Source organism: Antrihabitans cavernicola, from assembly GCF_008297975.1.
Classification (GTDB): Bacteria; Actinomycetota; Actinomycetes; order Mycobacteriales; family Mycobacteriaceae; genus Antrihabitans; species Antrihabitans cavernicola.
Window position 1 is genome coordinate 170055 of record NZ_VLNY01000005.1, and the last position, 56119, is coordinate 226173.

The 56119-nt window shown below is 64.2% G+C and carries 63 protein-coding genes (2 of these 63 only partly in view); 25 read left to right on the forward strand and 38 right to left on the reverse strand.

The features are described from left to right. Positions 1–265, forward strand: the end of a protein-coding gene (locus tag FOY51_RS12640) for an alpha/beta hydrolase (protein WP_149430594.1). Its footprint begins 665 nt before the window's first position; only the last 265 of its 930 coding nucleotides appear in the window; its start codon lies off the left edge, out of view; the stop codon is at positions 263–265. Here the strand turns inward: FOY51_RS12640 and FOY51_RS12645 are convergent. Further along, positions 221–838, reverse strand: a complete 618-nt coding sequence (locus tag FOY51_RS12645; protein WP_149430595.1) for a type 2 periplasmic-binding domain-containing protein — start codon at positions 836–838, stop codon at positions 221–223. The two genes, FOY51_RS12640 and FOY51_RS12645, sit on opposite strands and share 45 nt — an antisense overlap. Positions 839–931: 93 nt before the next feature. On the opposite strand from FOY51_RS12645, the gene FOY51_RS12650 reads away from it, so the two are divergent. The 4 genes from FOY51_RS12650 to FOY51_RS12665 are packed head-to-tail and all read left to right on the forward strand — an operon-like array spanning position 932 to position 4451. Further along, complete coding sequence (locus FOY51_RS12650; protein ID WP_149430596.1) at positions 932–1876, forward strand: ABC transporter substrate-binding protein; 945 nt, start codon at positions 932–934, stop codon at positions 1874–1876. Between the two features lie 9 nt (positions 1877–1885). Continuing rightward, complete coding sequence (locus FOY51_RS12655; protein ID WP_149430597.1) at positions 1886–3037, forward strand: ABC transporter ATP-binding protein; 1152 nt, start codon at positions 1886–1888, stop codon at positions 3035–3037. Next, positions 3034–3732, forward strand: coding sequence for an ABC transporter permease (locus FOY51_RS12660; RefSeq protein WP_149430598.1), 699 nt, complete (start codon positions 3034–3036; stop codon positions 3730–3732). The genes FOY51_RS12655 and FOY51_RS12660 overlap by 4 nt, the downstream gene beginning before the upstream one ends. Continuing rightward, positions 3729–4451 carry an ABC transporter permease gene (locus tag FOY51_RS12665; RefSeq protein WP_149430599.1) on the forward strand — a complete coding sequence of 241 codons (723 nt, stop codon included), beginning with the start codon at positions 3729–3731 and terminating at the stop codon, positions 4449–4451. The genes FOY51_RS12660 and FOY51_RS12665 overlap by 4 nt, the downstream gene beginning before the upstream one ends. A 61-nt stretch (positions 4452–4512) precedes the next feature. Here FOY51_RS12665 and FOY51_RS12670 read toward each other — a convergent pair whose 3' ends face one another. The 4 genes from FOY51_RS12670 to FOY51_RS12685 form a co-directional block, all read right to left on the reverse strand. Continuing rightward, on the reverse strand, positions 4513–5718 hold the full coding sequence (locus FOY51_RS12670) for an NAD(P)-dependent malic enzyme (protein WP_187776296.1): 1206 nt from the start codon (positions 5716–5718) through the stop codon (positions 4513–4515). 364 nt (positions 5719–6082) lie between these two features. Next, positions 6083–6355 carry a hypothetical protein gene (locus FOY51_RS12675; protein WP_149430600.1) on the reverse strand — a complete coding sequence of 91 codons (273 nt, stop codon included), beginning with the start codon at positions 6353–6355 and terminating at the stop codon, positions 6083–6085. Then, on the reverse strand, positions 6356–6970 hold the full coding sequence (locus FOY51_RS12680; RefSeq protein WP_149430601.1) for a MarC family protein: 615 nt from the start codon (positions 6968–6970) through the stop codon (positions 6356–6358). After that, positions 6967–7842 (reverse strand): PHP domain-containing protein, encoded by an 876-nt coding sequence (locus FOY51_RS12685; RefSeq protein ID WP_149430602.1) that lies wholly within the window; start codon positions 7840–7842, stop codon positions 6967–6969. Before FOY51_RS12685 ends, FOY51_RS12680 begins: the two co-directional genes overlap by 4 nt. Before the next feature lie 78 nt (positions 7843–7920). Here FOY51_RS12685 and corA point away from each other — a divergent pair, with 78 nt between their 5' ends. Beyond that, complete coding sequence (gene corA / locus FOY51_RS12690) at positions 7921–8985, forward strand: magnesium/cobalt transporter CorA (RefSeq protein ID WP_371830445.1); 1065 nt, start codon at positions 7921–7923, stop codon at positions 8983–8985. Here the strand turns inward: corA and FOY51_RS12695 are convergent. Beyond that, positions 8982–9563, reverse strand: coding sequence for a suppressor of fused domain protein (locus FOY51_RS12695; RefSeq protein ID WP_235916291.1), 582 nt, complete (start codon positions 9561–9563; stop codon positions 8982–8984). The two genes, corA and FOY51_RS12695, sit on opposite strands and share 4 nt — an antisense overlap. A 60-nt stretch (positions 9564–9623) precedes the next feature. Between FOY51_RS12695 and FOY51_RS12700 the strand changes: the two genes are divergently transcribed. Genes FOY51_RS12700 through FOY51_RS12710 form a run of 4 tightly spaced genes read left to right on the forward strand, consistent with a single transcriptional unit; the run spans position 9624 to position 11940 of the window. Next, positions 9624–10100, forward strand: a complete 477-nt coding sequence (locus FOY51_RS12700) for a nucleotidyltransferase domain-containing protein (RefSeq protein ID WP_149430605.1) — start codon at positions 9624–9626, stop codon at positions 10098–10100. Further along, complete coding sequence (locus FOY51_RS27185) at positions 10097–10267, forward strand: hypothetical protein (RefSeq protein ID WP_187776298.1); 171 nt, start codon at positions 10097–10099, stop codon at positions 10265–10267. The genes FOY51_RS12700 and FOY51_RS27185 overlap by 4 nt, the downstream gene beginning before the upstream one ends. 9 nt (positions 10268–10276) lie before the next feature. Beyond that, complete coding sequence (locus FOY51_RS12705; RefSeq protein WP_149430606.1) at positions 10277–11317, forward strand: aldo/keto reductase; 1041 nt, start codon at positions 10277–10279, stop codon at positions 11315–11317. Continuing rightward, positions 11314–11940 carry a phosphatase PAP2 family protein gene (locus FOY51_RS12710; RefSeq protein WP_149430607.1) on the forward strand — a complete coding sequence of 209 codons (627 nt, stop codon included), beginning with the start codon at positions 11314–11316 and terminating at the stop codon, positions 11938–11940. The genes FOY51_RS12705 and FOY51_RS12710 overlap by 4 nt, the downstream gene beginning before the upstream one ends. A 19-nt stretch (positions 11941–11959) precedes the next feature. Here the strand turns inward: FOY51_RS12710 and FOY51_RS12715 are convergent, their stop codons facing one another. Beyond that, complete coding sequence (locus FOY51_RS12715) at positions 11960–12712, reverse strand: SGNH/GDSL hydrolase family protein (RefSeq protein WP_353961368.1); 753 nt, start codon at positions 12710–12712, stop codon at positions 11960–11962. 53 nt (positions 12713–12765) lie between these two features. On the opposite strand from FOY51_RS12715, the gene FOY51_RS12720 reads away from it, so the two are divergent. Both FOY51_RS12720 and FOY51_RS12725 read left to right on the forward strand, forming a co-directional pair. Beyond that, positions 12766–13458, forward strand: coding sequence for a metallophosphoesterase family protein (locus tag FOY51_RS12720; protein WP_149430608.1), 693 nt, complete (start codon positions 12766–12768; stop codon positions 13456–13458). Beyond that, entirely contained in the window at positions 13448–14293 is an 846-nt protein-coding gene (locus FOY51_RS12725) for a chromosome partitioning protein ParB (RefSeq protein WP_149430609.1), read from the forward strand. The genes FOY51_RS12720 and FOY51_RS12725 overlap by 11 nt, the downstream gene beginning before the upstream one ends. A 58-nt stretch (positions 14294–14351) precedes the next feature. Here the strand turns inward: FOY51_RS12725 and FOY51_RS12730 are convergent, their stop codons facing one another. The 3 genes from FOY51_RS12730 to FOY51_RS12740 form a co-directional block, all read right to left on the reverse strand. After that, positions 14352–15323, reverse strand: coding sequence for a winged helix DNA-binding domain-containing protein (locus tag FOY51_RS12730; protein ID WP_149430610.1), 972 nt, complete (start codon positions 15321–15323; stop codon positions 14352–14354). A gap of 211 nt (positions 15324–15534) precedes the next feature. Beyond that, positions 15535–16077 (reverse strand): carboxymuconolactone decarboxylase family protein, encoded by a 543-nt coding sequence (locus FOY51_RS12735; protein WP_149430611.1) that lies wholly within the window; start codon positions 16075–16077, stop codon positions 15535–15537. 158 nt (positions 16078–16235) lie between these two features. Next, positions 16236–16805 carry a TIGR03086 family metal-binding protein gene (locus FOY51_RS12740; RefSeq protein ID WP_149430612.1) on the reverse strand — a complete coding sequence of 190 codons (570 nt, stop codon included), beginning with the start codon at positions 16803–16805 and terminating at the stop codon, positions 16236–16238. 322 nt (positions 16806–17127) lie between these two features. Here FOY51_RS12740 and FOY51_RS12745 point away from each other — a divergent pair, with 322 nt between their 5' ends. Together FOY51_RS12745 and FOY51_RS12750 are read left to right on the forward strand one after the other, a co-directional pair. Next, the gene (locus FOY51_RS12745) at positions 17128–17799 is read left to right on the forward strand and encodes a class I SAM-dependent methyltransferase (protein WP_149430613.1); all 672 of its coding nucleotides are present in this window, start codon (positions 17128–17130) and stop codon (positions 17797–17799) included. After that, positions 17796–18560 carry a TIGR02391 family protein gene (locus FOY51_RS12750; RefSeq protein ID WP_149430614.1) on the forward strand — a complete coding sequence of 255 codons (765 nt, stop codon included), beginning with the start codon at positions 17796–17798 and terminating at the stop codon, positions 18558–18560. Before FOY51_RS12745 ends, FOY51_RS12750 begins: the two co-directional genes overlap by 4 nt. A gap of 57 nt (positions 18561–18617) precedes the next feature. Here the strand turns inward: FOY51_RS12750 and FOY51_RS12755 are convergent, their stop codons facing one another. The 10 genes from FOY51_RS12755 to FOY51_RS12800 form a co-directional block, all read right to left on the reverse strand. Continuing rightward, entirely contained in the window at positions 18618–19004 is a 387-nt protein-coding gene (locus tag FOY51_RS12755; RefSeq protein WP_149430615.1) for a hypothetical protein, read from the reverse strand. Next, positions 18997–21138, reverse strand: coding sequence for a hypothetical protein (locus FOY51_RS27385; RefSeq protein WP_214633095.1), 2142 nt, complete (start codon positions 21136–21138; stop codon positions 18997–18999). The genes FOY51_RS12755 and FOY51_RS27385 overlap by 8 nt, the downstream gene beginning before the upstream one ends. After that, positions 21135–22967 (reverse strand): hypothetical protein, encoded by a 1833-nt coding sequence (locus tag FOY51_RS12765; RefSeq protein ID WP_149430616.1) that lies wholly within the window; start codon positions 22965–22967, stop codon positions 21135–21137. The genes FOY51_RS27385 and FOY51_RS12765 overlap by 4 nt, the downstream gene beginning before the upstream one ends. Further along, entirely contained in the window at positions 22964–24394 is a 1431-nt protein-coding gene (locus tag FOY51_RS27580; protein WP_149430617.1) for a site-specific integrase, read from the reverse strand. Before FOY51_RS27580 ends, FOY51_RS12765 begins: the two co-directional genes overlap by 4 nt. A 155-nt stretch (positions 24395–24549) precedes the next feature. After that, positions 24550–24717, reverse strand: coding sequence for a hypothetical protein (locus FOY51_RS12775; protein WP_235916293.1), 168 nt, complete (start codon positions 24715–24717; stop codon positions 24550–24552). A 6-nt stretch (positions 24718–24723) separates the two neighbouring features. Further along, a complete protein-coding gene (locus tag FOY51_RS12780; protein WP_149430618.1) occupies positions 24724–25893 on the reverse strand; it encodes an ABC transporter ATP-binding protein in 1170 nt (389 codons plus the stop codon). 3 nt (positions 25894–25896) lie between these two features. Further along, positions 25897–26727, reverse strand: coding sequence for a carbohydrate ABC transporter permease (locus FOY51_RS12785; RefSeq protein ID WP_149430619.1), 831 nt, complete (start codon positions 26725–26727; stop codon positions 25897–25899). A 2-nt stretch (positions 26728–26729) separates the two neighbouring features. Continuing rightward, positions 26730–27674, reverse strand: a complete 945-nt coding sequence (locus FOY51_RS12790; protein ID WP_149430620.1) for a carbohydrate ABC transporter permease — start codon at positions 27672–27674, stop codon at positions 26730–26732. Then, positions 27671–28966, reverse strand: coding sequence for an extracellular solute-binding protein (locus FOY51_RS12795; RefSeq protein ID WP_235916314.1), 1296 nt, complete (start codon positions 28964–28966; stop codon positions 27671–27673). The genes FOY51_RS12790 and FOY51_RS12795 overlap by 4 nt, the downstream gene beginning before the upstream one ends. A 227-nt stretch (positions 28967–29193) precedes the next feature. Next, on the reverse strand, positions 29194–29682 hold the full coding sequence (locus tag FOY51_RS12800; RefSeq protein WP_149430621.1) for a YflT domain-containing protein: 489 nt from the start codon (positions 29680–29682) through the stop codon (positions 29194–29196). Between the two features lie 136 nt (positions 29683–29818). Between FOY51_RS12800 and FOY51_RS12805 the strand changes: the two genes are divergently transcribed. The 5 genes from FOY51_RS12805 to FOY51_RS12825 all read left to right on the forward strand — a co-directional run bounded on the left by FOY51_RS12805 (position 29819) and on the right by FOY51_RS12825 (position 35251). Further along, a complete protein-coding gene (locus FOY51_RS12805) occupies positions 29819–31099 on the forward strand; it encodes a magnesium transporter MgtE N-terminal domain-containing protein (protein WP_149430622.1) in 1281 nt (426 codons plus the stop codon). Further along, a complete protein-coding gene (locus FOY51_RS12810; protein ID WP_149430623.1) occupies positions 31089–31652 on the forward strand; it encodes a DUF1003 domain-containing protein in 564 nt (187 codons plus the stop codon). The genes FOY51_RS12805 and FOY51_RS12810 overlap by 11 nt, the downstream gene beginning before the upstream one ends. A 115-nt stretch (positions 31653–31767) precedes the next feature. Beyond that, positions 31768–33099, forward strand: a complete 1332-nt coding sequence (locus FOY51_RS12815) for a lytic transglycosylase domain-containing protein (protein ID WP_149430624.1) — start codon at positions 31768–31770, stop codon at positions 33097–33099. Between the two features lie 121 nt (positions 33100–33220). Next, complete coding sequence (locus tag FOY51_RS12820; RefSeq protein ID WP_149430625.1) at positions 33221–34084, forward strand: lytic transglycosylase domain-containing protein; 864 nt, start codon at positions 33221–33223, stop codon at positions 34082–34084. Between the two features lie 30 nt (positions 34085–34114). Continuing rightward, positions 34115–35251: an Mrp/NBP35 family ATP-binding protein gene (locus FOY51_RS12825; protein ID WP_149430626.1), complete on the forward strand. Its 1137-nt coding sequence runs from the start codon at positions 34115–34117 to the stop codon at positions 35249–35251. A gap of 6 nt (positions 35252–35257) precedes the next feature. Here FOY51_RS12825 and FOY51_RS12830 read toward each other — a convergent pair whose 3' ends face one another. The 6 genes from FOY51_RS12830 to sigE all read right to left on the reverse strand — a co-directional run bounded on the left by FOY51_RS12830 (position 35258) and on the right by sigE (position 40301). Further along, positions 35258–35803: a DinB family protein gene (locus FOY51_RS12830; protein ID WP_149430627.1), complete on the reverse strand. Its 546-nt coding sequence runs from the start codon at positions 35801–35803 to the stop codon at positions 35258–35260. 81 nt (positions 35804–35884) lie between these two features. After that, a complete protein-coding gene (locus FOY51_RS12835) occupies positions 35885–37246 on the reverse strand; it encodes a bifunctional lysylphosphatidylglycerol flippase/synthetase MprF (RefSeq protein WP_149430628.1) in 1362 nt (453 codons plus the stop codon). A 59-nt stretch (positions 37247–37305) separates the two neighbouring features. Then, the gene (gene tatB / locus FOY51_RS12840) at positions 37306–37716 is read right to left on the reverse strand and encodes a Sec-independent protein translocase protein TatB (protein WP_149430629.1); all 411 of its coding nucleotides are present in this window, start codon (positions 37714–37716) and stop codon (positions 37306–37308) included. Positions 37717–37731: 15 nt separating this feature from the next. Further along, complete coding sequence (locus FOY51_RS12845) at positions 37732–39222, reverse strand: S1C family serine protease (protein WP_290367887.1); 1491 nt, start codon at positions 39220–39222, stop codon at positions 37732–37734. 10 nt (positions 39223–39232) lie between these two features. Beyond that, entirely contained in the window at positions 39233–39556 is a 324-nt protein-coding gene (locus tag FOY51_RS12850) for an anti-sigma factor (RefSeq protein ID WP_149430630.1), read from the reverse strand. 70 nt (positions 39557–39626) lie between these two features. Further along, positions 39627–40301 (reverse strand): RNA polymerase sigma factor SigE, encoded by a 675-nt coding sequence (gene sigE, locus FOY51_RS12855; RefSeq protein ID WP_187776300.1) that lies wholly within the window; start codon positions 40299–40301, stop codon positions 39627–39629. 260 nt (positions 40302–40561) lie between these two features. On the opposite strand from sigE, the gene FOY51_RS12860 reads away from it, so the two are divergent. The 4 genes from FOY51_RS12860 to FOY51_RS12875 all read left to right on the forward strand — a co-directional run bounded on the left by FOY51_RS12860 (position 40562) and on the right by FOY51_RS12875 (position 44541). Further along, positions 40562–41227 (forward strand): O-methyltransferase, encoded by a 666-nt coding sequence (locus tag FOY51_RS12860; protein ID WP_371830446.1) that lies wholly within the window; start codon positions 40562–40564, stop codon positions 41225–41227. A gap of 74 nt (positions 41228–41301) precedes the next feature. After that, a complete protein-coding gene (locus tag FOY51_RS12865) occupies positions 41302–41976 on the forward strand; it encodes a TetR/AcrR family transcriptional regulator (RefSeq protein WP_149430632.1) in 675 nt (224 codons plus the stop codon). 10 nt (positions 41977–41986) lie between these two features. Beyond that, positions 41987–42907, forward strand: coding sequence for an ABC transporter ATP-binding protein (locus FOY51_RS12870; protein WP_149430633.1), 921 nt, complete (start codon positions 41987–41989; stop codon positions 42905–42907). Further along, positions 42904–44541: an ABC transporter permease gene (locus tag FOY51_RS12875; RefSeq protein WP_149430634.1), complete on the forward strand. Its 1638-nt coding sequence runs from the start codon at positions 42904–42906 to the stop codon at positions 44539–44541. Before FOY51_RS12870 ends, FOY51_RS12875 begins: the two co-directional genes overlap by 4 nt. Positions 44542–44544: 3 nt before the next feature. Here FOY51_RS12875 and glgC read toward each other — a convergent pair whose 3' ends face one another. Further along, complete coding sequence (glgC, locus tag FOY51_RS12880) at positions 44545–45759, reverse strand: glucose-1-phosphate adenylyltransferase (RefSeq protein WP_149430635.1); 1215 nt, start codon at positions 45757–45759, stop codon at positions 44545–44547. A gap of 110 nt (positions 45760–45869) precedes the next feature. Here glgC and glgA point away from each other — a divergent pair, with 110 nt between their 5' ends. Next, entirely contained in the window at positions 45870–47048 is a 1179-nt protein-coding gene (gene glgA / locus FOY51_RS12885) for a glycogen synthase (protein WP_149430636.1), read from the forward strand. On the opposite strand, the gene FOY51_RS12890 is transcribed toward glgA, so the two are convergent. The 6 genes from FOY51_RS12890 to folP all read right to left on the reverse strand — a co-directional run bounded on the left by FOY51_RS12890 (position 47015) and on the right by folP (position 50970). Beyond that, positions 47015–47872, reverse strand: coding sequence for a putative RNA methyltransferase (locus FOY51_RS12890; protein WP_149430637.1), 858 nt, complete (start codon positions 47870–47872; stop codon positions 47015–47017). The two genes, glgA and FOY51_RS12890, sit on opposite strands and share 34 nt — an antisense overlap. Before the next feature lie 78 nt (positions 47873–47950). Continuing rightward, positions 47951–48118, reverse strand: coding sequence for a DUF3117 domain-containing protein (locus FOY51_RS12895; RefSeq protein ID WP_003931055.1), 168 nt, complete (start codon positions 48116–48118; stop codon positions 47951–47953). A 150-nt stretch (positions 48119–48268) separates the two neighbouring features. After that, positions 48269–48829 (reverse strand): DNA-3-methyladenine glycosylase I, encoded by a 561-nt coding sequence (locus tag FOY51_RS12900; RefSeq protein ID WP_149430638.1) that lies wholly within the window; start codon positions 48827–48829, stop codon positions 48269–48271. Further along, positions 48829–49128, reverse strand: coding sequence for a DivIVA domain-containing protein (locus tag FOY51_RS12905; RefSeq protein ID WP_149430639.1), 300 nt, complete (start codon positions 49126–49128; stop codon positions 48829–48831). Before FOY51_RS12905 ends, FOY51_RS12900 begins: the two co-directional genes overlap by 1 nt. Before the next feature lie 46 nt (positions 49129–49174). Next, entirely contained in the window at positions 49175–50086 is a 912-nt protein-coding gene (locus tag FOY51_RS12910; RefSeq protein ID WP_149430640.1) for a glucosyl-3-phosphoglycerate synthase, read from the reverse strand. After that, entirely contained in the window at positions 50083–50970 is an 888-nt protein-coding gene (gene folP / locus FOY51_RS12915; RefSeq protein ID WP_149430641.1) for a dihydropteroate synthase, read from the reverse strand. The genes FOY51_RS12910 and folP overlap by 4 nt, the downstream gene beginning before the upstream one ends. 168 nt (positions 50971–51138) lie before the next feature. Between folP and FOY51_RS12920 the strand changes: the two genes are divergently transcribed. Then, complete coding sequence (locus tag FOY51_RS12920) at positions 51139–52113, forward strand: hypothetical protein (protein ID WP_149430642.1); 975 nt, start codon at positions 51139–51141, stop codon at positions 52111–52113. A gap of 23 nt (positions 52114–52136) precedes the next feature. On the opposite strand, the gene FOY51_RS12925 is transcribed toward FOY51_RS12920, so the two are convergent. The 5 genes in view from FOY51_RS12925 to FOY51_RS12945 are tightly spaced (at most 26 nt apart) and all read right to left on the reverse strand, a layout consistent with a single transcriptional unit that may run on beyond the window. Continuing rightward, complete coding sequence (locus FOY51_RS12925; protein ID WP_149430643.1) at positions 52137–53915, reverse strand: long-chain-acyl-CoA synthetase; 1779 nt, start codon at positions 53913–53915, stop codon at positions 52137–52139. Continuing rightward, entirely contained in the window at positions 53912–54493 is a 582-nt protein-coding gene (locus tag FOY51_RS12930) for an LOG family protein (protein WP_149430644.1), read from the reverse strand. The genes FOY51_RS12925 and FOY51_RS12930 overlap by 4 nt, the downstream gene beginning before the upstream one ends. Beyond that, positions 54487–55275: an LOG family protein gene (locus tag FOY51_RS12935; protein ID WP_149430645.1), complete on the reverse strand. Its 789-nt coding sequence runs from the start codon at positions 55273–55275 to the stop codon at positions 54487–54489. Before FOY51_RS12935 ends, FOY51_RS12930 begins: the two co-directional genes overlap by 7 nt. Positions 55276–55301: 26 nt before the next feature. Next, positions 55302–55799, reverse strand: coding sequence for a gluconokinase (locus FOY51_RS12940; protein WP_149430646.1), 498 nt, complete (start codon positions 55797–55799; stop codon positions 55302–55304). Continuing rightward, positions 55800–56119, reverse strand: partial view of a GntP family permease gene (locus FOY51_RS12945; protein ID WP_149430647.1) — the 3' portion only. The gene runs 1057 nt beyond the window's last position; only the last 320 of its 1377 coding nucleotides appear in the window; its start codon lies off the right edge, out of view; its stop codon occupies positions 55800–55802. It abuts the gene before it with no gap.

The window sequence follows — 56119 nt, forward strand, 5'->3', positions numbered from 1 at the left end:
GGGCAATCTCGAGGGATTGCCGCCCACCCTCGTGCAGATCGGCACCCGCGAACTGCTCTACGACCAGGTCGTCGATTTCGTCGACAACCTGCGATCGGCCGGTGTGGACGCTACCCGCACGGATTACCCGAACCTGTGGCACGTCGCGCAGCTGCAGGCATCACTGCTGCGTGAGGCTGCGGATGCTGTCGTCGAACTCGGAACGTTCCTGCACGGGGCGCTAGATCCCGCGCTCGTCGAGCCACCCGCCGGCGACGTCGGCTGACTGCCCGCCATCGCGGACCTTACCGGTGAGATCGGTGAGGTCCGCGGTAGTTAGTTCTCCCGCAACGACATTGAGCTTCTTTACCTGATCGTCGGTCAACGAACCCTTGCGAAAAAGCGGAACAACGTTCTGGGCAGGCGCGCCGTCGGTCGCACCGACTTCGGCCATGGAGTAATCCGACACCGAAAGCCCTTCCGGCAGCGCCTTGTTCACGGCGACGAACACATCGTCCGAATCCGTCTGCTTCGCAGCAGGTTCCAAGTACTTCAACAATCCGCCGGTGGTCTCCGGCACCAACGTGATACGCCCCGAATCGAGCGCGGCGAGCGCTTGTGTACGATCCCCCGCGCGCACGACCGGCGGCACGTGCGCGCCCGCCCGGCGAAGCGAACCGGCGTAGATGTCCGCGATCAGCTCACTGTCGATCGACGTCCCGGAACCCACGACCACTTGCCCCTTCTGCAGGTTCGGATTCCCTTCGGCATCGTCGACAGCGCAGGCCGACAACGCAAGGGTGCAGGCCGCCAACGCCAAAACGGCTGCGCTACGCAGACTCGGACGCCAAATCGCCAACGTGACTCTTTCTGTTCTTTTACCGGGGACAGTGTCGGGGCCGGTCGCTAGACTGACTCACCACGCTAACCCGGGACCTTACGGCAGGCCATGATGCGCACCTCTCCCCTCCGGTGGGTAGCCACCGCGGCACTGACATTGTCGGTCGCAGCCACGGCAGCCTGCGGCGGTGACCCGCTCAGCTCGGGCGGTGGTGGCGGCAACGGCGATCCCAACTCGATCATCGTCGGCTCCGCCAACTTCCCGGAATCGGAAATAGTCGCAAACCTCTACTCCGAAGTGCTGCGCGCCAATGGTTTCGACGTCAGCGAGAAATTCAACATCGGTACGCGTGAGGCCTACATCCCGGCACTACGAGACGGATCGATCGACGTCACACCCGACTACACGGGCAACCTGCTGCAGTATCTGGACAAAGAGGCCACTTCCACCGCACCGGATGACGTCGACACCGATCTGAACGCCGCGCTCGGCACCGATCTCGGTATCGCGAAACCCGCACCGGCAGAAGACAAAGACGCTGTGGTGGTGACCAAGGAGACGGCCGATCGCTGGCAGTTGAAGACCATTGCCGACCTCGCGCCGCACTCGTCCGACGTGAAATTCGGTGCACCCGCGGAGTTTCAGGAACGTGCGGTAGGGCTACCCGGGTTGAAGAAGAACTACGGCCTCGACGTGTCGCCGGGCAACTTCGTCCCGATCGCCGACGGCGGTGGACCGGCAACCATCGAAGCATTGGCTTCGGGACAGGTGACGGCAGCTGACATCTTCACAACAACACCGGCGATCAAGGCGCGCAACTTCGTCGTGCTCGAAGATCCCAAGAACAACTTCCCCGCGCAGAACGTGGTGCCGGTGATCCGAGTGGACAAGAAGACGCAGAAATTGGTCAAGGTCCTCAACTCGTTGTCGGCCAAGCTGACGACCCCGGAACTCTTCGCACTCAACGAGGAGGTGTCCGGCGACGCGAAAACGGAGCCGAAGGACGCGGCGAAAGCGTGGATCACCAAGCAAGGTCTCGACAAACCACTCGGATAAGGACTGCACGTGATCGAGTTCAGCAGCGTCACCAAGCAGTATCCCGACGGCACCATCGCCGTCGACAATCTCGACCTGCACATCGAATCGGGATCGTTCACGGTGTTCGTCGGCCCGTCCGGCTGCGGTAAGACCACGTCGATGCGGATGATCAATCGCATGATCACGCCCACCTCCGGCACGATCACCCTCGACGGGAAAGACATCTCCACTGTCGATCCGGTGAAACTTCGCTTGGGCATCGGCTACGTCATTCAGAGCGCGGGGCTGCTCCCCCACCGCTCCGTGGTCGACAACGTCGCCACCGTGCCCGTGCTACAGGGAACGTCACGGAGGGAAGCGCGCAAGGCCGCGCTGGAGGTACTCGAACGCGTCGGCCTCGATCTCTCGATGGCCACCCGCTATCCGGCACAGCTCTCGGGCGGTCAGCAGCAGCGCGTCGGTGTGGCTCGTGCGCTCGCGGCCGACCCGCCGATCCTGTTGATGGACGAGCCATTCAGCGCCGTCGATCCGGTGGTGCGCGAAGACCTGCAGAACGAGATGCAGCGCCTCCAGGGCGAATTGAAGAAGACCATCATCTTCGTCACCCACGACATCGACGAGGCCGTCAAGCTCGGCGATCATGTCGCTGTGTTCAGCCGTGGCGGCAAGCTCGAGCAATACGACGCGCCTCAGCGAATTCTCGCGGCCCCGGCAACCGATTTCGTGTCGGACTTCGTCGGACGCGACCGCGGTTACCGCGGGCTGTCGTTTCGCGGGTCGGGAGCCGTTGCACTGCACGAGATCCGGACCGCCACCGAGGCGCAACTGCCGGAACTGCGGCTCGGTCAGGGCGAGTGGGTTCTGGTGGTCAGCGACGCGGGCACACCTCGCGGTTGGATCGACGTCACCGGTGTCGAAGCTATCCGAGCCGGTCGCAGTGTCGGCGACAGCACGTCGGCCGGTGGGTCACTGTTCACCGCAGGAAACGATCTGCGGCAGGCGCTCGACTCCGCCATCTCGTCACCGTCCGGCATCGGCGTCGCCGTCGACGCGCACGGTGCCGTCACCGGCGGGATCGACGCCACCGAGGTGATCGAGCAACTGGCGAAGCAGCGGAAAGACGAAGATCGCGCACGCAACGAGGGCTTCTTCGCCGGTGAGAATGCGAATCAGCAATGAAGTACCTGATCAACAATTTCTCGACCGTCCTCGACCTCGCCAAGACTCACCTATATCTGGCACTGGTGCCATTGCTTGTGGGACTGCTGATTTCGATTCCGGTCGGCACGCTCATCCAGGATGTCCCGTGGGTGCGCAAAACCACGCTGACGGTGGCCAGCCTGGTGTACACGATTCCGTCGCTCGCGTTCTTCGTGACCATCCCCGGCATCGTCGGGCTCAAGATTCTCAACCCGCTCAACGTGGTGATCGCGTTGAGCGTCTACTCCACCGCCCTGCTGATCCGGGCTGTTCCGGAAGCACTCGATTCGGTGTCGCCCGCGGTGATCGACGCGGCCAAGGCGATGGGTTTCACGTCGTTGCGTCGCGTTGTGACCGTCGAACTGCCCCTTGCCATTCCGGTGCTGATCGCCAGCGTCCGCGTAGTCGCCGTCACCAATATCTCGCTGGTATCGGTTGGTTCGCTCATCGGCATCGGCGGGCTCGGCCAGCTGTTCACGCAGGGCTACCAGCGCGACTACCAGGACCAGATTCTTGCGGGCATCATTTCGATCGTGGTGTTGGCATTGGTCTTCGACGGCTTGCTCTACTTCCTCGGACGCGCGCTCACGCCATGGACACGAGCGGGCGCCGCAAAGCCGAGTAAACGCACCGCCAAACCGGCAGTCGCCAAGACGGCAGGAGCGGTCGGATGAGCCTGTTCGGTAGCGCCTTCTCCTACATCTTCGATTCGGCGAACTGGAGTGGCGCGAGCGGTATCGGCGCTCGAATTCTCGAGCACCTCTGGTATAGCTTTCTGGCAATCGCTGTTGCAGCTGTGATCGCGGTCCCGCTCGGTTTGCTGATCGGCCACCTCCGCAAGGGCGAGGCGGTGCTGGTCGGCTTGGTCAACGCGATGCGCTCGCTTCCGACGCTGGGCATCCTCACGTTCCTCGTGCTGCTGATCGGGCTGGGACTCAAGGCGCCGGTGATCGCCCTTGTGCTGCTGGGCATTCCACCGCTGCTGGCCGGAACCTATGCCGGAATCGCGAACGTGCAACCCAACGTGGTCGATGCAGCGCGCTCGATGGGCATGACGGAAAGCCAAGTCCTGTTCCGCGTCGAAGTGCCGAATGCGTTGCCGCTCATTCTCAGTGGCTTGCGCAACGCGACGCTGCAGGTGATCGCGACGGCCGCGGTAGCGGCGTATGTCAACCTCGGCGGGCTCGGCCGCTACATCTTCGACGGGCTGGCGCTCTACAAGTACGACCGCGTGCTGGTCGGCTCGATACTCGTCGCCGTGCTGGCACTCGTGATCGACGGCCTGCTCGCTCTTGCCGTGTGGGCAGCAACGCCGGGCAGCGGCAGGTTGCGGCGTACTCCCCCGGATGTGATCACGGCGATTGCCGCCCGTCAGAAGGCAGCCAAGGTATAGCCGAATCGACGAGAAAGGTCCCCGGCTCCGATTCGGAGCGGGGACCTTTCTTCGAAGGATTTCAGTCGTGCGTGACGCCTTCGGCCTTCGCCGCAGCGCCGACGGCTTCGGCGACCGCAGTAGCGACGCGGGGATCGAGTGGGCTCGGCACGATCTTGTCCGCGGCCAGCTCGTCACCGAGCACGTCGCAGATGGCGTTGGCGGCAGCGATCTTCATGCCCTCGGTGATTCGCCGAGCACCTGCATCCAGAGCGCCCTTGAACACACCGGGGAAGGCCAGCACGTTGTTGATCTGGTTCGGGAAATCGCTGCGCCCGGTGGCGACGATTTCCGCGTACTTCTGCGCGTCCTCGGGATGGATCTCGGGATCCGGGTTGGATAGCGCGAAGACGATCGACCGATCCGCCATCGACGCGATCAGCTCTTCGGGAATCTTGCCTGCCGAGACACCGATGAAGACGTCGGCACCGACAAGCGCTTCCGCTGCCCCACCGCTGAGGTCGCGGGGATTGGTTCGCACGGCCAGCTCGCTCTTCACCTCGTTGAGGTCGGTACGGGTGTGGCAGCAGATGCCCTTGGAATCGAGGACGATGACGTCGCTGATGCCCGAGGCGAGCAAGATGTTCGCGCAGGCGACCCCGGCGGCGCCGGCACCGGAGATGACCACCTTGAGGCCCGCGATATCGCGTCCCTGCACCTTCGCCGCGCCGGTGAGGGCAGCGAGAACCACGATGGCCGTGCCGTGCTGATCGTCGTGCATCACCGGGCAGTCGAGCGCCTCGATCACGCGTCGCTCGATCTCGAAGCAGCGCGGTGCCGAAATGTCTTCGAGGTTCACGGCACCGAAACTGGGCCGCAGCCGAATCAGGGTTTCGACGATCTCGTCGCTGTCCTTGGTGTCGAGAACGATCGGAATCGAGTTCAGGCCTGCGAACTTCTTGAACAGCGCGGCTTTGCCCTCCATGACGGGCAGGGATGCACGCGGGCCGATGTCACCGAGACCGAGAACGGCCGAGCCGTCACTGACGACGACCACCAGTCGATCGGTCCATGTGTAGCGCTTCGCAAGCGTCTCGTCTGTCGCGATTGCGCGGCTCACCTGAGCAACGCCCGGGGTGTACGCGATCGACAGATCGCGCTGCGTCTCGAGCGGAGCGGCAAGCTCAACGGAGAGCTTTCCACCCATGTGACCAGCGAAGATCTCTTCGTCGGTGATCTCGGACAGGTTGCTTTGGGGACTCGAAGACGCTTCACTCACAGCTGACACGATGGCACTCCTGCTTCGGGCCCACGCACTCGGGGCCGGTTACCGATGGGTAGATCGAGATTCGGATCGGATAGGCGCTGTTTCCGCTGGTATCGGTAGGCGGATCGCTGCACGATGTCCGGACTAAGGATGCCGCGGCGTGAACGAGCCGAACGGGTGAGTTCGGCGGCGATAACTCCCGCGTGCACTCCTGCACAGGGCGGTGGCCACCGGCGCAGGGACGCCACAAGTCTGCCATCGGCCTGCCACACCCTGCAATCGGATACCCCCCCCCCCCGCAGTCTCATCACGGCGAGGCTAGGCGGTGCCGATTACCCGAAAGTAAGAACGATCTCCGCAACGCGATCCGGTGACGGTGAGGCGGTCAGCCCCACCACTGACTCCACAGCAGCAATCCGGTCACCACGATCACCAGAGTCGACGCTGCGAACGACACGAAGCCGCCGCGCCGATCGGCAACCCGCTGCACGATCAGCACGACGACAGCAGAGGCGACGTGCCAGCCGATCGACTCCGCGCCTGGGCCGGGAAAGTTCCGTTCGTGGCCAACCACAGCGGCGCCGATGACCACCAGCGTCAACACGATGACACCGCCCGTCAGCAGACCGCTGAGACCACGAAAGAGCCTGACCAACAACTACGACACCTCGATGAATCCGCGGATCGACTCCGCTATCAACTGCACCGCGATCGCGGCGAGCAGCAAGCCCGAAATACGGGTAAGGAGTGTGATCCCACCTTGTCCAAGCACTCGGATCAACACGGTGGAGAACCTCAGCACCAGAAAAAAGACTACGTGAATGCTCAGGATCGCCGCCCCGACCGCGAGATACGACGAGGCCGAGCCGTGCGCTTGGCTCACGTAGACGATCACCGCCGCGATGGCGCCAGGCCCTGCCATCAGCGGGGTACCGAGTGGGACCAGCGCGACGTTGACGTCCTCAGCCCCCTTCGGCCCGTCGGTGTCGTTGCCGCGCAGCAGATCCAGCGCGATGAGGAGCAGCAGGAGTCCACCGGAGCCCTGCAGCGAAGGAATCCCGATGCGCAGATAGTTGAGAATCGCCTGGCCGCCGATGGCGAAAACGGTGATGACGGCCAGTGATACCGCAGGCGCCTGCCAGGCCGCCTTGTTACGCGCTTCCTTGCTCTTGCGGCCGACCAGACTCAGAAAGATCGGGATCGCTGCCGGCGGCGCCATGATGACGAAGAGAGTGATGAAGACCGTGAGGTAGAGCGTGACGTCGAAGATCATCGAACGTCTCGAGCCGACATCACCGGCACACCGGACGCCCTGTCGACGATGGCCTCGAGCTGATCGGGCGCGGTACCGAAGTCGCCGAGCTGAACCACCTTGTTGGTGCCGTGATAGTCCGACGATCCGGTGACGACGAGGCCCAACTCGACCGCAAGGTCGCCCAGCAATTCGGTGTCCTCCGCGCTGTGGTCCGGATGGCGTACCTCCAGCCCGCCGAGTCCGTGCGTCGCGGCCGATCGGATGTGGTCGAGCGAGAGCAGCCTGCCGCGTGACCGGGCGCGAGCATGCGCGATCACGCTGACCCCACCTGCCGCGCCGATCATGTCGATAGCGTCGTCGAGCGGGGTGTCGACCTTGTCGACGTAGTAGCGCCCCCCGGTGCGCAGCAAGTCGGTGAAGGCCTGGTCGACACTGCCGACGACACCGGCGGCCACGAGAGCGCGCGCGAGATGAGGACGGCCCGCGGTGTCGCCCACGTCGGCCATCACCGCATCCGGGTCGACGGGGACTCCGTCGGCCGCCATCTTCTCCGTCATCGCCCGGAGCCGGGTCACCCGCTCCGCCCGCAAGCGCTCACGTTCGCGGGCGAACGCCTGGTTGTCCGGATCGAACAGGTAGGCCAACAGATGCACCGCTACCGGCTTGCCGTCCGCACCGTCGCCCACGCACGACATTTCCATCCCGCGCACAAGTCGTAGTTCGGAGTCGGTTGCCTGTAGTGCAGCGACCGCCTCCGACCAGCCGGACGTGGTGTCGTGATCGGTGATCGCCAGCACGTCCAGACCTGCTGCAACGGCGGCGTGTACGAGCTCCGCCGGGGTATCGGTGCCGTCCGACGCGGTGGAGTGGCTATGCAGGTCGATGCGCACCTGTCCAGTCTCTCAGGAGCCGATCGGGGTTGGCCGGTGGGATCACGTTGCGCGCGTAGCATTCCTCGCGTGCCAACTCTGCCGCCGCTGCCGTCGTTGCGCGGGCCCAACCGAAGGCCACAGCGCCCCCGGATTCCGGTACCTGCATCCCGTGCGATCGTCGACTGTGCCGTGTATGTCGATGGCCATCGATTGCCCGGTAAGTACACGCACTCAGCCGCACTGGAGGAGGTGCGCAGGCGCAACGCCGGCTTTGTCTGGGTCGGTCTCCACGAACCCGACGAGGGTCAGATGGCGACGGTCGCGCAGACATTCGGTATTCACGAACTCGCCGTCGAAGATGCCGTCCAAGCCCACCAGCGACCCAAACTGGAACGCTACGACGACCTGCTGATCCTGGTTCTCCGGACCGTCAACTACGTCGAGCACGATATGGACACGGTCAGCGAGATCGTCGAAACCGGCGAGATCATGGTGTTCGTCGGGCCGGACTTCGTCGTCACCGTTCGACACGGCGATCACACCCAACTGGCCGAAGTCCGACATTCCCTCGAATCGATTCCGTCACGTCTGGCGCTCGGCCCGTCTGCGGTGCTGCACGCGATCGCCGACCACGTCGTCGACTCCTACCTCGAGGTCGCCCAACTACTCGAACGAGATGTCGAGGCGATGGAGGAAGAGGTATTCACACCAGGCAGCCACATGGGCATCGAGCCGATCTACCAGCTCAAACGCGAGGTGGTGGAGATGCGACGATCGGTCAACCCGTTGGCGAGCCCGCTGGCGACACTCACCAAAGAGCCCACGGATGTGATCCCGAAAGAGGTGCGGCGCTATCTGCGTGACGTCGAAGACCACCACACCCAAGTGGCCGATCGAATAAACGATTTCGACGAGTCGTTGAGTTCGCTGATCGACGCCGCATTGGCGAAGGTGGCAATGCAGCAGAACCTGGACATGCGCAAGATTTCGGCATGGGTAGCCATCGCGGCCGTTCCGACCATGGTGGCCGGGATCTACGGCATGAACTTCGATCACATGCCCGAGCTGCACTGGACCTACGGTTACGGCCTGGTTGTGGCGGTGATGGCAACGGTATGCATCGGCCTCTTCATTACGTTCCGGCGCAATCACTGGCTCTAAAGGGCATGGAGGACAGTGCGATTCGGATCGCGGATGTCGATGCCTGCCTCAGCCCACGCTTCGCGCAGCGCCGGCGCGCCGCGTAGTCGAACCCACGCCGCTTCGGTGCCCGTGACGGGAACAACTTCCAGGAACTGGACGGGGTCCGCGGGTTCGGGTACCACCAGATCCGGAATGCCGCTGTGCCCGAGCAGGACTGCAGTGAAGGGCGCGTCCTTCCACAGCGGCTCCCCCAGGTCGAGCAGGGCGTCGGCCACCAGCACCACGCCCTCCACTGCGGGCGCAGCGGCCAGGACGGCGAGGCTGCGATGAACGCCTGACGCAATCCCGGTTCCGCCGTCGAGGGTCAGGACGAGTTCCGCGCGCGGACCCCGATTGGGGTCGGCGACCATGTCGCCCGGATCGCCCATCGGGTGCCGCGAGCAGCCGAGCGTCACGTATCGCACCGGATCGTCGCGAAAAAGCAGGACGTCGAGCGGCTCCAGGCCGAGGAAGGTGACCGAGGCCGACGACGGTTCGGACCCACCGATCTGCGCGATCAGATGTGCGCGGACTGCTGAGACAACATCTTCGCTCACGAGTTCATCTTCGCATTCGGGCTTCGGCCCCGGCATTCGGTCGGATGATAAGGTGTCCTTATGACGCTGATTGCTGAATACCTCGGCGCACGACAGGCTGAGGATGCCGCGAGGCTTCGACGCGCCGTCGCGCTGCGCGCCATGGTCTCGACGGGCAGGACCCAGCGCGACATCGCAGACGCTCTCGGCATAAGCCAACCGGCTGTCAGTCAACAGTTGAAGGCGGCGCCGGATCTGAGAACGGTGCACCCCGAAGTTCTCGTCGAAGCTGCGGCACCCATCCTCGATCGCCTGGCAGCGGAGCGCGGGTTCACTCGGCTCGCAGTCTTCGGTTCCGTAGCGCGTGGGCAAGCTCGTGCCGATTCCGACATCGATCTGCTCGTAGAACCTCCGGCCGGAACCACGATAGGAACCCTTCTCGCGTTGCGCGAACTGTTCGAAATCATCCTCGAAAGGTCGGTCGACCTTGTTACCTACGGCGGCTTGAAACCGAAACTCGACGACGACATCCGTGGTGAGGCGGTATTGCTCGGATGAACCGAAAGACTGCCAAGGAGTTGCTCCACGTTCGAGACTGGCTCGACCGCGCGCAAGTGATCTTCGACCGCGGCAAGGACGCCTACCTCGCCGACGACCTGCTGCAAGAAGCCGGGGACTCACTGATGATGAAGCTGGGCGACACTGAGGTTGCGGCCTTGCGGTAAGCATGAGGCATGGACTACCGACTGCTCGGACGATCCGGATTGCGGGTATCGACCCTCTCGTTGGGAACAGCGACATTCGGCAGTACCGAATCCGGCGGCTGGGGAGCCGTCGATTTCGCCGAAGCACGGCAACAGATCGACATGTGCCTCGATGCCGGCGTGAACGTCATCGATACCTCGAACGCCTACGCGGAGGGGCGATCCGAGGAGGTCGTCGGACAGGCACTGAAGGGTCGCCGTGACTCGGTGGTGCTCTCGACCAAGGTGCGGTTCCCGGTCGGCGACGGCGTCAACGATGCTGGACTGTCGCGATTCCACATCCTGCGCGCAGTCGAAGACAGCTTGCGTCGATTGCGCACCGACCACATCGACATCTATCACGTGCACGAATGGGACGGCCAGGTCCCGTTGGACGAAACTCTGCATGCGCTCGATTCGCTTGTCCGCGAAGGAAAGGTGCGATATCTAGGGGTGTCCAACTACGCCGGCTGGCAACTGATGAAGGCACTGGCGGTCTCGGATCTTCATGGCTACCAACGGTTTGTGAGCAATCAGATCTACTACTCGCTCGAAAGTCGCGATGCGGAATACGAACTCCTACCACTGTCGGTGGATCAAGGGTTGGGCGTGATGGTGTGGAGTCCACTGGCGGGCGGACTGCTGACCGGAAAGTACCGGCGAGACAGCAGTCCGGAAGAGGGGCGGCACTTGGCAGGCTGGACGGAACCGCCGGTACGCGACGAGAAGCGCCTGTACGACACGATCGACGTCATCGTTCGGATCGCAGAAGTTCGGCAGATTCCGCCCGCGCAGGTCGCTCTCGCCTACCTGTTGACTCGACCCGCCGTCAGCACGCTGATCGTCGGTGCGCGCACTACCGAACAGCTCCGGCAGACGCTGGAAGCAGCCGACGTCGAGCTCTCTCAGGCCGAGCTCGACGATCTCGATGAGGTGAGTTCGCAACCGCTGATCTACCCGCATTGGCATCAAGCCGAGATTCCCGCCGGATTCCGCGGCCCCTCCGACGCAGTGCTGCACGGCTTCCGATGAGACGGCGTTATATCGCGATTGCGATCGTCGGTGTGGCGGTGACGATTGCCCTTCCCCTCACCTTTCCGAGTGGCGGTGGAGCGAACACCTTCGATAGTTGGGTTGCCGACCGGATTGCATCGATTCTAGGCAACCACCACACGACGCTGTCCGTGCTCGCCGAGCCGAGTACACCGCTTGTCGTCGTTCCTGCGCTGATCGTCGCCGCGATCTACGCGGCCACTCGCCTTCGACGCGTCGATGTGATCGCCGTGATCGCGGGTCCGCTGCTTGCCGTCGCCCTCAACAGTTTGGTGTTCAAGCCGCTGTTCGATCGACATCTGGATGGCTATCTGGCGTATCCGAGCGGGCACACGGTGAGTCTCGTTGCGGCGGAGACGGCCATCGCTCTGCTGATGCGATCGGCAATCCACGAGGCCGTCGTGGCGGCAGTCGGAACGGTGCTGCTGATCTGCGCGGCGATCGGGATGATCGGGCTCGGCTATCACCACGTGACGGACATCATCGGCGGAACCGGTGTAGGCATCGCCGTACCGGTCATAGTGTCCGTGCTGCTCGACGCCTCGAAGTCAGCCGCCGAACGTCGCGAGCCTCAGCGTCTCAGGCCTCAGCGTCTCCGCTGAACAGTCGTCCGTACCGGTGTCAGTTCGGGCCGTCTCGCTGTTCGGCCATCCCCCGTCGACTTGCCCCACAGGCGCCGCCAGATCCATGGGCCGACGAAGGCGCCCACCCACTCGATCTCGGTGCGGATCCGCCTGCTCTCGATTCGGCCGGTCGATCGTCGAGCTCCTGCGCCCAGGTGTGGTCGAAGCCTGGCAGTCCGGCGGCCTCCGCTGCGGCGAGAGCGAATCGCTCGTGGCCCAGCGACGATCCATGCACTCGGTCCGGGCTCCACATCCGCAGATCGGTCATCACCGGTGCATCGTACAAATCGACAAGTCGCAGGCCGTATTTCTGCCCACACTCCCTGATTCGCTCGTTCACCTGGTCCACCCGCGGACCCAGCGACTTGGCAATCGGAACGATGCGACGCACGTCGGGAAAGATCGTGGTCATCACCGTTGCGCCGGTCGCCGTCAGCCGGGCATAGCAGTCCTCCATCAGGTCGAGCGCGTCTTCCAGATCGGACCCGATGCGCGTGACGTCGTTCATGCCGATGCAGATACCGACCAGGTCAGGTTGCATCGCCAGGGCGATTTCCAATTGTTCGTCGCGCACTTCGGCGATGCGGCGTCCGCGGACGGCAAGGTTGGCGTAGAGCAGGTCCGGCGAGTCGTTCACCAGGAGATCGGCGAATCGATCTGCCCAGCCGCGCAGCCCGGATTTGTCGTCGCCGTCCCACAGTCCCTCTGTCTGGCTGTCTCCCATTGCGACGAATCGACGGTAATTCGGCATGACCGCAGTATTGCAAACGCCTCGGATACCATCGATCGAGACAGGAGGCAGACATGGTTCGCGTGCTCACCGTCTCCGATGAGCCTGTCGAGTCGCTGTGGTGTGGTCGCCCCAATTTCGGTGTCGACCTGATTCTCGGCGCGGGCGACCTACCCTTCGATTACCTCTCCCGGCTGACCGACATGTTCGACGCGCCGTGCGTGTTCGTCCCCGGCAACCATGATCCTGATCTGTCGGGCTACTCCACCGGTAAGGCCGGCTGGATGCGGGCCGGACTGCCCGCGAACTGGCCCGGGCCGGACGGCGCCGTCAATGCCGACGGTCGAGTAGTCACCGCTGCAGGACTACGTATCGCCGGACTCGGGGGCTCCATTCGTTATCGGCCGGGACCCAACCAGTGGACCGAAAGGCAACAACGGCGCCGCGCCCGCTCCGTCGCACGCTCCGCCACAGGGTTGCTGCGTCGGGTCCGCAACGGCATCGACGTACTCCTCACCCACAGTCCTCCACGCAATATCGGAGATACCGAGGATCCGGCGCACCGCGGATTCAGCTGTCTGCGTGAGCTGACCACGACGCTGCGGCCACAAGTGTTGGTACACGGGCACATTCATCCGCACGGCTTCCCCGGTCCCGATCTGTACCTGAGCGGCACCAGAATCTTGAACACCGTCGGCTACACACTCATGGACGTCACTCCCGGCGCTTCGACACCGACGATTGCGAGGCGACAACATGGCGCGTGACACGGGTTTCCCGGCAGCGGACGCCGAAAACGATTTCTCTCGACTACGACGCCGAGCCGAATTGTCGCGTCTCGTCGGATGGTTGCGGCGCCAGCCCGACGACGTGAATACCATCCTGCCGTTCGACGAGGTGGTGCCCGCAGTAGGCAAACTCGGTGAACGCCAACTGGGTCTGCAGGTGATTCGCGTCGATTCGATCGTAGGCAGCGTCGACCGCACACGCGACTTCGACCGGTACTTCCGTCCCACTTCCGCGCGCGTCCGAGAACGCTGGCAACGGCTCGCCGTGGCGCAACGACGCGGCGAATCGGTACCGCCGATTCAGGTATATCGCATCGGCAGCATGCACTTCGTGATCGACGGACATCACCGTACGTCGATCGCATTTGCCATGCACCGCACTACGATCGACGCATTCGTCACCGAAATCGTCACCCGTATCTCACCCGACGGAATCGCGCGGCGAGGCGATCTGATCACCAAGGACCACCGGCGCATCTTCCTCAGCCGCGTCCCGCTTACCGGCTCGCAACGCGAGGCGGTTCAACTGACAGACGCGTGGGCATACGCCGAACTGAGCGAGTGCGTCGAAGCGTGGGGCTTTCGGTTGATGCAAGAACTCGGCGAGTTCGTCGACAGACCTTCCGTGGCCCGACGCTGGTTCGGCGAGGAGTTTCTGCCGGTCGTTCGCATGCTGCGCGGCGCCGACATTCTGCGCGACCACACCGATGCCGAGGCCTACATGTGGATGGCGTGCGAACGCTATCGCCTTGTCCGCGAACACACCTGGAACGACGACATTGTCACGCAATTGACGGAGCGGGCACCGGACTGAGCCGATAATGTGGCTTTCCTCCCGGATACCGGGAGGAAAGCCACACTTTCAGCCATCGCTACCGGTGCACCCGCACGTCGAATGCGGCAGCCTTCGGATGCGCAAAGCGCAAGAGCTGCAGCCCTTCTCGCTCGACAGCGGTAGTCGCGCGCTTGGTGATCTTCCCGAACAGCTCGACATCCAATACCGCGCCCGACTTGCCGTTCCCGAGCACGCAGACACCGGCGGTCAGGCCGTCGACCAGCACTGCCGGTTTGATGATCCCGTTGACCGTGAACAACAGCGACTTATGTTCTGCCGTCATGAACCTGCTGCGATCGGCATAGGCCAGCAGCATGCTGTCGAACGGTGCCAGGATCCGCACGGGCGCAGTGGTTTCCACATTGGGACGGGGCGCATCGGGCAGGTCGAACAGTTCGGTACCCGACTCCGACTCGAAGACCTCGAGCTGCGGTCGCAGGCGGTCGAGAACCTCACCGAGCCTCGTGAGGCCGGACCACGCCTGTACGTCCAGCACGCTCGCCGGACCGTACGCCGCCAGATAGCGCAGCACCATGGCATCAGGGGCAGGATCGGCCGGAATCGCCTGTCCCAGCCAGTGATCCAGCGTGGTGAGAATCGGCTGACCCGACTTCCCCCAGACTCCCCGTGGCGGCACCTGCACCAACGGCAGCAGGTCTCGGACGCCGTGCGCCAGGGCCGCCGGTGTTCGATCGGGCCACGTCTGCGCGAGTAACGGCCGCAATTGCGCCATACTCGACGGCCGCTCTTCGATCAGCCTGCGCCCCTCTGCGGCCAGCGCATCGAAATCTATGCCGCGCAACGCTTCCGCATGCTCGGCGTTGGTCGACAGGTCGCGTCGCATGACGGGCTGCGTCAGCGGGCGAAGCACCATTGCATCGGCACCGGTCAGCAGATGCACTGTGCCGCGCATGCATACGATTCGCACAGCCGCACGCGAGAGCAGCAACTCCGACAGTTGCTCGGGTGCGAAGCCGCGGGATCTCTCGCCTCTTCGTGAGTGTTGCAGTGATACGTCTTAGCTGGCTGCTGGTCGGAGGTAGCTCAGTGTCTACTGAGTTGACCCCACCTGTGAGGCGGTGTACTTGAAACGCAGCTCGTCGTCTGAGTCTCGGGCGCCCGACACCAGGTGAGATCGTGCCTCGAATCCTGAGATCGTCACCGATGGGCCGGAGGGTCTTCAACCGCTGCCGATGAAGTATGGGTCGAGCGAGGCGGCGTCACGGTTTCGGGTGTAGTGCGGCGAGCGCCACCTGCATCGCGACGATGGTGTACCAGCCGATCAGCTGGGTCATCTCGATCAATGTTGGTTCGTCGTAATGCTCGCGCAGCCGGGCATAGAGAACGTCGTCCACGTCGATACGGTGCACCAATGCGTCGGCAAGTTCGATGGCGACGTATTCGGCCGACGTCCACAGGCCCGGATCGGGTGTGTCTGTGCGTGTGTCGGCTGTTTCCTCAGCACTGAGGCCCATGTGGGTCGATAAGCCCGGGTCGACGTGTAAGTGCCATTCGTAGTCGTTGCCAGCGGCGACGCAGGTGCGCAGGATGATCAGCTCGCGCAGCCGTGGTGGCAGTATTTCGCGGTCGAACAGACCGGTAAGCCCCAGGTGCCCACTGTCGACCAGATCCAGGAACAGCGATTCATTGCGTGCGACGATGCGATAAATCCGGGGAGGCCTCAGGCCTTCAGGAACGACGCGAGCGAAACGCTGCTGAAGCGCATCTGAATACGGCGCAGAAACGGGTGCGATTCGTGACATGGAACTCCTTCAGTAGTAGTTGACGTCACATCATGTGATTGCGGACTTTGTCCTCCGAAGGCGTACCAGGATTGGCGCTGAACCAATCTGTCTTTCGCGATCAGAATCACCGTCTTCACGCGGGTCGGAGCGTGGCTTCGACACCGGAGAGTTCGTCGTCAGATATGTGGCGGCGGGACGGCGCGGCCGGTCAGGGCGGCCAGCCTGTCGGCCGCGGTCGCGGTCGCGGGGGCGGGTTGTTCGGCACCGAACGGGCTACCGGTGACCCGAGGTGCCCGCCTTGGCCGAATCATCTTGTCCACGTAGGCGACCAATTTGGGATCGAGGTCGCGGGGCTGGCCGGTGGCGGCTGCGATGTCCCATGCGTGGATCGTCATCTCGCTCGTCCGCATTGTGACCAACACAGCTCCGGGCCGCTCACCCAACGGAGTCCGGTAAATGCCGTCGAGCACACCAGGAAGGTCGAAAGCCTCGCAGAGTGCGTCGAACGAATCCCGAAACGAAGCCAACGGCGAATCGCCGAGTACGTCTGCGGCGCGCTCTGGGCCAGATCCACCGGTCAACATCCCCACGAACCGGAGGTTGCCACCGGTCATGTGGTTTATCAACGTGCGCACATTCCACTCTGTGCAGGGCGTCTGGTTGCCGAACTGTTCAGGCCCGACCCCAGCGATCAGCTCAGCCGCCATCGCGCCGGCGCGGCGGTGCATCTGCCGCGAATCGACCATACGTCCCCCCTCTCGTTTCGGCCTCCAGGACCGGCACGTACTCGGTTCCGATTCAAGCCTATTCCCGATGCCCCGATGACCCTGAGTCAACTTCGCAGAACCGCAAACCGAACTCGCTCAAGTCTGGACATTCGCGTCGTCCGCCGCAGGACGAAGCGATGACACCGCGTAGTGATGGGACGCACCATTCACAGCGGCTAGTGGCCCGACGCGGTGGTTTGCTATGCAGTGGAGGCGATATGAGGCCTTTGGGTGCCCAGCGCCGAACCGCCAACGCCGACGAACAGGGACAGCCACAATTGACCCAGAGAGGACACAAATGGTGACTGAGCACGATTTCATGACCCTGACGCGTGAGGGCTATGACCGTACAGCTGTCGCTTATGCCGAGCGGTTCCATGACCATCTCGACGACAAGCCGATCGACCTAGCCATGATCACCGGCTTCGCGGGTCTGATCCGCCAGGGTCGCAACACCCACGTCCTAGATGTTGGCTGCGGGACCGGCGCGACCACTGCATTGCTCGCGACCTGTGGCGTGACAGTTACCGGGATCGATCTGTCCCCTAACATGATCGGGGAGGCCGAGCGAATCAATCCTGGCCTGCAGTTCACCGTCGGATCAATGACAGACCTCGACGCCGCGGACGGCAGCGCCGGAGGCGTCTGCGCGTGGTACTCGATCATCCACGTGCCCGACGAACATCTCGCCGGTGCGTTGAGCGAGTTCTACCGGGTGTTAGCGCCGAACGGCCTTCTGCTGTTGGCGTTCCAAGTCGGCAATGAACCCCGAGTACTCACCAACGCATTCGGTCAGGAAGTGAACCTGACCTTCATCCGACGACAACCACGCCAAGTTGAAGATCAACTGATCGAGGCAGGGTTCCGCATTTACTCGAGCCTACTGCGCCAGCCCGACAACGACGGCTTCGAATCGACACCACACAGCTACCTCATCGCGCAAAAGTGCGAGACAGAACGGTCACGTCTATGAATGATGAGTTGGCCCACGAAACCCTCATCGGAGTTCGCGAACTCATCGACACGTGGGGTGATATCTACGACCGGCGCTGGGGCAATCGGGCCACGTATCAGGAGCAGCCCGGTCTCGATTCACAAGTACGGGAACGCATCGATGAAGTTCGGACGCGCACAAAACTCGCCCATGACGTAGTCGTGGCAATGGGCGAAAAGGAAATAGCGGCAAGGGTTGTCGAACATGAAGAGGGCCAGTATGGGGGGCACCCGTTTACCCAGGCTCGCGTTGCGATCATCGAAGCCATCGCAATCTTGGCTCAGCGTGAAGAGTTGGCCGAGATTGTCGGACCGGCCGGTCCTCGACTTGCGGCATCCGAATTGCACCCAACGATCTGGGGCACAGCCGCCAGGCTGTGGGATGACGGTCATCTCCGGGCGGCAGTTCAAACAGCCGCTACCGCCCTCGAAGGTCTGCTGCAGGGCATCGCGGGCCCCGGTGTATCCGGCGAAGGTCTCGCTGGCCTCTTTGCGACGAGCGACCCGGTGAAAGGATCCCCGAGGCTTCGGATCCGCGGCGTTGCGCCAGCGTCGAAAACGTGGAAATCGGCCCATGAAGGCGCGGGTGCGATGGTACGCGGCGCTTTCATGGCTGTCCGCAACCTTGTTTCTCACCCCGGATGGCCCGAACCAAACTCCGGCGAGGCACTCGAAATGCTCGCTGTCCTGAGCTACGTAGCGCACCTCGTTGATCGCTCTGACGCAGTGTCAGTCCATTGACAGCATGGTTCCCAAAGATTGAAACGTGCACCTCGCTTCGCGCTCCGCCCGTCGGAACTAAACCTGGTGGACTTCATGGAAGTTCGGCGGCATGTTGGGTCGGGTGCGTTCTGTGGTCAATTCGTGGATGACCTGCGCGTAAAGACTGATCTGCTCACGTAACCGAGCGTTTTCGCGTCGTAGTCGTTCGTTCGCGGCTTCTGCAATTTTTGCCCGTTGATCCAACGGCTGGAACGCGGACGGTATTTCGTCGTGCGCACGGACGCGCCGTTTGAATTCGGCGGCAAGATCGGTGTGTTTGTGGGTAAGGACCCATCGTTTGACGTCGGCTTCGACGGCGAGTTGCAGGATGGTCAGTGCACCGGTCGATCGTTCGGGTTTGCCGTCGATGAGGCGGTTCGTGGCGGCCCGGATTGCTGCACGTTCGGCTGCGCTGTCAGCCATCCGCTTCGGCCTTCCACTGAATGTGTTGAGCAACAGTGTCTTCCAGTCGGTGCAGTTCGTGTCGGTCACGTACTACGCGGATCGGCGGGGCCAGCGGGTCATCAACGAGCAGTCGGAGCCGTTCGACGTCGGTGGCGAGTTCGTCGATGTCGCGGTCGGTGCGGGCGATGTTGACGCAGTTGGGTCGACAGTCCGACAGGTCTGGTGTGCGCCGGGTGTCGGTGTCGTCTCTGCTGAGGTGGCAGGCGGCGCGACGTGGGTCGAAGACGCAGGTCATGCCATGTCCTGGGTAGATCTGTAGGTCCGGGTTGGCGAGCAGGGTGCGGGCGTCGCTGGTGGTGCGTAGGACGTGTCCGGCGAATCGTTGCGCTGCGTCGACGCGGTGCCGGTAGGTCGCCGCTGCCGGCCCGCTCACGTATTCGCCCTCGTCGAGTCGTTCGTTTGCGGAGGCGAGTAGATCGAGCCGGGCGAGCCATTCCTCGAAGGCTAAGTCGTCCGGGAATCCGGATGCGTAGCTTCCGGCATAACCGACGGTCATCTGCACTTTCAGATGCCCGTACTGGATGGCGGCGGCCACGAGGCCTCGTGGTTTGCGGGCGATGAACCAGGCCAGTGTGCGCCGGAGGCGACGGGCGGGAATATTCGGATCGGTCGGATCGGGTGGGATCGAGTCGCCGCGACCGGTGGCTGCGCAGTAGGTGTTGACCCAGCCGATCATGTCGGCGATGTCGACGTTGATGCCGCCGGTGGTGCGGGCTTGCCCGGTGCGGAACTCCCGCGGCCCGGATTTGTGTTCGCCGAGCATGTGAGGGAACAACAACTGTTCGTGGTGCAGATTTTCCAGGACACCGATCGCGGTCGCCACGGGTTCCGCGACCACCCACGGGTCGGGACGTATCCGACCTTCCGCGACACTGCTACCGGTCTCGTCCCGCACCCCTTTCCAGTGCCGGCCACGAACGAGGAGAAGATTGCTGACCGGGTCTCGCTGCAGGCATCCTCGTTCCAGGGTGAGGATTTCCCCGGTCCGCATGCCGGATAGGTAGCCGATGACGACGAAACAGGCGGCACTGAGATGCCGCGCCAGACGGTGGGCTTCGCGTTCATCAATGGGCTGATCGCGCCATGGTTGCCCGTTCAGCGTGCCGGTGATCGGGATCAGCAGGGCTGCGCCTTCGCGGATCGTCAACCCGGACCGTCGCAGCATGTCGGTGAGGCCTGGTCGTTGGAGGGCCTCGTGTGATGTGTCGAGTAATCGCGCCAGATAGGACAGGTGGTAGGTGAGTTCGCCGTTGCGGCTTCGGATCCCGGGTAATGGACGGGCGAGTCGGCTGTACGCGCGGAGCAGTGTTTGGAGATCGTCGGCGAGGTCGCCGGGCTTGCGGCGCACGCGGTTCGGTCGCTTCCGGGTGGGCAGCATGCGGCGGTGCAGCCGTTCGTATTCGTGAAAGCCGGCAGTGATGTCGTCGGCGAACTCCTCGACGAATTGCAGCGACCAGGCCAACAGACTGTTCATGGTGTCCGGGTGGATACGTGGGGTCCGGATTTCTTGCCGGCGGGAGGCTTCGAGCAACCGGTAGACACGTTCACCGTTCCACGGCGGGGCCGATGGAAGGCGATCGGCTTCGGGAACGAGTGCTCGGTAGGCCCAAATCTTGATGACGGCGGCGAGGAGGTCTTCACGGTTGGCGTGTGTCGTCTCTGCGGTCTTGACGTGCACCAGATAGTCGTCGAGATCGTTGGCGGTCACGGCGGCGAAGGATCGACAGCCTCGGGAGACCAGCCAGTCGGTGAATGCGCGACTGAACCGGAACATGGTCGAGATCGTCAGGATCGCGGGCACTCCGCCATGATGTCTGTTCACCACCGCCTGCTCGCCACTGTGGTTGATCATCGCCCAATACACGTGTTTGAGGGGCACGAGGAAGTCGCCGTGTACCGATGCGAAGCTGATCGAGGTGCCGTCGGCATGCGGGGCGAACAATGCGGGTGTGAGGTGCCAGCGTTCGTCACCGAAGCGGGAGAGGGCGGCGGTGTCGGTGCCGGGTCGTAGCCGGCGGGTGTGAAGCACAACGGTGTCCGAACCCGGCAACGCATCATCATCATGAGCGGCGATGTCGGTGATCGCGGTCATCGCACGTCCAGGCTGCGTGCCAAGAATCGGGTGACGAGTTCACGCTGTTCCTGCGTCACCTGCGTCCGCGCCTCGCTGACAATGGTGTCGGGGTATCGGCTCATCACGTCGGCGAGTTGAGCGAGGGGCCCCGCGAATCGTTGCGCCCACCGCAATGGCGTCATCTCCTGCGATTTTCGCTGCAGCCTGTCGTGCACTTCGGTGATGATCGGCAGGTGTTGCGGGGTTGCTCGTGCGCACGGGCAGGACAGGCACAGAAGAAACGATGCTGTGCACGGTTGCCCTGCAGCCGCGTGTGGGCTGTGGGTGTTGTCGACACAGCCGGCGACGATGGTGTCGAGGCGGCCGCGGAGTAAGTCGGTGAGCACCTGCGTGGTCAGTCCGGTCTGCGCAGCGACCGTGTCCGGGTCCGTGCGGGCTTGTTCGACCTGCTCTGTGGTCAGGGTGCGCATCGCTGCAGTGCGTCGCGCTTCGTCGACCTGTTCGCCCAAGGTGGTAGCCACGATCTGCTGGTATTCGGCGAGGTTGCCGCGATGGCGTCCGAGGTAATCGTTGGCGAGGGTCTGTTCGGTATGAGCGACAGGTTGCTGATGCAGTTCGAGCCAGTTCATGCGCAGTCGGCGGCTGTCGAGACGCAGCGGAACCAGTTGACCGGCCTCATCGACCGTATCGCCGAGCAACCCGCTGGTACGGGCCCATTCCGCGATCACGTTGCGTCGTAGCCCCGGCAGGAACAGCATGCCGCCCTTCGGCGTGAAATAGGCAAACAACAGGTCGGTCCCGGCGCGAGCGCGCACCGGACCGCAGATGTCATGAATGACCTGATAGACCGCGTACGCACTGGACAGATCCAGCCGAACAGGGTCCGCCCGGGCCGGTTCGTGCAACGGGATGCTCATGTGCGCGTGCTGTCGGCCGCGGCGCGGTTTGATCGCCCCCACAATCGCGGTGCGGGAGGCTCCGGCATCGCCGTCGGGGCGATGATGGCGCGCCGGGAGGTTCCGAATCGTGGACAGGTTGTGCCCGGTCAGGCAGATGAGCAGCGCCGCCGCGGCGGCGAGGTCGTGCGGTGTGGGATACAGCTGGGCAAACAACACAGCCGTACCACCGTGCGCGGAGGAAATCTGGTGCCGTGAACCACACGGATACCGGGGCACCTCGTCGTGGCGATCGATGTGATCGAGTAACCAACCCCGTTCCCACCCATCTCGGTCGTGACCTCGATCGATCTCGCCGGCCCGCCAACGAGTCAGAAGAGCGCGGCCACCATGGATCCGGCGAACACACTCGCGCAGATGCGTTTTGGCCGCTGCGGTGACTCGGGTGTATTCCGCCGCGCTGTAGGCCTGGAATTTCTGTTGATCGCGGCTGACCTGTGTGCGATGCATTCGCGCCGCGAAATCAACGGGAACATCGCTCGCATGCCGAAGCAGGCTACGCAAGTTGATCACCTGCGCGCGCCGGTTCGACACTCGTTGGGCCAGCACATAGCCGTCCCAATGCGTGCCCCGAAGATGTGCCGGAGTCGGCGGCGGCCGGTCCAGTGAACCGAGATAGCGGGCGAAGGAACGCGCTGCACCCAGCAACGTACGCGCCGAGTCAAGTGTTCGGGCGGAGCCACTCGGCCCGGTTCCCTTCGCCAGCGCGGCAACCAGCCAGCCACGCATCGGGTCCGGCACCGGCAAATCGGAGAGGTCGAGTTCAGTCGGGCGTCCACCACGCTCGGGGTAGAAGACGACACGGAAACGGCTCTCGCCCAACGGATCATGCCGCTGCGGTGGAGCGTAACCATGGTTGGGGAGCATCGCACGACGGCCCTGCGCGCTCACGCGGTCACCGCGTCGGCCAGTGGATCCGTGATCACCCGGGGATCGGTTCGAAACAGCTCCGCCAACACGCTGTCCATGACCGCGCCGTGCGCATGCTCGATCAGCAATGACACATCCAGATCGCGGAACGGCTCCAGATAAGTGTTCATCGTGGTGGCAACATCGGCATGTCCGAGCAGCGTCATCACGAAATACCAGGTATCGCCGAACTGTGCGCGATAATCCCGCATCTCCTCGGCATCGAGATGCGCGAAACGACGCTCATACAGCAACCGGCCGACCGAGAACCACCGCAGAGCGAAGGAATGCCGCAACATGTGTGCGGTTGCCGCCAGCCCAACCAGGCCCGCCCGCTCGACCCGCATGTTCGCCGTCGCGAAGGTGTGCTGCCAACCGTGTGGCGCCCGCGGCAGACCGTCCTCGTTCAACCACAACGATGCGGGGGTCAGCACGCCAGCGTGTTCGTGGAATAGCCGCAACCGCGCAGCGGGGTCGAGAGCATCCAGCGACACAACAGATTTGGCGCCGCCACGATCGCGGAGTTCGAGCCGGCGGCCACCGAGTACCCGAACAACGATCCGCCGATCCGAAATCTGCTCGTAGCGTCCTTCCCTGCGTGCTCGCCGTACCGCTCGAGCTCGTTCGCCTTCGGTATAGGCGAGCGCATCGGTGAGTACCTCGCGGGGCATCCAGAAGCGACGCCCACGGCTGCCCTTCGCGCACGCCGCCGCCAACCGACACGTGGCGAACCCGCGTGCAGCGTCGCCGACAGGGAGTTCGATCGACAACACGCTCGCCCACTCCGACACCCGCAAACCGGTTCCGTACAGGCCGTCCGCGAAAGCCGTGTCGCGCTGTCCGTTTCGGCCGCGCCAGCCCAAAGCTTCGTCGCCGCGCAGATCCAGTCCGCGCAGCCCGATATCTCGCCATCGCCGATACCCGCCCGGATCCAGCCACTTCACATCCCGATCACGCACAACATGCGGGGTCGCTCGATATGCCTCGGCCGCTTCTGCGGGATGTCGGCCGCGCACCGTTGTGCGCAGCACAGGATTCTCCACACCGTAGCGGCGGTGCGCCCACTCGTAGAAACTGCTGATCGCGACCAGATCCGATCTGACCGTGCCGCCGGCAACGCGCACCGGGTTCGCTGCATCGGTCATCCGCCAGAACTTGAATGTATCGACCTGATCGGAACCTGCCTCGTACCAATGGCATTCGACGACATCGAGGAAGCCCAGCCACGTCGAGAGGCCGAACGCATACTTGCGGCGTGTCCCCTGTTTGCAGCTACGCATCCGAGGCGAAGCGAAGAATTCGTTCAACTCCGCCACACAGCGGCCATCGCTGCGTAGCAGAAACGGTTGCCCCGCACGGGTGCCGTGTCGCTGCGCCCACTCCGCCAACGACGGCAACCCAGTCAGCACTGGATCCCCGGCAAAATCGGAGTACGAACGGTCAGGATCGCACCAAAACACCTGCCACCGAGAAGGATGCCCGTCCATCGGGAATCACGGTATCCGCTACCGCCGACGTCGAGTCCCAGACCCGCAAATTGGATGCAACAACAACACTTCAATGGCTAGAGACCTGCCGCCCGAGCCCGCAACGCAAAGTACGGCGCCATCGGCGATTGGGCTTGCAGCCCGTACAGATGCTCGACCAGCGCCGCAACCGGCATGGTCGTCGGCTGCAGCAGGTGCTGGCGGGCAAGCGTTGCTCGGCCGAGTGCGCGGCCCGTCAGCACCATTGGCGCTTACAGCCCGAGGTTGGCTCCCGAGTGCTGATCGAAGAGCACAAGCTTGGCGGGATCGAACCACAACTCCACCGGCGCACCTTGTCGCGCCTGCGACTCCGCGGCAAGCCGGGCAACCAGCTGAGCGCCACCGAGATCGGCGATACCTGCGTCGGCGGCGAGTTCCTGCAACTCTTGCGACTCGACAGCCGGTCCCTCGATGTTGAAATACGCGTACTTGTCCGATCCCATCGACTCCAGCACATCCACATCGGTGGTAATGGTTGCGCCGGTGGACTTTTGGTAGGCATCGATCAACGCGGCATCCTCGAAATGCTCCGGTCGAATACCCACGACCACCTCACGTGACGCATTGTTCGACTGCAGTTTGTTGCGGGTCTCGTTCGGCAAAGGGATGGTGCCCACTGCGGTGTTCACGCCGTCGGCGCTCAACTCGCCCGGGATGAAGTTCATCGAGGGCGATCCGATGAACCCGGCGACGAACAGGTTCTGCGGACGGTCGTAGAGTTCCTGCGGCGCACCGACCTGCTGAACGATGCCGCCGCGCATCACCACCACTCGGTCGCCGAGCGTCATCGCCTCGGTCTGGTCGTGGGTGACGTAGACCGTTGTGGTGCCGAGCCGCTTCTGCAGCCGTGCGATCTCGGTACGCATCTGCACACGCAGCTTCGCGTCGAGGTTGGACAGTGGCTCGTCCATCAGGAATGCCTTGGGGCTACGCACGATTGCGCGTCCCATCGCGACGCGCTGGCGTTGACCACCGGACAGGTTGGCAGGTTTGCGATCCAGGTGCTGATCGAGATCGAGGATGCGCGACGCCTCGGCGACCTTGCTGTTGATCTCGTCTTTGGACAGCTTCGCCAGGGTCAGGGGGAACGCGATGTTCTCCCGAACCGTCATGTGCGGGTACAGCGCATACGACTGGAACACCATGGCGATGTCGCGGTCCTTCGGCGCCTTCTCGTTGACCCGCTCCCCCGCGATGCGCAGTTCACCCGACGAAATGTCCTCCAGGCCGGCAATCATGTTGAGGGTGGTCGACTTTCCGCAGCCCGACGGCCCGACCAGAATGATGAACTCGCCGTCGGCAATGGTGACGTCCACATCGCTGACCGCTTTGGCGCCGTCGGGGTAGAGCTTCGTGATCTTGTCGAGAACGATTTCGGACATCGCTTATCCCTTCACAGCGCCGGATGTCAGACCGGCGACGATACGACGTTGGAAGAACAGAACGAAGATGATGATCGGAATGGTGATGATCACGGCCGCGGCTGCGATCGATCCGGTCGGCTCCTCGAACTGCGAGCTACCGGTGAACTGAGAGATGGCTGCGGGCACGGTGATCGAACGCTGCGTCGCCGTCAACGAGATGGCGAGCAACAGGTCGTTCCACGCGAAGATGAACACCAGGATCGCCGCGGTGACGATGCCCGGCGCGGCGAGCGGGGCGATCACCTTGCGGAACGCCTGACCCGCGGTGGCGCCGTCCATCTTGGCGGCCTTCTCCAGATCCCATGGGATCTCACGGAAGAACGCCGACAGCGTGTATATCGACAGCGGCAGCGCGAACGTGATGTACGGCAGGATCAGTCCCGGCCAGCTGTCGAACAACCCGAGCGCGCGCTCGATGTCGAACAGCGGTGTCACCAACGAGATCTGCGGGAACATCGCGATCAACAGCGCGGCGCCGACCAGCAGCTTCTTGCCCGGAAAGTCCAGGCGCGCAACCGCGTACGCCGCCATCGTGCCGATCACGACAGCGATCACGGTGGTGATGAGTCCGATGCCGATCGAGTTGATCAGCGCGCTCGTGAACTGGTCCGTTTGGAAGATGCCCTTGTAGTTGTCGAGCGTCCACGACTTCGGGATGAACGACCCGTCCTTGATGGTGGCCGCCGACTTGAAGGACAGGCTGATGATCCAGACGAGCGGAATCAATGCGTACAGCAGGACGATCAGGTTGATGACGGTCCAACCGGCTTTGGTGCGAGCGGTGGTGGTCATTGCTACCGGCCTTCCGCATCGGAACCGGGTGCCGAGGCACCGAACAATTTGATGAAGATCACGGCGATGATCGCGACGCAGAAGAAGATCAGGACGCTGATCGCCGAGCCGAGACCGAGGTTGAACGCCCCGAACAGGTTGTCGTAACCCAGAATCGACACCGAGCCCGTCCCGTTACTGCCCTTGGTGAGTACGTAGATGTTGTCGAAGATGCGGAATGCATCCAGCGTGCGGAAGAGCAACGCAACCAGGATCGCTGGCTTCATCAGCGGAATGATGATGCGTATCAACCGCGTCCACGCACCCGCACCGTCGACTTGCGCGGCCTTGAGCAGATCGTCGGGCACCAGCGCCAGACCTGCCAACAGCAGCAAGGCCATGAACGGCGTTGTCTTCCACACCTCGGCGAGAACGACGATCGCCAACGACGGCAGCTGCTCGGTGAGCGGCGCGCTGCCGGTGGGCAACAGATTCGCGAGGTAGCCGGTGTCCGGCGTCCACGCGTAGTACCAGCTGTATGCCGCCGCGACGGTCACGATGCCGTACGGAATCAGCACGACGGTTCGCACGAGCCCGCGACCGAAGATGGTGCGGTGCATGACGAGTGCGACGGCCAAACCGAGTACGAACTCGATCGCCACGGACACGATGGTGATGCCCGCGGTGACGCCGAAGGCGGTCCACCAGTAACCATCGGACAGAACCGCGCCGTAGTTGGCGACACCGACGAACGACTTGTCGTCGGGGAACGCGAGGTTGTACTTCTGCAGGCTCAACCAGAAGGCGTAGAGGATCGGATAGGCGGTGACGGCGAGCATCAGGATCGCCGCAGGCGCGATCAGCAGCAAACCTAGCCGCTTCTCCGCCTTCTTACCTTCGGACTGCGCGCGAGCCGCGGGCTTGTCCGCCTTGGAATGTTTCGCCGCGGACGTCGATGGCGCGGTCATGGGATCAGCCCCTTCGAGTTGACGGCCTGAGTTACCTGGTCCGCGAGCTTGTCCACGTCACCGACCGGATCGATGTTCTGCGGCGGATTCAAGGAGTCGGTGAGCAGGATCGAAATACTTTGGTACGCGGGCGAAATCGGGCGCACCGCCGCCGACTTGATCGAGCCGAGAACGCCCTGCCACGCCGGGTAGGCCTTTTGGAACTCGGGATCGTCGTAGAGCTTCGCGAGCACGGGCGGAACGCCACCGTTGACGGCGTTGTTGCGTTGGTTCTGCTCGTTGGTGAGGCAGGCCACCGCTTCCCACGCCTCGGGCTCGTGCTCGGTGGTCTTGGCGACGCCGATGTTGAAGCCACCGATGGTCACCTTCGCGGGTTCGCCGGGATTGACCGAGGGGAACGGTGCGCTGGCGAAAACCTTGGCAATGGCCGCGTCCTGCTGATCCGCGGGCACACCCTTCAAGTTCAGGAACGGAACGGCTCCGGCAGCTGCGTTCTCCTTCATGCTGGGCAGCACGAACGGGTAGTTGACTTCCATTGCAGCGTTGCCGAATTCGAGCCCGTTACGGGCTGACGCCTCGTCGCTCTGCGAGATCGACGGATCGTGACCCGGCGCGGTGGCGACCCGCTTGATGATGGTCAGCGCTTTCTCCGTCGCCGCCCGATGTTCGGGGGTGTCGTTGAGGGTGACGGTCTTGCCGTCGTCGCCGACGACGGATCCGCCGGCACTGGCGAGCAGGGTGTTGAACCACACCATCAGGCCTTCGTACTGCTTGGCCTGGACGCCGATCTGCGCAGGCTTGCCCGCGGCCGCGTTCGCCGTCGCGATGTCGATCGCCTGATCCCAGGTCTGCGGCGGCTGACCGTTCGGCATCTCGTCCGGCCGGTACCAGAGCAACTGGGTGTTGGAGTTCAGTGGAACGGCGTAGAGCTTGTCCTTCCATTCCGCCGTCGCGAGCGGGCCTTCAAGCGTGGAGCCGTCTTTCAGCTTCGTCGCGAGGTCGTCGGGTACCGGAAGTGCCCAACCCGCTTCGGCGAACTCGGCGGTCCACACCACATCGAGTGTCATCAGATCGAGCGTGCGGTCGTTGCCCGCCAATCTTCGCGCAAGTTGCAGTCGCTGATCGTTGGCGCTCTTCGGCAGCGTGCGTTGTTCCACCTTGTAGCGCCCACCCGATGCCGCAGTGCAATTCGCCGCGGCTTCCGCGTACTGCTCGGCGCCGTCGGCTGCGGTGTAGAAACTCAGCACGATGCCACCGCTGTCCGAACCGCAACCGGCTATCAGGGGACTCATCACCAGCGCCGAAGCGCCCAACAGCGCGAGCCGCCTCCCTAGATACCGCCGTCTCAGTTGCACAGTCGCCTCCTCTACTGCGGGATGCGACACAAACTTCGTCAGCCATCGTCTCGCACCCGCGGGAGGCGGGGCCGACATTGCACTCGCACTCGGCGTAAAACTATCCGAATTCGTGGGCGGAAAGTGCAAATTCGGCTGGTTTGGTCAACCCGAACTCACACTCTCTACAGTGCGAGCTTTGCCAGCAGGTCGCGTGCGGCCTCCGCGGAACGCGGCTCGCAGAGCACGTCGTAACGTCCGGCAACCAGCTGCATCGTCGACGCGAAGTCGCGTTGACCCTTGGTTGCCGCGTACGGAATCGAGGTGGAGATGACGCCGAAGAAAACGCCGCCGACTATGCCGACCAGCAGCGGACCGAGCAGACCCCCGGTGAAGATGCCCAGCAACAAACCGAAGAACACACCGAGCCAGGCGCCCGAAACAACGCCGCCACCAATGACTTTGGCCCAGGTCAGCCTGCCGATAACGCGCTCGACCTGCATGAGGTCGACTCCGACGATGGTCACGTCCTCCACCGAGAACTGTTGATCGGAGAGATAGTCGACTGCGCGCTGCGCTTCGGCGTAGGTGGGATAGGACCCGATCGGCCAACCGGACGGCGGGGTCGGCAAGCCTTGCCGGGCGCGGTTCGGCTGTCCAAGTGGATTCGTCATGCCTCCATTCTGCCCCGTCGCGCCGACAGATTGCAGCAAACGTCCAGCACCGACGCGTGTGGAGCATGCGCGGCCTAGCGCATATCGGTGTGGTTGACTCGCGTTGCAACTTTCCGTGGCGGCAAAGGAGGACCCCGTGGCAGCGGTGAGCAAGGTGTTCGCGGCCAGGCTCGCAGGCCTCGTCGTCCTCGGTCCCGACGGGGAATCGGTGGGACGCGTTCGAGACATAGTCATCACCGCACGCATCGACAGGCAACAACCCCGCGTCCTCGGTCTGGCCGTCGAGTTGCTCACGCACAGAAGAATTTTCGTCCCCATGTTGCGGGTGACGGCAATCGAACCCAACTCGGTGACGCTCACGACGGGCAGCGTGAGCCTGCGCCGCTTCAACCAGCGGCCCGGCGAAATCCTCGCGCTGGCACAGGTACTCGACTCGCGCGTGCGCGTCGACGATCCGGAACTCGACGACATCGCGGACATCGACGTACTGGTTGTCGATCTGGGTATCGAGCTCACCCGCACGCGCGACTGGGTGGTGTCGCGGGTCGCTGTGCGCGGCCATCGTGGTCGGCTCGGTCGGCGCGGTGCAATACATATCGTCGACTGGCAGCACGTGCGAGGCCTCACCCAGACCGATCTCGCCATGCCCGGCCAGGGAGTCGAACAGCTGCTGCTGCAGTTCGAGGGACTTCGACCCGCCGATGTCGCCAACGCGATGCGTGAGTTGCCGCACAAGCGGCGCATCGAAGTAGCGCTCGCCCTCGACGACGAGCGTCTCGCCGATGTGTTGCAGGAACTGCCGGACGACGACCAGATTTCGCTGCTCGGTCACTTCGAGGAGCGGCGCGCGGCCGACATCCTCGAAGCGATGGATCCCGACGACGCCGCCGACCTGCTCGGCGAACTACCCGGCGCCGAGGCGGAATCGTTGCTGCGCCTGATGGATCCAGAGGAATCGGCACCCGTGCGCCGCCTCCTCGAACACTCGCCGGACACTGCGGGCGGATTGATGACGCCCGAGCCGGTGATCCTCAACCCCGCGACCACCGTTGCGGAAGCGCTGGCGCGCGTACGTAATCCGGATCTCACACCCGCGGTCTCGAGTCTGGTCTTCGTCGTTCGCCCGCCGACCGCCACGCCGACCGGGCACTACCTGGGCTGTGTGCATCTGCAGCAACTTCTGCGCGAGCCGCCGTCGACCCTCGTCGGCGGTGCGCTGGACAAGGACCTGCCCCGCCTGAGTCCCGACGATCCCCTTGCCGCAGTCACACGGTATTTCGCCACCTACAACCTGGTCTGCGGACCTGTCGTCGACGACGAGGGCCATCTACTCGGCGCCGTCACCGTCGACGACGTGCTCGATCACCTGCTGCCCGACGACTGGCGCGAACAGGAGGAAACCGTCGATGGCCGATAAGGCGTCAGCACGACAGCGACTCGACACCCCAATTGGGTCTCGCCGATTCCGCGTCCAGTTCGATGTAGAAGAAGTGGGCAGGGTCGGGGAGAACTTCGCGCGATTCCTCGGCACAGGACGCTATCTCGCGATCCAGACCGTTTTCGTGGTCGTGTGGGTCCTGCTCAACGTATTTGCCATCAAACTGCAGTGGGACCCGTATCCGTTCATCCTGCTGAACCTCGCGTTCTCCACGCAGGCGGCATACGCGGCGCCCCTGATTCTTCTCGCCCAGAATCGGCAGGAGAACCGGGACCGGGTCTCGCTGGAGGAAGACCGGGTTCGAGCAGCACAAACCAAGGCGGACACCGAATTCCTCGCCCGGGAGATCGCGGCCCTGCGCATCGCCGTCGGCGAGGTAGCCACTCGCGATTACCTTCGCCGCGAGCTGGAAGATCTCAAATCGATGCTGGAGCCCGAGGGCGATTCGGAGGACATCACCTCGCACGCCGGCACAGGCGGAAAGAGTTCCGCCAAAAGCGGTTCGGGAAAATCGCGCTCCAAGAGCAAATAGCGTCGGTTCGCCCGTTCCCGGGACCGGTCCATAGCTGCTATGTAACCTGGAACTCGTTGACTTCGGTGACCGGTTCCAGCCGGCCACCGACACGAATCGCGGGTGGTGTGATCGTATGCGGTTGAAGGCGCCAATAACGGTATCTGCGCTGGTCCTGGCCGGTCTTGTGACCGCAGGATCGACGTCGAGCGGCGTGCTCAGTGGTCCAGATCCTCGGACCCCTGAGCCGCTGCTGCGTTCTGCCGCGGACACCATCGCGAGCGCGCAGGCCAGCGAGTACGAGTTGACCAGCTCGGTCGGCATCGTTCCCGCCTCCCCCAAGCCGTCTCGAAAGTTGCGCACAGCGTCGCCGCTCGGTGCGGTCAGCGACGTCGGCGCGGCTCCTTTCGCGGGCGGCATGCCGCTGCGCGACGTCACGCTTCCCGCGGCGCTCGGTGCCTTGGGGATCCCCGAAATCGCGCTGGCCGCCTATCGCAACGCCGAGCTGGCCATGGCCGCGTCCGAACCCAATTGCGGCATCACATGGAATTTGCTGGCGGGCATCGGGCGGATCGAATCAGGCCATGCCAGCGGCGGAAAGACCGACGCCGCAGGTACCACGGCGACAGTGATCGCAGGCCCCGCGCTCGACGGAACGCTGCCGGGTAACGAGGTCATCAAGGCAGCCGACGGCAGCGCGGTCCGAGCTGTCGGGCCGATGCAGTTCCTGCCGTCGACCTGGAAGGCCTACGCGTCCGACGGCAACGGCGACGGCGTCGCAGACCCCAACAACATCTTCGACGCAGCACTCGGCGCGGCCAAGTACCTGTGCTCGGGTGGTCTGAATCTTCGTGATCCCGCGCAGGAGTTGCGCGCGGTCCTCCGTTACAACAACTCGATGGCCTACGCCGCGAACGTGCTGAGTTGGTCTGCCGCCTACCGCGCGGGCGGAGTGCCCGCCGCCGGTCCGGCTCCGGTCGACCTGATTCCGCCGGGAACCTCGCCGATCGACATGTCGTCGCTGATGAACTCGTCCGTTCCGGTGTTGGATGCCAAGCCCGGCGACCCCGCCGCCACCACTACGACGACCGCGCCGACCACCACACCGACCACTCCCGCGCTGATCCCGGGCCTGCCCTCGCTGCCGTGCATGATGTTCTGCCCGCCGACGACGCCACCGCCCGCTCCGAAGCAAGAGTTGCTGGCTCCGCCCACCTCGACGACCCCCGGGGCTCCTGGCGCGACTCCGACGCCCGCTCCCGCCCCGAAGCCCGATCCAGCCCCGGCACCCGCACCGGCTCCTGCACCAGCCCCCGTGCCCGGACCGTTACAAATGCCACAGATCGTGTTACCTGTGATTCCGCCCCTACTTCCGCCGCCACCACCGCCTGCAGGCCCTGCACCTGCGGCGATGCCTGCTCCGGCACCTGCTTTTTCCTTGATTCCACCCCCAGCTCCAGCCAGGTAGATAACGGCCGTTACAGCGTTCGATCACGGTTGAGTAACAAAATAGAGTCGAATCGGGTACTCTCAACTCCGGTCATACAAACGGAGGGCCTCGTCACCGAGGTCACGGGAGGTAACACCCAGTGGGTCGCCACAGCAAGACGTCCAATTCGACAGCTCGTCGCAACACCCTGATCGCTCTCTCGGGGCTCGTGCCTGCCGGATTGGTCACCGCGGTTTCGACCGCAGGTGCGACCCCTGAAGCACCCGTTGTCAGCCAGGCTGCAGACGCCCATGACGTCAGCGCCGCTGTCCCCCTCGCCCAGACGTCCCCCGGATCCGCCAACATCGCCGATGCCGCCACCCCCGCAGCTCTGCTCGCGGCCGCACCCGCCCCCGCCCCGGTTGCCCCGCCTGCACCGACCGGCCCGCAGCTGCCCACGTCCATCGCCGAAAGCCCCATCGGCGTACCGACCATCAACGTCGCCGCATACAAGGCAGCCGAGCACACGCTCGCCGTGCAGAACCCGAACTGCCACATGCCGTGGAACCTCATCGCAGGCATCGGCCGCGTCGAGTCCACCCAGGCGAACGACGGCAAGGTCGACGCCGCGGGCAACATGCTCGACCCGATCTACGGCCCTATCCTCGACGGCAGCCTCGGCGGCAACAACGTCGTCATGGACACCGACGGCGGCGCGCTCGACGGCAACGCCACCTACGACCGCGCGGTCGGCCCCATGCAGTTCCTTCCCGAGACCTGGAAGAAGTACGGCGCCGACGGTAACGGCGACGGCAAGATCGACCCGCAGAACATCTTCGACGCCGCGCTGACCACCGGCAAGTACCTCTGCGACGGCAACCTCGACATGCGCGACCTTGCCCAGCAGTCCAAGGCGATCCTGCGCTACAACAACTCGATGGCCTACGTTGCCAACGTCATGGCATGGTCGCTGGGTTACGCCACCGGCGTCGTTCCCGCCGCGGACGCACTCCCCCGCATCTGACGAAACCGGCCTTTCCGTACGATCGTCCGCATGCCAGTCGTAACAGAATCAGACGTCCGTGCCGCTTTGGCGCGGGTGAACGATCCTGAGATCCGCAAGCCCATCACCGAGCTCGGCATGGTCAAGAGCGTCGCCGTCGCCGACGACGCCAGTGTGGATATCGCTATCTACCTGACCACCGCGGCGTGTCCCATGCGGACCGAGATCAGCGATCGCGTCACCAAGGCCGTCGCCGACGTCGCAGGTGTCGGGCCCATCCGCGTCGAACTCGACGTGATGAACGACGAGCAGCGCACCGAATTGCGCAAGTCGCTGCGCGGGGATTCCGCCGAACCGGTCATCCCGTTCGCTCAGCCCGGCTCGCTGACGCGCGTCTACGCCGTCGCGTCCGGCAAGGGTGGCGTCGGAAAGTCCAGTGTCACGGTCAATCTCGCGGCAGCAATGGCTGCTCGCGGATTGTCCGTCGGCGTGTTGGACGCCGACATCTACGGCCACTCGGTTCCCCGCATGCTCGGCACGGACGCGAAGCCGACGCAGGTCGAGAAGATGATCATGCCGCCGATCGCGCACAACGTGAAGATGATCTCGATCGCGCAGTTCACTCAGGGCAACACCCCGGTGGTCTGGCGTGGTCCGATGCTGCACCGCGCGCTGCAGCAGTTCCTCGCGGATGTGTTCTGGGGCGACCTGGACGTGCTGCTGCTGGATCTGCCGCCCGGCACCGGCGACGTCGCCATCTCGGTGGCCCAGCTGATTCCCGGTGCCGAGATCCTCGTCGTCACCACCCCGCAGCAGGCCGCCGCCGAGGTTGCCGAGCGAGCGGGATCCATTGCGCTGCAGACACGTCAGCGCATAGTCGGTGTCGTCGAGAACATGTCCTGGATGGAGTTGCCGGACGGCACCCGCATGGAGGTCTTCGGCTCCGGTGGCGGTCACGCCGTCGCCGAGCGACTCACCCGAGCTGTCGGTGCGGACGTCCCACTGCTGGGTCAGGTTCCGCTGGAGCAGGCGGTTCGGGAGTCCGGCGACAACGGCGTGCCGATCGTGCTCGACTCCCCGGAATCGCCTGCAGCCGTTGCACTTCGCGATATCGCGGGCAAGCTGTCGGTTCGGCAACGCGGGCTCGCCGGAATGTCGCTCGGGATCGACACGACCCGACACCTGTAAGGTCCGTCAGCCTTCGGGCTGCCAGAGGGCGCCCATCGTCGTGGCGCCGTCCAGCGACTCACGAATGATGTCGGCATGCCCGCAATGGTGGGCCGTCTCGCGAATGACGTGCAACACCAGCCTGCGCGCACTGCACCATTCCCGTTTCGGCGCCCAGGGCGCGGTCGGCAGCGGAATCGAGTCGTCGAGGCTGCCCAGTTCCGCGACTGCCTTCTCGGTTTCGGCTGCAACCTTCTGGTACTCGACCAGTAGATCGGCCATGGTGTCCTGCTCGCCCATCGTGTACGCGTCCGCGATCGCGTTCATGTCGACGACCGCATTCTCGTCCCGCTCGACGATCCGCGAGATGGACGCACGCTCGGCCTGCGCAACGTGCTTGATCAGCCCACCGAGGGTCAGTTCACTCACCGTGGTTCGCTGACGCGCCTGCTCGTCGGTGACGCGGAGAACGGTCAACCTGAGCAGGTTCCGCTGATCGGCGAGAACGGTGAGCAGATCCAGCTTTTCACCGGTGACATCGACGGTGAGAGTGGTGGGCGTGTACAGCGTCATCGCAGTTCGTCCTTCGAGTCCGGCGTGGTTGTCACGACACAGACTAGAACCGATCGCGGACGAATACCGTCCTGAATCTGCTCAGTACTGACTGCGGTTGGGCATGAATTCGAGGGTCAGCAGGGCGAACGCCGCAGGAATGACCTCGACCGGACGCAGCAGCACGAACCGCTGATCACCGAACGAACGGAACTTGCGCAGGAAGCGGTACAGCGACTCCAGGCACAGCAGGGCGTCGCCCATGTGCACCGTCGCGTAGGCCACGCTGGCGCCGAGGCTGCGCTGCTCGTTCTCGAACAGTTCAGGGAAGGCGGCGAACGCCAGTGACACCCGGCGAGCGCCGATCGACTTGGCGTGTTCGATGAGATCGATCGTCATACGCTCGTCGATGCCGTTCGGCGAATTCTTCGACCGCCACGGCACATCGATGCTCAGCTCGAGCCCAGCAGAGTTGGTGCCGTAGCGCTGGAAACCGACGGCACGCCCGGTGGCATCACGCGCGATCACCAGCAGCATCCCGGGATGCCTACCGTCGAGCAGATGATCCAGGATCATCGAGAAACCGCGCGTCTGCCTGCCCGCATGCCACTCGTCGACGATGGCGAGCAGCTCTGCCCGAGTTTCGTCGGAGATCGCTGTCTCCCAGACGATTTCGGTGCTCACGCCGGCATTGTGCGTCCGGCTCACAGCCTGGCGCAGGTTGCGGAAGGTCCGACCTTCCAGCGCAAACGTATCGACGTCGATCACCACGTCGCGGCCGATCGCGACCGCCGCAAGCGGGTGCTTTTCGGTCGTGATCCGCCACAGCTGCGTTGCCCGCACGCCCGCGCCCAGCACGGCGATGCGCCAGCCGTGCAGCCGGGCGAACTCGGCGAACTCGTTGATGAGCTCGGGAAAGTCGTCGGCGTTACCGATGGGATCGCCTGCGACGACGGCCATACCGATCCGCGTCCGGTAGGCGATGGCTGCGGTGCCCGCCTCGTTGAAGTAGTAGCTCTTCGAAGAATGGAAGGCGAACGGTGCGAGCGGGTCGTCCTCGGTGCGGTCGACCAAGCCCGCAACCCGGCACAGTTCCTGCGGCTGTGGGGTACTGCGTTGCGGCAGCATCAGCATCAGTCCCGCGGCGGCAATCGCCACGAAGCCGATTCCGAGATGATCTGCACGGTAGGCGAAATCACCGACGACGATCGCGACAACTGCCATCGTGACGTGCACGAGGGTGACGGGACGGAACAGGTGCAGGCCGCGCGCGACGAAGAGTCCGGCGAGCGCCACCGCGAGCAGCCAATGCTCGCTACGCAGGCCGTGGCCTGCACGAATCGCGCCGTATACGAGGGCGAGACTGATCAGCAGTGCAGCCACACACAGAATTGGCCGTAGGGTTGCCGGAGCAGATCCCGAGATTTCCCGATACCTGGTGCCGGTGGAAACTCTTGTACGCATGCAGTCACCTCCACCATTGCGAACAACTTCGCATGGCTCAGTATTTCACGCTCAGCGTATCAAGTTGCGTCCGGATCGATAGGTGGTCGTTCGCCGGACGAAAGCGGCTTCGGCTGCGGGGGCGCAGCACTGCCACCCGACGAAACCGAACCGGTGGACGAGGCAGAACCGCTGGCGTCGAAGTTTCCGGTGAAGATCGAATCGTCACCGTCGAGCAGATGCTTGGTAATCATCGAGCGCGGTGTCATGCCTCGCAACTGATTTAAGTCCGAAAGCGGCTTGCGCAGATCCTCGAACTCAGGACCGAGCTCGTCCTTGAGCTGCTGGGTGGCGCCACTCGCGTAATTACGCACCTGGCGCAGAGTCTTCGTGGTCCACATGACAGCACCGGGCAGCCGCTCGGGCCCCAGAATCACCAGGGCAGCAACGAGCAGCACCATCATCTCGCCCCAACCGATGTTGCCGAACACGTTTCGATCCTACGTTCAATCCGAAACAGGAGTGACTTGGAGATCTACCAGCCTGCCGTCGCGCACCAGTTGTAGCGGCACCGTTGCTCCGATCGGCTGCATTTGCACCGCGACCACCAATTCGTCCGCGCTGGTGACCTGACGATCGCCGACCTTCACGATCACATCGCCTTCGACAACGCCCGCCACCTGTGCCGGGCTGCCCGCCTTCACGTTGGCCACCTCTGCCCCGCTGGTCGCGTTGTTGACGACCGAGCGCGAGTTGATACCGATCTCGGGATGGTGCATCTGGCCATCGCGGATCAAGGCTTGCGCGACTCGGGTCACGTCGTCGATGGGGATAGCGAAGCCGAGGCCGACGGACCCGCCACTCTCACTTCGGATCGCGGAGTTGATACCGATCACGCGGGCGTCGTCGTCGAGCAGCGGGCCACCGGAGTTACCTGGGTTGATGGCCGCATCTGTCTGCACCGCGTCGATGACGGCGTCCGTATCCGTCCCTTCACCGCTGAGTCGAACCGGACGATGCAGGGCACTCACGATGCCCGCGGTCACGGTTTTGCTCAGCCCCAGCGGCGAACCGACGGCCACCACGTTCTCGCCGACCTGCACGTCTGCCGACTTGCCCAGCTGCGCGACGGTCAGTTTCTTCACGTCGACTTTCAGTACGGCCAGGTCGGTCTTGATGTCGCGTCCGACGATCTGACCGGGCACCTTCGTGCCGTCCGAGAACGTGACCTGCAGCGTCGCAGCCTTGTCCGTGGCGGCCATCGAGATCACGTGGTTGTTGGTGACGATGTAGCCGGCCCCGTCGATCACGACGCCGGAGCCGGTGGAGCTGTTGTCGCCCAACGCAGCCTGGATCGAGACCACAGCGGGCAGAGCGGCGTCGGCGACCTTCGCCACCTGGCCGCGTGGCTCGTCGGAGTCGGCGCTCGACTGCTGCAGCGCTACCTTCTTGCTCGTCAGATCGCCCGCGACTTCGGCGGTGAGCCTGCCTACCAACCCACCGACCAGTCCGATCAACAGCGCGACCCCTGCGAGGATCGCGAGAGCGCGTGGGGCGACCCGGTGGCCGAACAGCACTTGCCGGATGTCGAGCTTCTCGGCAGGTGGCAACGGCTTCGGCTGGTCCTTCACGATCGCAGGCGCACCGAGCCGAACGCCCGCCTCGGGATCGCGCCACGGATCGCCCGGCTCGTCTTCGACAGCACCGTCGGCATCGGCGAGCGGGTCGCGCTGAATCGAGTCCGACTCGCCGGCAGGGCGACCGAACGCCTCGGCAAGTATCGGGTCCGGAGGGCGAACGCTCAGCTCAGGAGTCGAATCGCTGCGCCGGGCGGCAGGTGAGAAGGCTCCGTCCACATCGTCAGGTCGGGAGAATGCGCGCGTTGCACCGGGGTCGACGTCGGGCCGATAGACCGGTCGAGGACCCAGAACGGGGGCATCAGCAGGTCGCAGATTCCCTGACTTGTCTTGCTGTGGCTTGGTCGGTTCCGAGGTCACTCGGCAGACTCTACTTGCGCCACCGCAGCGACCACCGTCTGCTCACCGACTCGACGTGGAATTTGCCGTGGCCGCGGTTGCAGGGCGATTCGCCGAGCGGGATCTGGCGCAGGGTGCCGAGCAGCGAGCTCGGCATGGCGATCTCGCCGGAGTGTCGCAGTGCGCGGCGCGCCTGCTGCTGTGCGTCGACTTCGGCAGCACAGTCCATGCATACCGCGAGATGCTCGGCGGCTCGCAGGTACGCATTCATCCGCAGTTCGCCGTCGACGTATGCGGCAATAGCCTCGCTGGCGAGATGCTCGGTCGACCCGAACTGGCGAGGACCCTGCGTCATCAATACCTCCTGGTCGATACGCGGCCGGTGGCCGTGCAGCGTCCCGGTACGAGGAGTCGACCGGCGCATCTCAGCCAACGCTGAGGTGCTCGTCGTCGGAGTTCTCCGCAGCAGTGCGCGCAAGATGCTCACGCAAGGCTTGCCGCCCGCGGTGAATACGACTGCGGACGGTACCGAGCTTCACTCCCAGTGTGGCACCGATCTCTTCGTAGGACAGGCCCTCTATGTCACACAGCACAACTGCGGCGCGAAATTCCGGCGCCAGCGAGTCGAGTGCCGACTGCAGGTCCGGGTCGAGGCGAGCATCGTAGAAAGCTTGCTCGGGGGTGGGGCCTTCGGAAGGGACGCGATCGTAGTCGTCGGGAAGCGCTTCCATGCGGATGCGGTTACGACGCCGGACCATGTCGAGGAACAGATTGGTGGTGATGCGATGGAGCCAGCCCTCGAACGTGCCCGGCTGGTAGCTGGACAGCGAACGGAAAACGCGAATGAAGGTTTCCTGTGTGAGGTCTTCGGCGTCCTGGGCGTCGCCGGAAAGCCGGTACGCCAGTCGGTACACCCGATCTGCATGCTCACGAACCAGCTCGTCCCACGACGGCATCGCGGATTGCTCACCGGTTGCGTCGAACACTGCAGTACCGGACAGCGAGTCCTCGGACCCGCCCTCCACGGCTTCCGGTCGAGCATCTACCTCGGAGGTGGTGACCTCCGGAAGGCTCGAGCGGTCGCGATTCGCATTGACCATGTGAATGGGTGGAACCTCCTACTCGGGACCGCCGACAAAATCTTCGCGTCAGCGCTGTACAGGGTTGAACTCTCCGGTCGGTACCTTTGTTCCCATCGGCCCGGTCCTTGTGTCCGCATTCCCCCGAAACAACGTGTCGACAGTTCTTCGCATCCGCGGTCGGATGGTCTTGCCTACGACTACCTTCTCCGACGCCGATATGGCGGGTGTGTGAGGAAGCTGAGGGATCGCTGAGAATATTGGCTCGTCGCGCCTCGCCGATCGACAGCACTTGCGGCGATAACCTCGGGTTCGTGGCCACAAATGCTGAACGAACCCTTGCTTACGTCGAAGATTCCGTCGTCGAAGACGAGGTTTTGGTAGCGGCGAGGGAGCGCGCGGAGGATCTGGGCGCCGCACCCGTCCCGCCGTCGGTCGGTGCGCTCCTGAGCATGTTCACCCAGATGCTCGACGCCAAAACCGTTGCCGAGGTGGGAACGGGTGCGGGTATCAGCGGGCTGTGGCTGCTCGACGGCATGCGCGACGACGGCACGTTGACCACGATCGATGCCGAGCCCGAGCACCAGCGGGCTGCCAAGGAGGCGTTTCGCGCAGGCGGAATCCCGACGTCGCGAACGCGACTGATCAACGGTCGGGCCCTCGACGTGCTCCCACGGCTCGCCGATTCCGCCTACGACCTGGTCTTCGTCGACACCACGCCGGTCGACCACCCGCTCTACGTCGAGCAGGGAGTTCGGCTGCTGCGCCCCGGCGGCGTGATCGTTTTTCACAACGCCCTCTACGGCGGCCGCGTCGCCGATTCGACCCAGCGCGACGCCGCGACGGTCGCCGTTCGTGCCGCAGCCCGCGCTATCGCGGAGGACGACAGGCTCACCAAGGTGATCATTCCGGTCGGCGACGGGCTGCTCTGCGCCTCTAGGGGTTGACCGACGCAATCTTTACGGACCTTTGACGGCTATCCCCTTGCCAAGAGATTGAACGGCTGTTTAATGTCTTGAACATGCGTGCAACCGCGGCGAACATCGAGGACCTCACAACACGAGCGCGAATCCGTGATGCCGCCATCGAGGTATTCGGCGAACAGGGCTTCGGTGCCGGGGTACGAACGATCGCCACAGCCGCAGGGGTGTCGCCCGGTCTGGTCAACCACCATTTCGGCTCCAAGGACGGCTTACGCGAGGAATGCGATACCCACGTTCTCAATGTCATTCGGGTGTCGAAGAGCGAGTTCCTGACCGAACCCAGCGCGTCGAGCTTGTTCGAGCAGCTCGCCGAGATCGAGGAATACGCGCCCGTGTTCGCGTACATGGTGCGCAGCTTCCAAACCGGTGGCGCACTCGCCGTCTCGCTCTTCGAGCACATGGTCGCCAACACCGCGCAGTACCTCGCCGACGGTGTCGCCGCAGGGACACTGCGGCGCAGCCGAGATCCGGATGCTCGTGCGCGCTACCTGACCCTGCTCAGCATCGGAACCATGCTGCTGCATCTGCAGTTGCAACCCGACACCGACGGACCGGTCGACCACCGTCGAGCTCTGCGCGCGTTGACAGACGACGTCATGTTCCCCGGCATCGAGCTCTTCACCGAGGGCATGCTCGCCGACTCGACGCTGTTGGACGCACTCGTCGCGCGCAGGGCAGAACACACCACAACGAACGAAGAGACCACAGGCTAGGAGAAGGTCAATGTCAGGGATCATCGAAGTTCGCAAGCTGGAGAAGACGTTCGGAACCGCGCGCGCCCTCGACGGGCTCGACCTGGAAGTCGCAGAGGGCGAGGTACACGGATTCCTCGGACCCAACGGCGCAGGCAAGTCGACCACGATTCGAGTGCTGCTCGGCATCCTTCGTAGAACATCCGGCGAGGCAAGGCTTTTCGGACGCGATCCATGGACCGACGCCGTCGCCTTGCACCGTGACATCGCCTACGTGCCAGGCGACGTCAACCTGTGGCCGAACCTCACCGGCGGCGAGACCATCGACCTGCTCGCTCGCATGCGAGGCGGACTCGACGACGGTAGGCGCAGCGAGCTGATCGAACGCTACGACCTCGATACCAAGAAGAAGGCGCGCTCGTACTCGAAGGGCAACCGGCAGAAGGTAGCCCTGATCTCGGCGTTCAGTTCGACTGCCTCGCTGCTGCTGCTCGACGAGCCGACCTCGGGCCTGGATCCGTTGATGGAACAGGTATTTCGCGACTGCGTCGGCGAAGCGCGCGAGCGCGGCGCAACGGTGCTGCTGTCCAGCCACATCCTCTCCGAGGTAGAGGCCCTCTGTGAACGGGTCACGATCATTCGTGCCGGACGTACCGTCGAAACCGGCACCCTCGACTCGATGCGGCACCTGAGCCGAACGTCCATCACCGCCGAATTGCTAGGCGATCCAGGCGATCTGAGCAACTTCCCCGGCGTCGCGGACGTGAAATTCGACGGCAACACGCTGCACTGCCAGGTCGAGAGCGAGAGCCTCGGCAACCTGATCCGCCTACTCGGCGACACGGGTGTGCGCAGCCTGATCAGCACGCCGCCGACCCTCGAAGAACTGTTCCTGCGTCACTACGAAGTCGACGGTGGCGCAACTCCCATTGCGGAGAAGGTGCGCGCATGACTACCGCAACCCTCCCGGATAGAGCTCCGGCACAGCCCCTTCCGACCTCGTCGAACTTCGCGGGGACCCTGTACCAACTCCGACTGTTCTTCCGCCGCGACCGGATCGTGGCACCGTTGTGGGTGCTGATCCTCGGCTACTTGCTACCGATCACGTACGTCAAGAGCATCGCGAGCGTCTACCCCACCGAGGCCGACCGCGTGAAGTTCGCGACCAGCACCGCGGCCAGTCCGGCCCAAATCGCCATGTACGGGCCGATATTCAATTCGAGCGAGGGGATGGTGACGATCTGGAAGGCCGGCGCCTTGTTCACGATGATCGGCGTCGCAGTGATCCTCACTGTCATCCGGCACACCCGGGTCGAAGAGGAAATCGGCCGGGCCGAGCTGGTCGAATCGACTGCCACCGGAAGGTATTCCGGATTGACGGCGGCACTGGCGCTGGCCTGCGGCGGCTCGGCGATCGCCGGATTGCTGGCGGCGGTGGCGCTCCTGTCGGGCGGCCTTCCCATCGGCGGGTCAGTCGGATTCGGTGCTGCACTTGCCGGTTCCGGATTCGTGTTCGCGGGAGTCGCCGCTGTCGCGGCACAGTTGAGCACCGGTGCGCGTACCGCGCGCGGCGTCGCTTTCGCTGTTCTCGCAACGACCTTCGCGTTGCGCGCGGTCGGCGACGCCGGCTCCGGCCAGCTGTCCTGGTTGTCGCCGCAGGGCTGGTCGTTGCAGCTGCGCCCCTATGCGGGAGAACGGTGGTGGGTGCTGCTGCTGCATGCGCTCACCACGGCGGCCCTGATCGCCGCGGCGTATGCGCTGCTGCGCAACCGCGACGTCGGCGCCGGACTGATCGCGGAGCGTCCCGGATCTCCGCGCGCCTCCGCAGCACTGTCCGGCACCGTCGGGCTGGCGTGGCGAATCCAACGCGGCACCATGATCGCGTGGACCGTCGGGCTCGGCATCTACGCACTGCTGATCGGCAGCGTCGCGAAGGGCATAGGCAACGAAATCGGCGACAGCAAGGTGATCACCGACATCATCGACAGGGCGGGTGGGCCGAGTTCGCTTGAGGAATCGCTGATCGGTTTCGGATTCACCGCTCTCGGCATTGCCGCTGCCGCGTACACGATCTCGGCAACGTTGCGCCTGCACAGCGAAGAGGCCGCCGACCGGGGCGAGTCGATTCTGGCGGGTTCGATCGGCCGTATCCGCTGGGCGCTCAGCCACATCGTCTTCGCGCTGCTCGGACCTGCCGTTGCGCTGGTCGTTGCGGGGCTTGCGGCCGGCCTCGCCTACGGAGTCGCGACCGACGACATCAACGGAAAGTTGCCTGCTGTCCTCGGTGCCGCGCTGGTGCAGCTGCCTGCGATCTGGTTACTGACCGGCGTCACAGTTGCGCTCTTCGGCCTCGCACCGCGGTTCACACCGGTGGCGTGGGGAGTGCTGGTCGCATTCCTGCTCTTGTTCGTCGCGGGGTCGGCTGCCAACCTTCCGCACGCGATACTCGACCTGGAGCCGTTCAGTCAGCTGCCCAAGCTGCCCGGCGGCGATTTCGTTGCGGCACCGATCCTCTGGTTACTACTGATCGATATCGCACTGATCGCTGTAGGCCTGCTCGCCTTCAAGCGGCGAGACCTGCGTTGACGCCTAGATCCAGATTCCCTTACCGATGGTGACGACGCCGCCCGCACTGACTGCGAACCGTTCGCGGTCGCGCTCCAGATCGACGCCGATGATTTCGCCGTCACCGACGACCACGTTCTTGTCCAGGATCGCCCGCCGCACAACGGCACCCTTGCCGATGCGGACGCCGGGCATGATCACGCTGCCCTCGACCGTTGCGCCGTCTTCGATCATCACGTTGCTGCTCACCACGGAGTTGCGGACGGTCGCGGCGGACAGTATGCACCCCGCACCGACCACCGATTCCTGCGCCAGACCACCCTGCACGAACTTGGCGGGAGCCAGGTTCTCGGCGGCACCGCGGATCGGCCAGCGACGGTTGTAGAGGTTGAACACCGGATGCACCGACACCAAGTCCATATGGGCGTCGTAGAACGCATCGATGGTCCCGACATCGCGCCAGTAGCCGCGGTCGCGATCGGTCGCGCCGGGAACCACGTTGTCCTTGAAGTCGTAGACCGCGGCATCGCCGGAGGCGACCAGAGCGGGAATGATGTCGCCACCCATGTCGTGATCGGAGTCGGTGTTCTCCGAGTCGGCACGAATGGTGTCGACGAGCACCTTCGCGGTGAACACATAGTTGCCCATCGATGCGAACGTCGCATTCGGGTCGTCCGGCGTTCCCGGCGGATGCGCGGGCTTCTCGAGGAACTGGGTGATCCGCCCGGACTCGTCCGCGTCGATGCAGCCGAAGGCCGTCGCCTCGCTGCGCGGCACTCGGATACCCGCGACCGTGACGCCCGCACCGGATTCGATGTGCTGCTGCACCATCTGCTCCGGGTCCATGCGGTAGACGTGATCCGCGCCGAAAACCACGATGTATTCGGGGTCTTCGTCGTAGATCAGGTTCATCGATTGCAGAATCGCGTCAGCGCTGCCGGTGTACCACCGCGGGCCGAGACGCTGCTGCGCCGGAACCGGTGTGATGTATTCACCGCCGAAACCGGAGAGCCGCCAGGTCTGCGAAATATGGCGGTCGAGCGAATGCGACTTGTATTGAGTCAGAACGCAGATGCGCAAATACCCGGCGTTCACCAGGTTGCTCAAGACGAAGTCGATCAGGCGATAAGCACCACCGAACGGCACGGCGGGCTTCGCGCGATCCGCTGTCAACGGATACAGGCGCTTGCCCTCTCCACCGGCGAGCACAATTCCAAGCACATGCGGCTGGCTCCTCACACTTGTCAACCTATCCGTACGTCATCCCACCCGCCAGCATTGGGACACAGTTCGTGCGTTCGAGCCCGATATCGGTAGCCGGATAGTGCGCTGGCGGTTACGTTTATGGCGTGCGGGTAGCGATGATGACGAGGGAATATCCGCCGGAGGTTTACGGCGGCGCAGGCGTACACGTGACCGAGCTCGTCGGCCGGTTACGGGAGCTCTGCGACGTGGATGTGCACTGCATGGGCGAGCCCCGTGCGGGCGCGGAGGTGCATCAACCGGACCCCGCCCTCGACGGCGCCAATCCGGCCATCCGCACCCTCTCCGCAGAGCTGCGCATGGCACAGGCGGCAGGTGGCGTCGACGTCGTGCATTCGCACACCTGGTACAGCGGTCTGGCCGGTCATCTCGCCAGCGCGCTCTACGACGTGCCGCATGTCCTGACCGCCCACTCGCTGGAGCCGCGGCGCCCGTGGAAGGCCGAGCAGCTCGGCGGCGGGTACCGCATCTCGTCGTGGTCCGAACGTAACGCGGTAGAGAACGCCGATGCCGTGATCGCGGTCAGCGAGGGCATGCGTCTCGACGTGCTCGACGCGTACCCCGCGCTGGATCCAGCGCGAGTTCATGTGGTGTGCAACGGAATCGACACCGAGGTGTGGCACCCGGGTGCACCGGCAGCCGGCGAGCGCGACGTGCTCAGCGAGCTGGGCGTGCGGCTGGATCAGCCGATCGTCGCCTTCGTCGGCCGGATCACGCGACAGAAGGGCGTCGGACATCTGCTTGCCGCGGCGGCCGACTTTCACCCCGACATCCAACTGGTGCTCTGCGCGGGTGCGCCGGACACGCCGGAGATCGAAGCCGAGACGGCTGCTGCCGTCACCGAACTCGCGGCGCACCGCGGCAACGTCTCGTGGGTCCGCGAGATGCTACCGACCGAGCAGATCCGTCAGATTCTCTCGGCAGCAACCCTTTTCGTCTGCCCGTCGGTCTACGAACCACTGGGCATCGTGAATCTGGAAGCGATGGCAACGGAGACGGCGGTCGTCGCGTCGGACGTCGGCGGGATCCCCGAGGTGGTCGTCGACGGCACCACCGGGCGGCTGGTGCACTACAACTCGTACGAGCCGCGCGCCTTCGAGCAGCAACTCGCGGAAGTCGTCAACGCTGTCGCCAGCGATCCGGAACGCGCTGCCGCGATGGGCACGGCAGGTCGCGAGCGGGCGATCGCCGAATTCTCGTGGGCACAGATCGCGCGCCAGACGATGGCCGTCTACGACGACGTGATCGCCAAGCGCGGACGATAGGTCGATACGACCACCGACGCGGTCACCGTCGCCGGCGCCTCGATGGCGGCGACGCGTTCGGTCAGTTGACGATCGTCGATGTGTCGCGCCGACGGCCCCATGGCCACGACCGCACGAATCGCGTCGGCGTCGAGCGTCATCGGGTACTCCACCGGTGTCCGGGCGATCCGATCGAACCGACCGGCCATCGAATCGCCGAGGCGTCGGGTCTTGTCCTCGTCGACGCTCACCATGCCGAGCGGCTCGATCAGTTCGATCAGATGCCGCGGCGTCGGAGTGACAACGATGAATGCGCCGTCGCTGGAGGTGACACGTCGAATCTCGTCCGCATTCCGCGGCGAGAAGATCGAAAGCGTGTGCGTGATCGAGCCGTCGAGAATCGGCAATCGCTTCCACGCATCGGCAACCACCGAACCCAACCGATCGTGCGCTCGCGCAATGCGTCGCGCCGCCGCCTTCGAAACATCGATGCCGATCGCCTGGGCGTCCGGAACTTCGTCCAGCGCTCGGGCGACGTAGTGCCCGGTGCCAGCACCGATTTCCAGAATGCGCACCGGCGCAGGCCCTCGGGTGTCCTCGATCGCCCGCGCGACGGCGTCACCGATCGCATCGAAATGGCCGTCGTCGAGAAAGTCCGCGCGCGACGCGATCATCTCGGCGGTGTCGCCGCTGATCTTGGACGCGGCACCGGTCGACAGGCTCACGTAGCCCTGGCGGGCGATGTCGAAACTATGCCCGAGTTGGCAGAGAACGATGCGATCGTCGATCTCGACGCTCGATCCGCACACCGGGCAAGCCAGTAGATCGACGATGTCGGCGAGCATCAGTGCCTCATCGCGCCGGACACCAAAAGGCCCCGCAGCCTGCCGAACGGCATACGGGGCCGGCGACGGGAGCTGTCGCTAGCTGGTGACACCTTTGAGTTCATCACCGAGAGCCGCGGCTTCCTCCGGCGTGAGTTCGACGACCAGACGACCACCGCCCTCGAGCGGAACCCGCATGACGATTCCTCGTCCCTCTTTGGTTGCCTCGAGGGGACCGTCCCCAGTGCGGGGTTTCATGGCCGCCATCCCTGCTCCCTCCAGAATCTGCGCTCTACTGCTTGCGCCTGTGCTTGCTCATCCCTTGTCTCGCCGAGGTGCGGCGAGCCACAAAGCTCTATTGTTCCCTATCGCGTTGACCGGCGGGTACCTGAGTTGCAAAACCACCGCGATCGGTTCTCACGACGCCGCCGGAACCCAACACTGCGCAAGGTGATCGTCGACCATTCCGGTCGCCTGCATCAACGCATACGCGGTCGTCGGACCGACGAACGCGAAGCCGCGACGCTTGAGTTCCTTGGCCATCGCGGTGGACTCTGCCGTTACCGCGGGTACGTCACGTATATGTTCGGGCCGCCCATTGCGTGTGGACGGCGCGAACGACCACAGCAGCTCGTCGAGCTCGACGTCGAGATCCAGCACGGCGCGGGCGTTGCGGATGGAGGCCGCGATCTTGGCCTTGTTGCGGACGATTCCCGCATCGCCCATCAGTCGCTCCGAGTCCTTGTCGGTGAAGCGGGCGACCTTCTCGACGTCGAATGCCGCGAACGCCTCCCGGAACGCCGGGCGCTTGCGCAGGATCGTGATCCACGCCAAACCGGACTGAAACGACTCCAGGCAGATGCGCTCGTACAGCGCATCGCGGCCATGGACGGGACGCCCCCACTCGAAGTCGTGGTAGTCGCGGTACAGCTCGGAACCCAGCCCCCACGGACAGCGAAACTTGCCGTCGTCCTCCATCAGCGCGGCTCGCCCGCACTGTCCCGCTCGCTCAGTTGCAGCCGCAACGAATCGATCTCGTTGCCGAGCCGCTCCAACGCCCAATCCACTTCGCTGGCCTTGTATCCGCGCAGGGTCTGCTGAAAACGCAGACTCCGAACGTCGGCTCCCGTCACGTCCGTCGCCGGCAACAGCGTCGCCGTCGTGCCGGGTGGCAGCGGTTCCAGCTCCTCGCCGCGACCGAAGACGGCGCTGGCGATGAGGAACAGAACACCCGCGACAAGGGCCACGATCAGGACGTACAACAGCATCGTGAGCATGACTTAGACAGTGCCAGAATCCCCTTCGCTGCGCTCAACCGGCCAGCTATCGCAGAGTGTTCATCGGGGGCCTGTCGACCAGCGACACCTCGGTGCTCACCGGGACGAACGAATCGCCCTCGAGCGGGAACTGCGTGAGCGCCGCGCCGGAGTCCTTGATGCCACACCGTCCGAGCATGGTGCCGACGATCTGCCTGCTCATCACGCCGAGGTCGGACAGTGGACGATTGCGATGTTTTCGCACGCCCAGATTCACCTGGCCGATCGCGGCGAGGCCCAGCTTGTCGTAGGTGTCGAGCAGCAGACCGATCTCCACGCCATAGCCGGGGGCGAACGGCACCGAACACATCAGCTCGCGCGTACCGGCGTACTCGCCGCCGAGCGGCTGCAGCACGCTGGACAGGTCGGGTCGCATCGCCGAAAGCAGGGGACGCGCGACCAGTTCGGTCACTCGGCCACCGCCGTTGGATTCGACGGACCCACCGTGCTGCAGTGGCCTGCGGTAATAGCCCTTGACCAGCGCAATGCCGTCGACCGTCAGCAGCGGACCGAGCAGCTTGGGCACGAACGCCGGATCGGGATTGATCAGATCCGAGTCGATGAAGGCGATGATGTCGCCCGTCGACGCCGCCAACGACCGCCACAGCACCTCGCCCTTGCCGGGCACCGGAGCCAGCTCCGGGACGGCCTGCTCACGGCTGATCACCGTGGCACCCGCCGCGCGGGCCCGATCGGCCGTCTCGTCGGTCGAACCGGAATCGAGCACGATCAGCTCGTCCACCAGGTTGCCGAGCAACGGGTGGATGGTGTCGATCACGCTCGCGACCGTCGTCTCCTCGTTCAGAGCAGGAAGCACCACCGAGACGGTGCGGCCGTTCTTCGCGGAGATCAGACCCTCGACAGTCCAGTCCGGCTTGTCCCAGGTGTTGGAGTCGGCCCACTCCCTGTGTGTGGTCATGCCAACCCCCGCACGGTCTGCGCAGGCGCCCGGGTGCCGACGATCGAGGCAACCATGTCGATCACCCGTCGGGTCTGACCCACCTCATGGACACGGAACACGCGAGCGCCTCCGGCGGCCGCCAATGCTGTAGCTGCCAATGTTCCCTCCAAGCGTTCGGCAAGTCCGACACCTAGAGTCTCCCCGATAAAGTCCTTGTTGCTCAGCGCCATCAGCACTGGCCATCCGGTGTTTACAAGAACGTCCACGCGACGCAACAACTCGAGCCCGTGATAGGTGTTCTTGCCGAAATCGTGGGTCGGATCGATGAGGATGGCGTCCTTCGGCACACCGAGTGCGAGTGCTCGTTCGGCCGCACCGACCACCTCGTCCACCACATCCGCGACGACGTCCGTATATCGCACCCGATGTGGACGGGTTCGCGGCTGCGCTCCCCCGGTATGGCTGCACACGATTCCGACGCCCAGCTCGGCCGCAACCTCCACCAATTCGACATCGGCGCCTGCCCACGTGTCGTTGATGAGATCGGCGCCCTCACGGATTGCCCGCCTCGCCACCTCACTCCGCCAGGTGTCGACGCTGATCAACAGGTCCGGGTAGGCCTCGCGAATCGCGGCGACGAAAGGCACCACTCGACGGATCTCTTCGGTGGCATCGACATCGTCGCCGGGCCCGGCCTTGACGCCGCCGATGTCGACGAGGTCGGCACCTTCACGAACAGCCCTATGCACAGCAGCCATCGCCGCCTCGTCGGTGAAGTTGGCGCCCTGGTCGTAGAAGGAATCGGGGGTCCTGTTGACGATCGCCATGACCAAGGCGCGATCCATCGCCACCGGCTTACCGCAGAGCGTCGGCTGCGGTGTGATCGATGGCGCGGTTGTCATGGGTCAATGTTGGCATGAGCGGCGGGATCGAAGGTCACCGTCATGTCGTCAGACGGCATGAAGGTCACATTCGGTCCGTCTATCCACAGGACTTGCTTCATCCACAGGGCAAGCTAAAAGACCAGGTCACGGATCTACGGCAGATTGTCGGCGGTGCAGCATTGGTGTATGCGACGAGGAACGTGGGCCGACGACCCTGGCGTATTGACGAGGGCGAGCACGGACAGTGTCATCCGGACAGGTGATTTGCACACTCTCGGAGTGTCGGCAGGCGCGATTGTCCGTCGGTGCGCGCCTGGCGGACCGTGGCAGCGGATGCTCCCCGGCGTCGTCCTGCTGCACAACGGAATCCCATCGTCTCGGCAACGCCACCGTGCCGCGTTGGCGTATGCCGGGCCGACAGCGGTGTTGTCCGGAAACGCGGCTCTCGATGAACTCGGACTCGCGCGATCCTCGCAGGATGTCCTAGTTCTGATCCCGCACACGAACCACAGGAAGTCCGTCGGATTCATCGATATCGAACGGACATCGCGTGTGCCGGTGGCATCGATCAGTGGAGGGATTCGCGTTGCTCCGACATCGCGAGCACTGATGGACGCCGCACGACGGCAGCGGGACCTCGAGACATGCCGAGCCTTGATCAGCGGTGCGATTCAAAGGCGCGCAGTCGAACTCGACGACCTCGCAGTCGAGCTGGCCGCGGGGACGAGTCGCGGCACCGCATTGCCGCGCCGAGTATTGGACGAGTTGTCCGACGGTGCGCATTCGGTGGCTGAGATCGCCGCGCAGAAGTTGTACGCGTCCACTGGGCTGCCACCGATGCAGTTCAACGTCGACGTCATCGATGGAAACGGCCAGTTCATTGCACGCCCCGACGGCTGGCTCGACAGCGTCGGGCTCGCCTGGGAAATCGACTCGTTGCGCCATCACTTGTCGATCCGCGATCACGAAGCAACGATGCGACGGCGCGCCCTGATGCAGCGCCACGGCATCATTGTCGTCAGCCATCTCCCCAGCCAATTCCGCCGAGAATCGAAGACGGTGCGCGCCGACCTCGAGCACGGCATCGCGCTCGCATCGTCTCGGCCACGACCCGACGTCAGCGCGGAGTCGAGGTCACCTTCATGTCGTCAGACGGCATGAAGGTCACGTTCGGTCCGTGGGGCTCACCCCTTCGGGACCGAACCACCCGCGACATCGTCGGCATAGGTCTCGTAGGCGTCGACATAGCCGGCACTCTTGCCCGCCAGCACGTACAGCGTGCCTTCGGCGTCGTTCGAATAGCCGAGCTTGCGGAGCTCCACCTTGCGGCTCTTGAAGGTCGACGTCTGCTCCAGCGAATCGACGATGCGGATGAACAGCGGCACCGCGTAGGCGGGCAAGCGGTCGTACAGATGGCCGGCGACCGCTTTGCCGTCGAAGCCTGCGCCGTCCTTCATCATGACCGCCGCCATACCCGCCTTGCCATCGGTCCCCGGAACGTCGACTCCGTAGACCACCGCCTGGTCGACACCGCGCTCGTCGCCGAGAGCACCCTCGACCTCGGTGGTCGCGACGTTCTCACCTTTCCAGCGGAACGTGTCGCCGAGCCGGTCGACGAACGCGATATGCATCCATCCCTGCTTGCGTACGAGGTCACCGGTGTCGAACCACACGTCACCCTTGTCGAACCCGTCGCGCACCAACTTCGACTCGCTCGCCGACTTGTCGGTGTAGCCGTCGAACGGAGCCCGATCGGTGACCTTCGCCAGCAGTAGGCCGACCTCGCCCTTTCCGACCTTGCGCAACAAGCCATTCGAATCGCGCTTGGCTTTTCCCGACTCGTCGTCGTATTCGACAACGGCGTACGGCAGGGGGCACACGCCCGCTGTGCGATCGAGATTCAGCGCGTTGACGAAAGCGATGTTGCCCTCGCTGGCACCGTAGAACTCCGCGACGCGCGAGATCCCGAAGCGAGTCTTGAACTCGTCCCAGATCTCCGGCCGCAGCCCGTTGCCGACCATCAGCCGAATGTTGTTGTCGCGGTCGGTCGATCGCGCAGGCTGGTTCAGCAGGTAGCGGCACAACTCACCGATGTAGGCGAATCCCGTTGCCTTGTTGAGGTTTGCGTCGTCCCAGAAGCGTGACGCCGAGAACGACTTGCCGAGTGCGAAGGTCGCGCCGGATCCGAGCACCGATGACAACGCCACCGTCAAAGCGTTGTTGTGATAGAGCGGCAGGCAGCAGTAGAGGGTGTCGTCACTGCTGAGCCGAACACCGAGGCTACCGAGCCCGGCCATACCTTTGAGCCACCGATAGTGCGTCATCACACTGGCTTTCGGCATTCCCGTGGTGCCCGACGTGAAGATCAGGTACGCCTTCTCGCGACCGGTGATCTCTTCACAAATGGGCGGATCCGCGTCATCCGCGCCCACCGCCTCGCGATCCACATCGTCTGCGGTGAGCACAGTTTCGGCTTGTGGAGCGGCGTCGAGCGAGTCGATCGCTTCCTGGCATTCGTCGCCGACCACCAGTACGCGTGAGTCGAGCAAGCCGAGGCTGTGCGCGAGCACATCGGAGCGCTGATTGTGGTTGAGCAATCCCGCGGTAGCACCGAGCTTGGCGATCGCCAGCACCAGGAACAGCGTCTCAGGTCGGTTCTTCATCAAGACACCGACCACGTCGCCGCGGACGACCCCGTGCGCGGAAAGCACTACGGCATAGCGGTTCACCTGCTCGTTCGCTTCGCCGTAGCCCACCGAATTGCCCTCGAACCGAAGGAACGGCCGTTCCGGGTGCCGCTGTGCCGCACGTTGGAAGACCAGGCCGACGGACCCCTTGCTGTCCGGCTTGCGCAGCAGCAGATTCGCTGCGCCCATTGCCATTCCAGGCAGATCCGGCAGCATGGCGGGCAATCGGCGCACCACATCGACGACACCGATTGTCGGCCGACCACTCGAACTCATTGCGCTCCTCTTTCGATTTTCGTGCTCGACTCGACGGGCTCTGCGCACGCGTCGAGTGCTTCGGTTACTCCGGTCGTGACGATCAGACGTTCTATTGCGCGATCAGCGACGAAGCCCCGCGTGTGCAGCTCGTCGAGCCAATCCAGCAGGCCGCGATAGTGATCCCCACGATCGAGGAGCACCAACGGCTTGCTATGCATGCCAAGGGATCCCGCTGTCCAGGCCTCGAACAGCTCTTCCAATGTCCCGATGCCACCGGGCAGCGTCAGAAACGCGTCGGCACGGTCTTCCATGATCTGCTTGCGCTCACGCATGGTGTCCGTGACGATCAGCTCGTCGGCGTCCACATCGGCAACTTCTTTGTGCACCAGCGCTTTCGGGATGACGCCGACAGTGTGGGCACCGGCCGCACGGGCAGCCGAAGCAACCGCGCCCATCATCGACACGTTGCCGCCACCGGACACCAACTGCCATCCACGACGCCCGATTTCCTCGCCGACGGCGGCCGCGAGGTCCAACAACTCTGGGTCGCCGGTCGCCGACGCACAGTAGACACAAACGGAGAACTGCGTCACCACTTGTCCTCTGTGCCCAGCTTTTCCGCCTCGTCGGGTCCGTGCTGGGCAGCAACGACGATGCGCACCGCCTCGTCGACGCTGTCGGTGACATGGATCAGATCGAGGTCCGGCGCGGAAATCTTGCCGCTCGTCAGCAGCGTGCCACGGATCCAGTCGATCAGTCCCGCCCAGTATTCGGACCCGAACAGCACGATCGGAAAGCGCGTGACCTTGCGCGTCTGCACCAGCGTGAGCGCCTCGAACAACTCGTCCAACGTGCCGAAACCGCCTGGCAGGCAGACGAATGCCTGCGAGTACTTCACGAACATGGTCTTGCGGGCGAAGAAGTAGCGGAAGTTGATGCCGAGGTCCACCCACTCGTTGAGGCCCTGCTCGAACGGCAACTCGATGCCCAATCCGATGGAGAACCCACCCGACTCGCTTGCGCCTCTGTTGGCCGCCTCCATGACGCCCGGCCCGCCGCCGGTGATCACCGCGAACCCGGCCTTGGCCAAGCCCGCACCCAATTCGCGGCCGATGACGTACTCGGCGCTGTCCACTGCCGTGCGAGCCGAGCCGAAGACGGTGACCGCCGCAGGCACCTCGGCAAGTGCGCCGAAGCCTTCGACGAACTCGCTCTGGATTCGCAACACCCGCCACGGATCGGTATGCACCCAGTCACTGGGACCACGCTGGTCCAGCAGACGCTGGTCCGCAGTGCTGGACTCGGTTTTCCGGTCGCGGCGCAACATCACCGGTCCCCGGTATTTCGCGGACGATGGGCCAGGCTTGTCGGGTGCCATGCCGCCCAGGTTAGCGGTCGCTCTGTTCAGCTCGTCCGCAGATCCAGACTCGTGACGATTTCGTCGACCAACTCGGCCGAACTGGGCCCGATGTCGAGGGTGAGCGCGTGCTCCTCTGGCCGTAGCGGCTCCAACGTTGCGAACTGGCTGTCGAGCAACGAAGTCGGCATGAAGTGATCGAGCCGAGCTGTCAGCCGCTCCTCGATCTGCGCGCGCGTTCCGGCGAGGTGGACGAAGACGACGTCATCGCGTCGCAGCACATCGCGATAGCTGTGCTTGAGGGCCGAGCACGTGACGATCCCGGACTCCCCTGCGTCGATGTGCTCGTCGATCCACTCGGCGATTCGCTCCAGCCACGGCCATCGGTCCTCGTCGGTGAGCGGCGTCCCCGATGCCATCTTCGCGACGTTCGCGGCTGGATGCAGGTCGTCGCCCTCTTGCAGCGCCCATCCCAATTTGCCGGCGAGAATCCCTCCGACCGTGGACTTTCCGCAACCGGAAACCCCCATGATGACGAGAATCATTCAGATCACCGCGCTCAAGGCAAGCACGCCGGCGAGTCCGGTCACCGAGATGACGCATTCCATCGCCGTCCACGTTTTCAGGTTCTGACCGACGCTCACACCCAGATACTCCTTCACGAGCCAGAAGCCCGCATCGTTGACGTGCGAGAGGAACAGCGACCCGGCGCCGATGGCCAACACCATCAGCGACACATGGGTATTGGAGAGATCGGCAGCGACGGGAGCAAGGATGCCCGATGCGGTCACCGTCGCAACCGTCGCCGAGCCGGTGGCGACGCGAATGAGTGCCGCCACGATCCACGCGAGGAGCAGCACGGAGA

Bases quoted from the DNA above. Each gene is read 5' to 3' on its own strand.
- FOY51_RS12650 (WP_149430596.1), top strand. From the start codon at position 932: ATGCGCACCTCTCCCCTCCGGTGGGTAGCCACCGCGGCACTGACATTG.
- FOY51_RS12660 (WP_149430598.1), top strand. From the start codon at position 3,034: ATGAAGTACCTGATCAACAATTTCTCGACCGTCCTCGACCTCGCCAAG.
- FOY51_RS12665 (WP_149430599.1), top strand. From the start codon at position 3,729: ATGAGCCTGTTCGGTAGCGCCTTCTCCTACATCTTCGATTCGGCGAAC.
- FOY51_RS12680 (WP_149430601.1), bottom strand. From the start codon at position 6,970: ATGATCTTCGACGTCACGCTCTACCTCACGGTCTTCATCACTCTCTTC.
- FOY51_RS12700 (WP_149430605.1), top strand. From the start codon at position 9,624: ATGACGCTGATTGCTGAATACCTCGGCGCACGACAGGCTGAGGATGCC.
- FOY51_RS27185 (WP_187776298.1), top strand. From the start codon at position 10,097: ATGAACCGAAAGACTGCCAAGGAGTTGCTCCACGTTCGAGACTGGCTC.
- FOY51_RS12705 (WP_149430606.1), top strand. From the start codon at position 10,277: ATGGACTACCGACTGCTCGGACGATCCGGATTGCGGGTATCGACCCTC.
- FOY51_RS12710 (WP_149430607.1), top strand. From the start codon at position 11,314: ATGAGACGGCGTTATATCGCGATTGCGATCGTCGGTGTGGCGGTGACG.
- FOY51_RS12715 (WP_353961368.1), bottom strand. From the start codon at position 12,712: ATGCCGAATTACCGTCGATTCGTCGCAATGGGAGACAGCCAGACAGAG.
- FOY51_RS12720 (WP_149430608.1), top strand. From the start codon at position 12,766: ATGGTTCGCGTGCTCACCGTCTCCGATGAGCCTGTCGAGTCGCTGTGG.
- FOY51_RS12725 (WP_149430609.1), top strand. From the start codon at position 13,448: ATGGCGCGTGACACGGGTTTCCCGGCAGCGGACGCCGAAAACGATTTC.
- FOY51_RS12735 (WP_149430611.1), bottom strand. From the start codon at position 16,077: ATGTCACGAATCGCACCCGTTTCTGCGCCGTATTCAGATGCGCTTCAG.
- FOY51_RS12740 (WP_149430612.1), bottom strand. From the start codon at position 16,805: ATGGTCGATTCGCGGCAGATGCACCGCCGCGCCGGCGCGATGGCGGCT.
- FOY51_RS12750 (WP_149430614.1), top strand. From the start codon at position 17,796: ATGAATGATGAGTTGGCCCACGAAACCCTCATCGGAGTTCGCGAACTC.
- FOY51_RS12755 (WP_149430615.1), bottom strand. From the start codon at position 19,004: ATGGCTGACAGCGCAGCCGAACGTGCAGCAATCCGGGCCGCCACGAAC.
- FOY51_RS27385 (WP_214633095.1), bottom strand. From the start codon at position 21,138: ATGACCGCGATCACCGACATCGCCGCTCATGATGATGATGCGTTGCCG.
- FOY51_RS12775 (WP_235916293.1), bottom strand. From the start codon at position 24,717: ATGGTGCTGACGGGCCGCGCACTCGGCCGAGCAACGCTTGCCCGCCAG.
- FOY51_RS12780 (WP_149430618.1), bottom strand. From the start codon at position 25,893: ATGTCCGAAATCGTTCTCGACAAGATCACGAAGCTCTACCCCGACGGC.
- FOY51_RS12785 (WP_149430619.1), bottom strand. From the start codon at position 26,727: ATGACCACCACCGCTCGCACCAAAGCCGGTTGGACCGTCATCAACCTG.
- FOY51_RS12790 (WP_149430620.1), bottom strand. From the start codon at position 27,674: ATGACCGCGCCATCGACGTCCGCGGCGAAACATTCCAAGGCGGACAAG.
- FOY51_RS12795 (WP_235916314.1), bottom strand. From the start codon at position 28,966: ATGAGTCCCCTGATAGCCGGTTGCGGTTCGGACAGCGGTGGCATCGTG.
- FOY51_RS12800 (WP_149430621.1), bottom strand. From the start codon at position 29,682: ATGACGAATCCACTTGGACAGCCGAACCGCGCCCGGCAAGGCTTGCCG.
- FOY51_RS12810 (WP_149430623.1), top strand. From the start codon at position 31,089: ATGGCCGATAAGGCGTCAGCACGACAGCGACTCGACACCCCAATTGGG.
- FOY51_RS12815 (WP_149430624.1), top strand. From the start codon at position 31,768: ATGCGGTTGAAGGCGCCAATAACGGTATCTGCGCTGGTCCTGGCCGGT.
- FOY51_RS12825 (WP_149430626.1), top strand. From the start codon at position 34,115: ATGCCAGTCGTAACAGAATCAGACGTCCGTGCCGCTTTGGCGCGGGTG.
- FOY51_RS12830 (WP_149430627.1), bottom strand. From the start codon at position 35,803: ATGACGCTGTACACGCCCACCACTCTCACCGTCGATGTCACCGGTGAA.
- FOY51_RS12835 (WP_149430628.1), bottom strand. From the start codon at position 37,246: ATGCGTACAAGAGTTTCCACCGGCACCAGGTATCGGGAAATCTCGGGA.
- FOY51_RS12850 (WP_149430630.1), bottom strand. From the start codon at position 39,556: ATGACGCAGGGTCCTCGCCAGTTCGGGTCGACCGAGCATCTCGCCAGC.
- sigE (WP_187776300.1), bottom strand. From the start codon at position 40,301: ATGGTCAATGCGAATCGCGACCGCTCGAGCCTTCCGGAGGTCACCACC.
- FOY51_RS12865 (WP_149430632.1), top strand. From the start codon at position 41,302: ATGCGTGCAACCGCGGCGAACATCGAGGACCTCACAACACGAGCGCGA.
- FOY51_RS12870 (WP_149430633.1), top strand. From the start codon at position 41,987: ATGTCAGGGATCATCGAAGTTCGCAAGCTGGAGAAGACGTTCGGAACC.
- FOY51_RS12875 (WP_149430634.1), top strand. From the start codon at position 42,904: ATGACTACCGCAACCCTCCCGGATAGAGCTCCGGCACAGCCCCTTCCG.
- FOY51_RS12890 (WP_149430637.1), bottom strand. From the start codon at position 47,872: ATGCTCGCCGACATCGTCGATCTACTGGCTTGCCCGGTGTGCGGATCG.
- FOY51_RS12895 (WP_003931055.1), bottom strand. From the start codon at position 48,118: ATGGCGGCCATGAAACCCCGCACTGGGGACGGTCCCCTCGAGGCAACC.
- FOY51_RS12900 (WP_149430638.1), bottom strand. From the start codon at position 48,829: ATGGAGGACGACGGCAAGTTTCGCTGTCCGTGGGGGCTGGGTTCCGAG.
- FOY51_RS12905 (WP_149430639.1), bottom strand. From the start codon at position 49,128: ATGCTCACGATGCTGTTGTACGTCCTGATCGTGGCCCTTGTCGCGGGT.
- FOY51_RS12910 (WP_149430640.1), bottom strand. From the start codon at position 50,086: ATGACCACACACAGGGAGTGGGCCGACTCCAACACCTGGGACAAGCCG.
- folP (WP_149430641.1), bottom strand. From the start codon at position 50,970: ATGACAACCGCGCCATCGATCACACCGCAGCCGACGCTCTGCGGTAAG.
- FOY51_RS12920 (WP_149430642.1), top strand. From the start codon at position 51,139: ATGCGACGAGGAACGTGGGCCGACGACCCTGGCGTATTGACGAGGGCG.
- FOY51_RS12925 (WP_149430643.1), bottom strand. From the start codon at position 53,915: ATGAGTTCGAGTGGTCGGCCGACAATCGGTGTCGTCGATGTGGTGCGC.
- FOY51_RS12935 (WP_149430645.1), bottom strand. From the start codon at position 55,275: ATGGCACCCGACAAGCCTGGCCCATCGTCCGCGAAATACCGGGGACCG.
- FOY51_RS12940 (WP_149430646.1), bottom strand. From the start codon at position 55,799: ATGATTCTCGTCATCATGGGGGTTTCCGGTTGCGGAAAGTCCACGGTC.